Source organism: Sphingomonas turrisvirgatae, assembly GCF_001721295.1.
Classification (GTDB): Bacteria; Pseudomonadota; Alphaproteobacteria; order Sphingomonadales; family Sphingomonadaceae; genus Sphingomonas; species Sphingomonas turrisvirgatae.
In genome coordinates, this window is sequence record NZ_MDDS01000010.1 from 1 (window position 1) to 55,891 (window position 55,891).

The window sequence follows — 55,891 nt, forward strand, 5'->3', positions numbered from 1 at the left end:
ATCGCCAGGGTCGCCGGCGACTGGCCCGCCACCCGCTGGGACGAGCTGATGCCGTGGAACTGGGTGCCCCAGACAGATCAGCCAACAGCCCAAGCCGCATAAACTGCGGTCCTCACGCCACGCTTACGACGAATACGACCGGCCCGGAGAAGCCGTCGGCGAGCATCGCGACGACCTCGCGCGGTTCTTTTAGCTGGTCCTGATCGATGCCTACCGCCTGCCGCGCTTTCCTCGCGAACAGCCACCCGCTGTCGGAAGGGTTGGGAGTCTCGCCTTGCACGATCGTGATCAGCGCGCTGTTGCAGAAGGTGCGCCAGCGATCACAGACCTCGTCGAACTTCGGCCACGCTTCGCCGAACAGAGCATTGGACAGGTTCTGGAACGCCGATCGGAAGAGCTGGTCGACGAGATGGTCCGTAAGGAACGTGAACCTGCTCAGCATGACCAGCGCGAAAGGTCGCTCGTCGGCGGAGAAGTTCGACAGCCAGCCCTCTGGGTCGATCTTGGTCTGCTCCCATGCATTGAAGTCGATTAGCCGGCCGCAGGCCTCAAGTACGCTAAATTCGTCAGGAAAGACCTCAGCCGTCATGCCCACGAACCTAGCGGAAAAATGCGACGGGGTAAGCCGAGTTTCGACGTGACGACCATGTCCAATATATCAGTTTGCTCAAATGCCTCGTTGGCTAGCGGCCAACGGGACGAAAACGTCTGCGCTTGCCGAATGCACACCGACCTAGCTCAGTCGATGAACGAACGGCAGGTTCCGGGCAAGCTACACGAACGACCAGACGACCGGAATTAGGGCGCTTTGCTGCTTTGCCTCTAACTTCGCGGTTGCCGGATGGCGATGAGATCCATCGGGAAGATGAGGCCTACCGGAACGCCGGCAACTGAGATCCTCGCGCCGTTCGTTCCCACGACAGAATTTGCTTCGGTGATTGGCGCACCTTTCGATCAACGCTCGAGTAGCTTCGCCGTAAGCATTCGGTGAGGGCCGCGGCCGCGGCGTCATGTCGGGCGCGGCAGTCTCGGTTGCGGGAACGGCGCTTTCCGTCTCGAGCTCTACTGCCTACACCGTCTTCCAGACCTGTAAGGCCAACGGCGTCGACCCGCAGGCCTATATCGCCGATGTCATCGTCAAGGTCGCCAACAACTGGCCCGCCAGCCGCTGGGACGAACTCATGCCGTGGAATTGGTCTCGCGAACCTGCCAGACTCGCGGCATGAACGCCGAAATCGTCGCCCGCCTGCACATCGTCCTGAACAACATCGAACCTGTCATCTGGCGCCGGGTCGACGTGCCGGTCACCGCCAGCCTCAAGATGCTCCACGACATCGTCCAGGCCGCGATGGGTTGGGAGAACTGTCATCTCTGGCACTTCGAGGCCGGCGACCGGCGCTACGGCTTGCCGGATCTGGTTTGGCCGGAGAGCGGCATGACCGCCGCGAAGAGCGTGAAGCTCGCCGCCCTCGTCGACCGCGACGTGCGAGAACTCGTCTACACCTACGACATGGGTGACGACTGGCGGCACACCATCACCGTCGAGACTGTCGGCCCCGGCGAGCCCGACATCAAATATCCGCGCTTCGTCGCCGGTGAGCGGCGCTGTCCGCCCGAGGACGTCGGCGGCTTGCCCGGATACGAGATGTTCCTCGAAGCCATGGCCGATCCCGCCCACGAGGATCACGACCGCCTGCGTGAATGGTATGGCGGCGCTTACAACCCCGATGATATCGGCGAACGCTTCACCCGGCGCGCCGTCGCCGCCATCGCCATCCGCCGCCATACCGGCAAGCTCGCCTACCAGAAGAGCCGGCCAGAATAGCAAGACGGCCTACCGGCCATGCTTACCGCCAGATCACCGACCGCCACCCTGTATTGCGGCAGCAACGGTCCAGTCTCGATGCCAAGATGAATTGTCGAATCGAAGCATCAGCCCGATTGGATAACTCAACCAATGACACGCGCGGTCCCGGAGGTCTGGAGGTCCCGAGATGGTTGTGACAGCTCCGTCGTCACGCCTCGGGCGGAGTTGTCTTCTTTGCCCTGCGTGGTGCCTTTGCAGCCGGCTTGCTCTCAACCTTCTGTCCCGGTTTGCGGCCCAATCCGATCTTCTTGGCCATCTCGCGACGCTGCTCGGAATAGGCGGGCGCGGTCATCGGATAAGTTGCGGGCAGATTATACCGAGCGCGATACTGGTCCGCGGTAAGGCCATGGGTGCCCAGATGACGAGTCAATGTCCGGTACGGACGTCCGTCGATCATCGAGATGATGTGCTCCCGACTGGCGAGACTCTTGCGAGCAGTCACCGCCGGCGTAAACTCTGGCGCAGCAGCCGTCTCAGCTTCAGCCGAACCCGGTGCAGCAAGCTCACCAACTGTCTTGTGCATTGCGGTCATGAACGCGACTGCGTCTTCGGTAGAGGACCGAGTGTTGTTGTTGGCCAGCCAGGCTGCGGTAAGTTCAGCTGCAAGCTCAACTGCGCTGAGGCTGGTTTCGTCGCTCATGATCGTCTCCATCAGATTTGGACCTCTCAATAGAGACATATCGGCCAATAACAATGATCGTCCGCGAGCAGTGCTTGACCTTCGTTGTGACCGGACCACAAGGTCCGCCTCACGAGAGCCTCTCCACGATCAATTAGATTGGCAGCCTGGCGCTTCGCCAGTCCCGGGTTGTTCCCGGTCTTCCCGACCGTCCGGCAAAACAAAGCAGGTGTGAGCTTACGCCCGAACACCGCCTTGCAGCTCATGATGGCCGCCGGGTCACCCGCCAGGTCACCGACCCGAACAGGTTGGGCACCATCGGCCAGCGCGCGATCCTCAACGTTGATCGCCATCAGCCGGCCAAAGCGGTCAGTCCCCGCGCAGAGCAACCTTGCCCAGCGAAGCGCCACGCATCCGCGCCTCTCGCAGCGCCTTGCGCTCCTTGTCCGTCATGCTGTTGGCTTCGGGGCGGGTCGCAGGATCGCCGGCGCATGCCGCCGGATCGAGCGTCCACCCAAGCTGGGCAGCCAGACACTCGGCAAAGGCCTTCGCCATCGGCGGCGGCACCGCATTGCCGACCTGGCGATATTGCTGCAGCCGTGGAATCCGGTCAGGCCAGCGGAAATCGTCGGAAAAGCCCTGGATCCGTGCGCTTTCGCGCACCGTGATGACCCGGTGATGCTTGTAGTGGACCGGTCGTAGCGGCGAGAAGTTTCCCGACCCAGCGCGCAGCGTATAGGAGGGGCGCTCGGGATGAAGACGGTCATGGAATGATCCGCGCTCGCGCTTGCCCGGCTGCAACGTGCTCAACCGCGCGACCATGTCGGCGGAATGGACCGTCGGCTCATGATTATAGATGCCCGTTTCGCCAAACTCGCCAGCGTCAGGCAGATCCGCGATTGCACTCGCCGACGAGCGATAGGGTGTTTGGTCGGTACCGTGAGTCGCCTCGGGGAACCGCGGCGGTACCTTCCCCTTGATCCCAAGCATCACCAGGCGCTTGCGATTCTGGGGCACGCCAAAATCCGCCGCCGATACGATGCGGTGATCGACGGCATAGCCTAAAGCGCGAAGCGCGGCCTGCGTTTCCTCCAGGAAGGCACCTTCCGAAATCGCTGCCAGATTCGGCACATTCTCGAGTAGGAACGCGTTCGGCTTCAACTCGCCGACGAGGCGGATGAAATGCCCGATCAGGTCCGCGCGGATGTCCCGCTTGCCTTGTCGCTTCCCCGCGATCGAGAAGGGCTGGCAGGGAGGACCGCCGATCAGAACATCGATCTTTTTGCATTGAGCCTTCGCAAGCAATTCGGCGCCGGAGGCGACGCTCAGATCGGCGATGAAACCGGTGCTGCCGCGATATTCATGATTGTAATTATACGCATCGACCGCCCGCGCATCGAGTTCGAAGCCGGCGGCGATATGCAGCCCGGCATCGAGAAATCCAGTCGAAAGCCCGCCGCATCCGGCGAAAAGTTCAATCCCTGTCGGCATGGTCCGGCTCATTGTTTAGGTACATTGGTTGCGCGGATCATCGCGAGCTGCGCCTCGGAGGTGTTGATCGCGTAGCTTGCCGAGCGGATGATCCGCAGATCGCCGGGCCGCTCAGCGATGTTGAATTCCATGAGGTGGACCGCTGATTGGTAATCCACCTTGAGCGCCAGGGGCCTGACTTTCAGACCTGGAAAATAATGCGCGGCGTATTGGATCATGTTGAAGATCTGCACCCGATTGAGCTCGTCGGATACAGCTTTCGCCTCAATCGGGAAGACGACCGGAACATCATCGTCGCCTGAGGCGATACCGACGTCAATCGCATCGAGCTCCGCCTGTCCGATCCCCGGCACGCTCTTTCGCACATGACTGCGCAAGCGGTAGATCTTCATGCCTGTGAAATGATCAAGCAGCTGGCAGTAGCCGACTACGGAGAGCAGCGCCTGCTCGTCCATTTCCGCCATCGTCTCAGGAAGCAGCCGCCGCACTGGCATTGGCGTCTGGTCGATCGCCGGCACGAGTTCGCTGACGGGGACCTCCATGATCCCGCTCGAGGCCTTCTCGAATTGATAGCGACCGCGGCCGACCGCCCGCAGGACATGGAAGCCCTTGGCCAGGATTTCCTCCGGCAGCTTGGTGCGCGAACGCATGCGGTAGATGACATCGGCAGGATTGCGCGATGAAATGGCATCTGGATTGTCCGACACCGCCCGCACTGCTTCGACCGCCGTGCGAACGTCGTCGAGCGAAAAGACAACCGTAGCAGCGCCGGGACGCCAGCGGTCCTGGAACAGCTTCAGGATGACCGGAACATAGACTTTTGAATTTCGCCCATGGCCCTGCAGGCTTTTCGCTCGAGGACTGGCCACGACCGCATCGGCCTTGGACGCTCGCCGTCGCCGGGGGGCACTGTCATCAAGGTCCAACTCGTCGCTCATGCGCACCCGCTATCATGATCAGAACATCTATGGAACATCTCTTCGCCGCTACGTCGCTTTTGGCGAATCGTGGGTTACGGGTATAAGTTGCGTGCTGCTATATAGTCGCGCCAAATCCCCCCTGCCCTCCAACCCTGCATGCGCGTCCGGCAGTTGCGGATTAATCATTTGCGGGCGGAGTGCAGGCAGCCTCGAAGGCACCCCTATATGGGCCGGCCATTGCCCGTTTCATTGGGAGTTGATATGGCGCTCGCATTCGCAAGGACCCGGTGAAATTCCGGGTGGCTATTCCGGCCGCCGATCCGCCGGACAACAACACGCACCAACCCTGTGCGCCCCAAGTGCGCTCTGTGCCCTGTTGTGGATCACCAATGACATTCGATGTTTCTGTTTACCGCCGCCAGTGGTTCACTGACGCCATTACGGCGCGCCGGGACATATTGGCCGGCATCGTCGTCGCGCTTGCGCTCATTCCCGAAGCGATCGGCTTTTCAATCATTGCCGGCGTTGACCCACGGGTCGGCCTGTACGCCTCGGTCGCCATCGCGCTGACGATCGCATTTATTGGCGGGAGGCCAGGCATGATCTCGGCCGCGACGGCAGCGGTCGCCATATTGGTCGTGCCACTCGTGCTCGATCATGGCGTCGAGTATCTGTTCGCCGCTACGATCCTGATGGGTCTCATTCAGATCGCGGCCGGGTTGCTGCGGCTCGATCTCGTCATGCAGTTCGTCTCGCGGTCGGTCATCACCGGCTTCGTTAACGCGCTCGCCATCCTGATCTTCATGGCCCAGCTGCCGCAGCTTACCAATGTTGGCTGGGAGACCTATGCCATGGTCGCTGGTGGCCTGGCGATCATCTACGGTTTCCCCCGCATTACCAAAGCGATCCCCTCGCCGCTGGTGGCGATCCTGATCTTGAGCGCGATCAGCATCGCTCTCGGCCTGCCTGTCAACACGGTCGGCGACATCGGCAAGCTGCCCGAAGCGCTGCCCAGCTTCGCGCTGCCCCAGGTGCCGCTGACGCTCGACACGCTGCAGATCATCCTTCCCTATTCACTGACGATGGCGGCGGTCGGTCTGCTTGAATCCCTGCTGACCGCGCAGATCGTCGATGACATGACCGACACCGATAGTAACAAGCGTCGGGAATGCGCTGGCCAGGGCGGTTCGAACATCGTGTCGGCACTGTTTGGCGGCATGGGCGGCTGCGCCATGATCGGCCAATCGGTCATCAACGTCACGTCAGGTGGCCGCAGCCGACTGTCGACCTTCGTCGCTGGCGGGTTCCTGCTTTTCCTGCTTGTCGTCCTGGGTCCCTATGTCGGGCGCGTGCCGATGCCCGCGCTGGTTGCCGTCATGATCATGGTGTCGATCGGCACGTTCAGCTGGAACTCGATCTCGAACCTTCGTCGCCACCCACTGACCTCGTCCGTGGTGATGATAACGACCGTCGTGGTCGTGGTGGCGACTCACGATCTGTCCTTGGGCGTGCTCGCCGGCGTGCTGCTCTCGGGCATCTTCTTCGCCGGCAAGGTCCAGCGCATGTTTTCAGTCGAGCGCGAAGCGTCGGTCGATGGCGTGCAGGCGACTTATCGCGTTACCGGCGAGATCTTCTTCGCGTCGGTCGATCGGTTCACGCGCGTGTTTCAGGCCGAGGACAGCGCGAGCCGAGTCCTGATCGACGTGACCGCAGCGCACTTCTGGGACATCTCGGGCGTTGGCGCGCTGGACAAGATCGTCGCGCGCTTGAGACGCGATGGCCGCGATGTCGATGTGATTGGTTATAACCGAGCAAGCGCCGACATCGTCGATCGCTTCGCACTCCATGATAAGACAGGCGTCGAGATGGGGCTGGCCCCGCACTGAGCGGAACTCGCGGGTAATCCGATAGGCCACCCAGTCGGCGAGCGTGGTCAAGTCGTTGGGGGGAAGCCTATAGGTCTCTCGCACGACGATGTCGTTGGTGGCGGCGCGCCGATCGGACAACCCTTCAGGCAATGAAAGGTGTGCAGCTCCGCCTGGCGCGACTGTGCTAAGCTTGGCGAAATCGCCAACACTTCGGCAAGCGCCACCGCATTGAAGATCGTCGGATACCATTGCGGCTGGCCTGCGTTCATTTCATGCTTGCTCTTCATTCGTTGAAGGTTGGGCTGAGGCCTGGAAAACAGCGAAATCAGTCTCGCAAACTATGCCTCACGGCGCAGAACCATCCCACCCGGCAGAGTCTCAGCCAATGGAGCCATCAATGAACTGCCCCGCCCGGGCTCATTGCTTCAAGCTGGCGGATGCGATCGAGGATGCGGAGGAAGGTCCGATGCCCCTCCATCTGGCCCTCGGCCAGTAATTCGTCCGCGCGTTGTGACGCGACATACCACGCGTGCGCCCCATGCTGCCGCACCAGCTGGTGCGTGCAAGCCCAGATCTCGCGTTCTTCGATCATGAGTGAGGATACCGCCTGATCCTCACCCTGCCCAGCCCCGGCATTCGTCGGCGCCGCTTCTGCAGTTAAAGCGTGTCGATGAGCCACCGCACGAACCCAAGCGCGCCGGCCATGAACGAGCCAAGCAAGAGGATCGCGATCAAAGCATATTCCAGAGCCTGCACCCGTGCGCGCCAGTCAGGTCTCTTGCTCATTACCGACGCCAACCAAAGCGGAGCGATGAAGGGAAGAAAATTCGGCGTGGCGCATGGGCTTTTGGGCAATGTCCTTGGACGAACTCAGTAACAACCTGGACCTATATGTATCGTACGTACGACGCTTCAGATCAGCTAAAACGCCGCCGCTGCCATCCAGGCCGCCATCGCGACCATCATCAGGTTCTCCGTCAGCGAAACGAAGCCGAGCGGCACGTTGCTGGCCCCACCCACGCAAGCACATTTCAGTTCGCGCCTGTCGACATAGACGGCCTTCACTACGGACGCCGCGCCAATCGTGCCGATGAACAGCGCGATCGTCACAGAAAGCCAGGTTAGCGCGCCGGCGATCATCAGCACGCCCGCAAGCCCCTCGGCAAAGGGATAGACATAGGAATATGGCACCCAGCGCTTTGCCAGCAGGTCATAGTTGAGGAACATCGTCGCAAAGCTCTCGACATTCTGAAGCTTCAGCAGTGCCAGCACCGTCATGCTGAACCCGATGAACCATTCCGCCGCGCGCAGCGTGAACGGGGTGCCATGAACGGCATGACTCGCCGCGAGCGCCATCAGCGCAGTCATGGCGAACAAGGCGGCGATCGGCTTGTAGCTCGTCGCCTTCGGATCTGCGACGACCTTGCCGAAATGACGCCGAAGGTCGTCATAACCGCCGATCCGCTTGCCCTCGATGAAGATCTGCGGCGTCGTCGTTACGCGATGTTCAGTCTTGAACGCGTCGGTTTCCGGGCGCGTAAGAAGCCAATGATCCTCGACCGCATAGCCTTGCCGGCGCAGCAGGTCACGAGCCTTAAGGCCGTAGGGACAGACATGCGTGTCCATCACCATGCGATAAAGAACGGCGCGGCGGGGTTCGGCAGGTAAGGTCATTGCAGCAGCTTTCGACTGGAATTCATCAGGCTGCAGCCCATATAGGCGCTGTACCATGGTACGGAGTCAAGCGATGTCCCGATTGACGATTGCCCGGCTGGCGCGCGCGGGCGGCGTGGGTGTCGAAACAATTCGCTATTATCAGCGGCGCGGGCTGCTGAAGATCCCGGCCGGGCCCACCGGCGCCGGACAGGCGGGTCACATCCGGCGCTATGGCGAGGAGGATGTCCACCGCCTTCGCTTCATCCGATCAGGTCAGGCGGCAGGCTTCACGCTCGAGCAGATCGCAGAGCTGCTTGCTTTGGACGCGACCAACGACCGCACGCGCGCACGCGAACTTGCCGTCGAACGCATCGCTGCGCTCGACACCAAGATTGCCGAACTGGAGAAAGCGCGCACATCCCTGCGCCGGCTGGCGAGGGAATGTGGAAGCGGCGCGACGGGTCCCTGCCCGATCATCACCTCGTTCGAAACTCCTGAAAGCGCGACGCTGACCGCCTCCAAGTCTTTGCCCTAGCGTCTGTGGTCATCCGGCCTGCTTCGAAGTCGGTCAGCAATTGTAGAAGCGCCGGACCAGCCGCATCGGCATAATGCTGGGGCAATTCCATCCAGCCTTTGTATCGCTGGCTCCGAATATAGGCCCGAACAGGTGTCGCGCTGCGCCTCGAGTGAATTGAGCTCTCGACCGAGCCCCTCTTCACTGCTCTTGCGCGTGTCGATGACACATCGGCGGACGGCGGCGGTATCGAGACCTGCATCGCGTGTCTCCACTGGTGCCTGCCGCCTTACGCCTGCTCCGCCGCCCGCCGATGCGCGTTCCCGCGACGCGTTCAACGCGCGCGACGGATGGACCAGATCAAGGTGGAAATGCTGCTGATCAGGGCTGCAGCGCCCATCAGAATATAGGCCGTGGTCATGCTTGCTCCATTCACTGGAGCTAATCCACGTTCACTTTACGTTCCAACATTGCAAGAGCTTTTCTGGCTGAGAGCGCCAGTTGCCCCCGGGGCGCTCGCTCGTGCCCCCATCACCAGACTATTGCAGTGGAAGCGCGAACTTTGTGATCAGGTGGATGCGATCTTCGATAGTGCGCATTCCGCGGGAAAGCCGTGGTGGCAGATGCGCTCGCCCGGTCCGATCGCAAGCCCTGAAGAACCGAGATGTCGCATGGGAGGGTGATTCCCGATTACAATTGCTGATGGCAAACCGTGACCGGCGCGGTGGCGCCGTACAGGCGTTCGGCACATCGACGCGTGTCCTGGCCCTTGCTGCAATTGCGCTCTCCATGCTTGCACTGCCCCGGTAGACCCGCCGGTCGCCGCCGCTTGGACGGCCAAGCCTGGCGCTGCGGCGGAAGATGACGGCAGCCAAGATCGCGGTGCTAACGACTCGCAGCTGGCTTCATAGCGGAACGAACGCAGCCAACCCTTGGTTCTATTTGGCAATCAGGGAGATCAATCATGGCCAACACCAAACAAGACGCCGTCGCGCTGCTCAAAGCCGATCATCGCACCGTCGAAGACCTGTTCGAGCAGTTCGAAAGCGCAAGGGGCGAGGGCAAGAAGCAGAAGATTGCGCTGCAGATCTGCATGGAGCTGACGATCCATGCCAAGATCGAAGAGGAGATCTTCTATCCGGCATGCGAGGGGAAGATCGAAGAGGACCTGCTCAAGGAAGCCTATGTCGAGCATGACGGCGCCAAGGTGCTGATCGCCGACATCGAAGCGGGCACGCCTTCCGACGAATTCTACGACGCCAAGGTCAAGGTATTGTCCGAGCAGATCGAGCATCATGTCGAAGAGGAGGAAAAGCGCATGGAGGGCATGTTCGCCCAGGCGCGCAAGGCCGGTCTCGACATGGACGAGCTGGGCGAGCGGCTGCTGGCGCGCAAGACCGAGCTCGAGGCGGAATACAAGGCTTCGGGCCTGCCCAAGCCCGAACTGACCACGCTAGACCAGGCATCGATCTGAGCGCGGCCATATACTGGGTCGACGGCTGGAAGCTGGGCCAATCGCTATGGGCCAATGCGGCGACTTATGGCGAAACCATGCTGGCAACCTGCCATGTCATGGGCAGCCGCAGCCAAACGATCGATACCGCAATGCGTAACCCGCTACAGGGCGATTATCGCGAACTCGGCAAGATGGTGCCAGAGAAGGTGGCCGCGTTCGGCAAGGCCGGGTCCGTGATGGCGAATGATTGGACCGCAATTCACGGCGAGATGCTGGATCAAGGCCGCGACCTCATGAGCGCCTTGTTCAGCTGGCCGCCCAATGCCGCGAGAATGGCGCGCATCGCGGATCGAGGCTCGCGCCTGGCGCTCGAGATGAGCCTGGCCGGCGGGCGCGCCATGGCGCCGGTCCATGCCGCGGTGACCGCCAACGATCGCCGGTTGCGCCGCCGCCACTGACGGCGCGCCGACGTCTCATCGAACGGTCAATCAGCGAGCGCTTCGAGCAGCGCCAGCACCCGTGCGGCGCGCGTTTCCACCTGCGTCATTTCGCCCAGCAGCAGCCGGTCGCCCTTTAAGGTCAGCCCGGCAGCCGTGGCATCGGCGCTGAAGCCGGCGCGCGGAGTCAATGCGATGGCGGCGTCCCCGGCGTCGATCCGGGCAATCTCCAGCGCGCGCGCTGCCGTCCGAATCCGCGCTTGCAGCAGCAATGCTTCGGCTTCAGGAGGCAGCGGGCCGAACCGGTCGACCAGCTCCTCTTCGAACGCATCGAGTCCGGCTTCAGCCTCAAGCCGCGCCAGCCGGACATAGAGTGACAATCGGGTGTCCATCTCCGGAATCCAGTCGGGCGGCAGCATGCCGGACACGCCGATATTGAGCTCGGGCGTCCAATATTCGACCGCTTCCCCGCGCGCGCGGCGAAGCGCCTGACTTAGCAGATGCTGGTAGAGATCGGTCCCGATCAGCTTCATGTGCCCGGCTTGCGTTTCGCCCAGCAGGTCGCCGCCGCCGCGCATATCCAGGTCCTGCGCGCTGATCTCGAACCCCGCGCCCAGGCGGTCGAAGGCGGCCAGCGTCCGCAAGCGCTTGAGTGTGCGCTCGCCGATCGCGTCCTGCGCCTGCGTCAGCAGGAGCACCTGCCCACGCCGGTTGCCACGCCCGACGCGGCCGCGCAGCTGGTGAAGCTGCGCCAGACCAAAACGGTCGGCGCGCCAGACGATCATCGTGTTGGCGCGCGGCACGTCCAGCCCCGCCTCGATAATGTTGGTCGCGAGCAGGATGTCGCCGTCGCCAGCGGCAAAGCCGACCATGGCCGCATCGATATCGGCCGCCGGCATTTTGCCATGCGCTTCGACGAGCTTGAGGTCCGGCGCGACCCGGCGCAGTTTCTCGGCACCCGGGGCCATGTCCTCGACCCGCGGCACGACGACGAAGCTCTGCCCGCCCCGCCCCTTTTCACGCAGCAAGGCGGTGCGGATGCGCGCATCATCATATTGGTCGAGGCTGGTGCGGATCGGCTGGCGGCGCGCGGGCGGCGTCGCTATGGTCGACATCTGTTGCAGCCCGATCAGCGCCATCTGCAGCGTGCGCGGAATGGGTGTTGCGCTCAGCGCCAGCAGGTGCGTCTCGCCACCGCCGCGCAGCCGTGCCTTGTCGGCCGCGCCGAACCTTTGCTCCTCGTCGATCACGACCAGGCCGAGCTTCGCATAGCGCACGTCCTTGGCCATGATCGCGCCCGTCCCGACCACGATGCCGATCGTGCCATCGGCAACGCCAGCCTTCACCGCCTTCTTCTCGGCCGCGCTCGATAATCGTGACAGGCCCGCCACCTCAATCCCCGATGTTTCGAAGCGGCGGCGAAAACTCTCGAGATGCTGGCGGACCAGCACCGTGGTGGGAGCGGCGATCGCGACTTGCCAGCCCGCCAGCGCAGCGAGTGCCGCAGCGCGCAACGCGACCTCGGTCTTGCCATAGCCGACATCGCCGACCACCAGCCGGTCCATCGGCTTGCCGCTGGCAAGATCGGCACGCACGGCGTGGATCGCGCGCGCCTGATCGGCGGTTTCGTTGAACGCGAACCCGTTGGCGAAGCGTTCATAGGCGGCGGGATCGGGGTCGAGCACCGGCGCCTCGAGCTTTGCGCGCGCCGCAGAAAGTTCGGTCAGCGCAGCCGCGCTTTCGCCAATCGCCGCATCGATCACGCCCCGCCGCTTCTCCCAGGATGCGCCGTCCAGCCGGTCGAAGGTCACCGCGTCGGCGCCCGCGCCATAGCGCCAGATGCGACCGGCCGCGTCCACGGCGACGAGGCGGCGCGCGCCGCCGGCGAATTCAAGCGCGATCATCTCGCCCGGCCCGCCGCCGCCCGCCGGCACCGGCTCCAGCCCGGCGACCTGCGCAACGCCGTGATCTTCATGCACGACAACGTCGCCAAGCCGGATCTCCTCAACGGCGCGCAGCGGATCGGTGGCAAGCGTCGGCGCATCGCCGGTCACCGCGCGGCTGCCCAACAGATCGGCGGCCGCGACGACGACGTGGGACACGTCCACGAACCCAGCATCCACCGGCAATTCGATGCTGCCGGCCGCACCGGCTGCCAGGCTCGTCACTGCGGCAAAGCCGTCAAGCTCACCAAACTCGACCTTCAGCCGCTTGGCGATGCGCGGCCGCAGAAAGCGCAAGTCGCGCGCGCTGCCAGCCAGGACCAGCGCACGGCCCTCGCCCAGGAGCGGCTGCGCGAAGCGAACGAACGCCGGCATCGGTCCGCGGCGCTCGGCGAAGTTCGGCACGTCTTGCGGCGGATCGCCGAAGGCTTCGATCCGCCAGCCGCGCTGCGCCGCAGCCCATGCGTCGTCGTCGATCGCGTCGATCGCCGACTTGGCGAGCGCAGCGGTGTCGCTTGCCAGTTGCACGAAGCGTTGCCGGCGCTTCTCCGCCTTGTCGGACAAGGCGAGCACGGCTGGCGGCAGGTGCGACAGGATCGGCACCGGATCGGCGATCTCAGGTTCCGCCGCACGGCCGATCTCAAGCATCTCCACCTCAGCGACGCTGCGCTGGGTGACAGGATCATAGGCGCGGATCGCGGTGATCCTGCCCTCGGCAATCTCAATCCGCGCCGGAAGGCCAGCGTCCGCCGGAAAGATGTCGATCACCTCGCCGCGCACCGCCATCTCGCCGGGTTCGTCGATGCGATCGTCGGCAAAATAGCCAAGCGCCTCAAGCTGCGCGGCGAAGGTCGACAGGTCGATGGCATCGCCGACACTAAGGCCTGGCGGTGCGGCGTCGAACGCGCCGGGCGGCGGATAACGGCGCGCCGCCGCCTCGCCGCTCAGGATCACGGCGAGCGGTGCGCGCTTATCCGACTGCTGCGCCTGCCGCAGCGCGCGCAGCGCCGCGACTCGCCGACCGGCATTGGCGGGCGAGGCCGGCGCGGCATCGCCGGGCAAGGCATCGCTGGACGGCAAGAACAGGATGAGGCGATCGGGCAGCAGCGCGCGCACGGCTTCCGCCAGCGCCTCGGCCTGTTGTTCGTCATCGGCAAGGAAGACGACGTCTTCGCTCGTCAGCGTCTGCGCGATGCGGACCGCCGTCCAAGCGAGATTCATGCCTTCACCGCAGCCGGCGCAGCGGGCCAGTCGCCGTCCGTAAGCGGCGGCAGTGCTTCGAACGCGGCGCAGCCTGGCTTGAACGTCAGCCGATCGCAGGCGAAGCTCAGCTGCGCATAGGGCACGGCCCGCAACACTTCCGCGACGGCCGCGGTCCGTTGCGCGACGACGACATAGCTCACGGTGCCGGTTCCGCATTCCACCAACGCCTCGACCGCCTTGCCGATCGTCTCGCCCTGCGCATCGACCACGCTCGTGCCGGGGATCCCGGTGGCGGTGAACAGGCTCGGTACGGACGAACGCCGACTGGCTACCTCAGCGGATTTTCCTCCATCCTCATAGCCGCGCTGACGCCCGAGCCAGCGCCAGATGCCAACCACATTGACCAGTGTCAGGAAGAGGTTGGTCGCCAGCAAGTTGGTCTGGCCCGAACTCACGCCGATCCATGACCAGCACAGCGACCCAATCGTGAAGACGACAAAACCCCAACCGGTCACCCTCGCACCCAGATTGGCGGCGGTCATCATCGCGGCGATCACCGTGGCGATCGGCGCGATCCACCCTGCTACCTCGTTCAATTCCGACCCCTTTGTTCCAGCGAGCATCTCAGCAACGCGTCGCGTCCAAACATTCGTCAGAGCAATTGGATGCCAATCCATCACGCGACCACAGGCGTTCCGGCCGACCGCGACGGACACGAGCTGCCAGAGCCGGAGGCATTCAGCAGGCTTGCTTCGCAAGCATGCTCGAACGGCTGACATGATCGACGCGTTGCGCGCACGGCCAGCGCCCGCATCCTCGAACAATCGGGACGGGCAAACGACTTTGACGCGGCTTCAAGAAACCTGCTGCAAAGCTTTTCGTCATTCTGGGATTGATGGTGGCGGCATACTGGCGTCTCTCGCAACAGGCTTCCAGCGAGACACCGTCGACCGATAGTAAGGCAGCCATGACAGGGCCGAGAATCGCTCCGCCTGCTCAAGATTGCCCGGTTTAGCGCGGCCTGTGATTGAACCGCTTGCGCCATTCTCTTACTGCTCGATCAGTCATCGAAGGGACCGAGGCAATGCGGTTGGGTCTGATCACCACTGCGGCGGTGTTGTTGGCATCTTGCGGCAAACCACAGGATGCGACGGACATGCAGCCATCGCCCACGGCAATAGGCGCTTCCCCGTCACCTGCATCTTCGATTTCTGCGAAATCTGATAGCGGGTCGGACTCGACCGAGCGCTGGTCCCTACAGCCGACCGGCCAAGGGGCTGTACTAGCGCTGCTGGGAACCAACCGAAGTGCCGTTGTCCAACTGATCTGCTTCGGTGGCGAAGATCGGCTGCTGGTCAATGTCCCCGGCTTCCTTCCCATCGACAGCGAAGAAAGACTCTCCTTTGGCAGTGACGGCAATGCTGCCGTGCTCGTTGCCGACCCAGGTGGCGACACGCAGCATGGCGGTATAACCGGTGCTGGCACGGTGCCCGAAGACCTCGCCGCACTCGTCGCCAACCGTCTTTCGGCAAGCTATGGCGCGCAATCAAGCGGACCTCATCCTGCCCCGCCTCCGGCTCTGTCTCGCGCCTTCGTCGCCGCTTGCGGCAGGAAGCCGCTCGCATCGGCCCAGCCCAGCCCGCAGGCCCACGGAGCGGTTAGCGCCTGCTCGGTGCAGGACGGGAAATCTATTCGCGTGACGCCTCGAAGTGCCGTGGGCACCGAGCCTTTCTGGGCTGCCCGAATCGAGGGCCGCTGCATCGTCTACTCCCATCCCGAAGATCAAGACGGCACGCGGGTGTGGACGCGCTATGCTAAAAACCTGAAGCGCGAAACCTGGGCGGGCGCACTGGAAGGACAACCATTTGAGCTGAGGGCCTGGCCCGATCAAAGCTGCTCAGACGGCATGTCGGACAAACGCTATCCGCTTGCTGTCGAGTTGAAGGTTCGCGGAGAGCTGCGACGAGGCTGCGCCAAGGCCTTGTGATGTTCAAGGTCCAAGATCGTGCGACAAGTAGATGATACCACGGCGCGCAGGCCGACATGAGAGAGCCTGAGTGGCTTGCCAAGGCTGAGCAGATCGCACGATGCTTTCGTGCAACGACGAAGAACCAGCGAGGTGCGCTCCATTCGGTGTACGTTGTCCTGCTTCACGATCCTGCCAAGGCAGGCCGTTGGGGCCTATATGTAGGGCAGACCTCGCGCGACCCGGACTGGCGCTTCGATCAGCATAAAACCGGATACAAGGCGAGTGGCGCAGTGAAGCGGTTCGGCGTTCGCTTGCTGCCGCACCTGGTAGATCATCTAAATCCCATGATGCAGTGGGAGTCGCTCGAGATCGAAGCGGCACTCGCGAACGCGTTGCACGATGGCGGCGTGGCGTGGGTGGAGGGCGGGCACTAAGCTGCGCGCTGCACAAGGCCTCGACAAGCGGCCACACGGTTACGCCTCTCCTGGCTACCTCTTCGAGAATCAGGCAGCATTTTCGACCGTCACCCGCGCAACCAATCACGCGAGGATAGGTTTGGCCGGAAAGTCGAGACAGGAGCATAAACCATGGCCAAGGTGTTGTCGCAGTTCGTTATCACCCCGAACGGCACGGGCGAATACATCCTCAACCTTGAGGATGACGACGGCGAGGCAGTCGAATTCGTGGCCAGCTATGAGCAGCTCGATCTGATCGCCGAAGCCTTGCAGGAGCAACTCGACGGCGACGAGGAAAACGTTCTTGCCGTCGATGACGAAAGCGACCTTGTCGATAGGGCGTAACCGCCGACCTTTAGTCGAAACAGGCCTTCACAGCATCAGTCGAGAGCAGCGGAATAAAGTCGCGTCTCGGTCGCCTGGGAGCAGTTCGCCGCTACACTCTGCATGAACATCGCGGCCTTTCAGCTCCCGGGCCGCTGCCGGGGTCGATGTACGTGTCTCAGGAACCCGGCAGCCACTTCGCCGTTCGCTCCTCAATGGTCCGTTCGTCGCTCAACAAACTTCTCCGCTCCACTATCGCGGACCTTGAACGCGACATCGACACGATCAGCGATATTTTGGACGGCCGAGACAGCCGTGACGACAAGGTCCGGCTGTTGGCCTATGCCGGCTATCGCAGCGCCGCGGCTGTCCGCCTGAAGGGCCGCATCGTCCGCTATGCCAAGCCGCTCGATGCAGGCGAAGGTTTGCTCACGCGGATGCGGGCGATGCTGGCCATCTACAATAGCCAGGAAGTGCCTGGGGTATCCGTGCGCATAGAGGGCTATGGTCAAGCGCATGACGTGGTCACCGACGAGGAAGGCTATTTTCACCTCGAGATGGCGATTGATCAGTCGCTTCCTGCAACGACGCAGTGGGAGCAGGTGGCGATGTCAGTTCCAGACGGCGAGACGGAGCAGGCGATCGTGCAGGTCCCGGTCATGGCACCAGGGAGCGACCAGCATTGGGGGATCATCTCCGATATCGACGACACGGTGGTCGAGACTGGCGCAACTAACTTCGTGAAGAACTGGCGGCGCGTGCTGGTCGAGCGGCCGCAGGAGCGGCTGGCGGTGCCGGGTGCAGCTTCGCTCTACAAGATGATCGCGCGCGACCATGTCGCCCCTGCCCGACCCTTCTTCTACGTCTCGTCGTCACCCTGGAACCTCTACGGATTCATCACCGAGTTCCTCGAGCTGAACTCGATCCCGCACGGCCCGATGTTCCTGAAGGACTATGGCATCGATTCCAACAAGCTGATCGACAGTGGCCATGACGAGCACAAGCTTGCCGCCATCGAGACGATCCTCGCTTTCTACCCCGAGTTCCGCTTCCTGCTGATAGGCGACAATGGCCAGCGTGACGTCACCATCTATGCCAAGGCCGTCAAAGATTATGGCACGCGGGTAGCAGGCGTGTTCATTCGCGATGTCGATGGTTCCTGTCGCTCGGGGCCAGAGGGTGACTTGCTTGCCTCGATCGAAGCGCGCGGCGTACCGACCTTCTGCGGCGCCGGGTTCGACGACGCACTCACGGTGGTGAAATCACTGGACCTTGATCGGCCGCTTGAGGCGGCGCGTGCCGTGGTTGCGCCAGCGAAGGCTTGAGCTAACGAAGTGATCGCGCGGAGCTCGAACGGGTAAGGCGGCCGCTGGTCGGTTTAATGAAAATCGTGGCTGCGCACCTTGATCATCTCGCTGCTGCCCTTCTCCTCAGGCGAGACCGGATAATACAAATCACGCGACCTCCAGCCCGGATCACCGCGGTCTGGTGCGCCGGGATGCGTTGCCCCGTCGCCCGCCCCAAAACTCAGCGGGAAGTCCATCCGCCCGACGGAGCGCAGCATCTCGTCGCGATCGATCACCCGGTCGATCACGACATGGATCACCTGCCCTTCCTTCTGCACCCGCCCGCGCAAGCTCACCATGGAAGCGGACATGACGGTGCGGCGCTGCTTCTCGAAGCGATCGGGCCAGAGAATGCCGTTGGCGACCCCGGTCTCATCCTCAATGGTGATGAACAACACGCCACGTGCTGAGCCCGGCCGCTGTCGCACCAGGATTACGCCAGCGACCTCGACATGCCTGCCATCGCGGATGGCTACCAGATCCGCGCACCGGACTACCCCTTCCCTCACCAGTGACTGGCGCAGGAACTGCAACGGATGCGCCCGCAGCGAGAGCTGTAACGAGCGATAATCCTCGACCACCTCGCGCCCGTCGGACAACGGCTGGAGTGTGACCACCGGCTCAAGCCCTTCAGGCGAGAACCCACCCTCGCGCGCATCGGCAGCAGCGAACAGCGGCAGTGGGACCTCGCCCAACCCCTTGACCTTCCACAGCCCCTGGCGGCGATCGGCGCCAAGGCAATGGAACGCATCAGCCTCCGCGAGGCGCTCGATCGCTGCACGCTGCGCGCCAGCGCGCCGCCACACCTCCTCGACGCTCTCGTACGGTAGGTCGCCACGGGCCACAGCGATCGCCGCGCCATGGACATTCGCAAGTCCCCTCACCTGCCTAAACCCCAGACGCACTGCGAGATAGCGCCCGCCTGTTTCCTCAAGCGTGCAGTCCCAATGGCTGTGATTGATCGAGACCGGTCGCACCTCCACGCCATGCTCGCGCGCGTCGCGCACGATCTGCGCCGGCGCATAAAAGCCCATCGGCTGGGCGTTGAGCAGCGCAGCACAGAACACATCTGGGTGGTGATGCTTCATCCAGCACGACGCATAGGCAATCTTGGCGAACGAGGCGGCGTGGCTTTCGGGAAAGCCGTAGCTGCCGAACCCTTCGATCTGCTTGAAGGTACGCTCGGCAAATTCTTGCGGGTAGCCTCGTGCAACCATGCCGCCGACCAGCTTGTCGTAGAAATGGCTGACGCCGCCGGTCAGCTTGAACGTTGCCATCGCGCGGCGCAGCTGATCGGCTTCTGCCGGCGTAAACCCTGCGCCTACAATGGCGACCTTCATCGCCTGCTCCTGGAACAGCGGCACGCCGAGCGTCTTCTCGAGCACGGCGCGAAGCTCGGGCCGTGGATATTCAGGTTGTTCCTTGCCCTCGCGTCGCCGCAGATAAGGATGAACCATGTCGCCCTGGATTGGGCCGGGTCGCACGATCGCGACCTCGATCACAAGATCGTAGAAGCGCACCGGCTTCATGCGCGGTAGCATCGACATCTGCGCGCGGCTCTCGATCTGAAACACCCCCAGCGTATCCGCCTTTTGGATCATCTTGTAGACCTCAGGATCATCGTCCTGCAGGTCCGCCATAGTGACCTTGATGCCCTTCTCCTGCTCGAGCAGATTGAAGGCGCGGTTCATGCAGCCAAGCATGCCAAGCCCCAGCACATCGACCTTCATGAACTGCAGCCGGTCGATATCGTCCTTGTCCCATTCGATGATCTGCCGGTTTTCCATTCGCGCAGGCTCGATCGGCACGAGATCGTCGAGCCGGTCCTGCGTCAGCACGAACCCGCCGGGGTGTTGCGACAAATGTCGTGGCGCGCCGATAAGTTGGCGAGCAAGGCGCAGCGTCAGTTTGAGGCGGTGATCCTGCGCATTGAGGCGAAGCGTCTCGATCTGCTCGTCGGAAATTCCGTCCATCGACCAACCCCACACGAGCCCCGTCAGCATCTTGGTGAGGTCGCGCGGCAGGCCCAGCGCCTTGCCGACCTCGGCGACGGCACCCCGCGTACGGTAGCGAGTGACCACCGCCGTCAACGCGGCGTGCTCGCGGCCATAAGTGTCATAAATCCACTGGATGATCTCTTCGCGCCGCTCGTGCTCGAAATCGACATCGATATCTGGCGGCTCCTTGCGCTCGCCGCTCACGAACCGCTCGAACAGCAACTCGTGCTGGATCGGGTCGATCGAGGTGATACCGAGCAGGAAGCATACGCAGCTGTTGGCTGCCGAGCCACGCCCCTGGCACAGAATGCCGCGGCGGCGGCTCTCGGCGACGATCGCGCGAACCGTCAGGAAGTATGGCGCATAGCCAAGCTGGTCAATGAGCCTCAGCTCGTGTTCGATCTGATCGGCATAGGGTTTGGGCACGCCCTCCGGCCATTTGGCAGCAGCCGCTTCGTAGGTAAGTTCCGCGAGCGCTTCCTGCGCGGTCTTGCCCGCCATCACCTGCTCGTACGGATACTGGTAGCGGATCTGGCCAAGGTTGAACTGGCATTGCACAGCGATGTCAGCGCTCGCCTGGATTGCATCCGGGAAGGCCGCGAACCTTCGCTCCATCTCGGCCGGGCTTTTGAGATGCCGGTCCATGAACCGCTCGCGTTGATATCCCAACGCATCGACCGTGGTGTTGAGCCGGATCGCGGTCACCACGTCCTGCAGCGGACGAGCCTCGGGGGTGTGATAGAGGACGTCGCCCGTCGCCACCGCCCGAACGCCAGCAGCAACAGCCATGGCATTGAGCGCGTGCAATCGCAGCTGGTCATTGGGTCGCCGCCGATATGACAGCGCGCAATGGCTAAGGGCGCCGAACGCCGCGGCAAGATCGTCCAGTTGTGCCGCGGTGGTCGCATCAGCCTCGTCCGGCAGCAGGATCGCGATCTGCCCCTCGGCATGATTGGCGATCTCCGACCAGTTGAGCAGGCACCGCCCCTTCCCACCCCGTGCCTTGCCGATCGATAGCATGCGGGTAAGCCGCGACCAGGCAGGGCGGTCCGTGGGGTAGAGCAGCAGCGCCCGACCATCGATCGTCTCGACCCGCGCACCCGGGATCATGCGCACGCCGGTCGCCTTCTCGCCGTCCCATCCACGCACGACGCCCGCGACGCTGTTCCAGTCGGCAAGGCCGAGCGCCGAGTGACCACTCAGCTGAGCGGCGGCGAACAGCTCCTCGGGCGAGCTCGCGCCGCGCAGGAACGAGAAGTGGCTGGTGACCTGCAGCTCGACATAGCTGGCCATCAGCCGAACAGCCCATGGAGGTACCAGGAGAGGTCGCCGGTCTCAGGCTCGACGCCATCGCCGCGCCGGAACAGCCAGAAGCGCTCGCCGCCTTCGACCTCGACCCGGAAATAGTCGCGCACCGCCCAGAGCTCGGCATCACGTCGCCACCACTCACCATGGATGCGCTCGGGCCCGTCACCCGCGACCACCTGATAAGGTTTGCCGCGCCAGGTGAATCGACGCGGCGCATGATCGGGCAATAGGGCGACGACGTGAGTGAGCCGCTCCGGGCGGGACAGCATGCGCACGGGCCGCTGCCACTTTGGCCAACCGCTCGGTGCGGCCAGCGCTGCGATCCGGCGCACGGCACGTTCCGGCACGTCGCTCTCCTCGCACGCCATGCGGAATACGCCCGCCTCCCCGGCTCGCCCGGCCAGCTGATCGATGGCCGGTGCGAGGTCGACGCCACGACCCTCTTCAGCCAGCAGGCCGGCGGCGGATATCGCGCCGAGCGGTTCGCTTTGCGTGACCGTCAGCCGCATCTCCTCGATACCCAGTCCAGGGTCGATGCGATCCATCCTGAGCGCGAACATGCGGCCAAGATGGCGAGCGTCACGCGTCGCACGGGAGGCGCCGATCGCGATCCGCTGGCGCTGGGCATCGACGCGAACTGCCGTCAGCACCGCGCTGCGCACGCCCAGACCGCGTTGCTGCAATAGCGGCACGAGATCTTCGATCAAATCGGCAATCACCTGTGCAATGCTCTCCGCCGTACCGACTGGCTCGAGCAGACGTCGCGTTACCTCAGGCACCTCAAACGGCACCACCGGCACGAGCGGCTCAGGCGCACGCCCGAGCGCCTGGTCAAGCCGCGTCACGGTGGAGAGGCCAAGCCGTCGCGCAAGCGGACCGCGCGGCATGGTGTAGAGGTCACCGATCCGTTCCAGCCCGAACCGGGCGGCAGCCACCAGCGCGGAAGGTTCGAGCCGCAACGCTGCGATTGGCAGCGCAGCCAGCCGCTCCGCCTCGCGGCCTGAGGGGAGTAACGTGATTCTCCCGCCCCCATAGCGTGCGAGCGCGTGCGACGCGCCCAGCGTGCCTGACACCGCCAAATTGGCGTTGAACCCGAGCCGCCCGAGGAACCGCAGCAGCTTGCGGCAGAAGCGTTCTTCGCCGCCAAACAGATGCGACGTGCCGGTAAGGTCGAGCCATAAGCCATTGTCGTCGCTGACGCTCGCGCCCGGCGTCCAGTGCCGCACGGCGTGCAGCGCCAGCCGCGCTAGCCAGGCACGGTCCGCATCTCGCTGCGCATCTCGAACATCAAGATCGCCGACCAGAGCGCGGGCATGTGCGGCCGCCATGCCGGGCACGAGGCCCAGCGATTTCGCCAGCGGACAGGCCGAAGTGATCACCTCGCGCTGGCCGATGCGCTCGATCAGCACGGTCGGGCGATCGGCCGGCCGGGCAGCGGCCATGCGCAGCGCAACGTTGCCCGGCGAGCCCTCATCGGGCCGCATTGCCTTGAACGGGTGCTCGGCGGCTTCCGAGCGCCGGCCCATCTCGCGCATCGGCGGCTGCTGGTGTGCCGGCAGCCTTGCGATGCGCTCAGCAAGCTCGGCCTTCTCCAGCGCCCCGTCGCGTGCCCAGCGCGCGCCCGGCCGCCACCCGCCGCCGCGCGGCACCGAGCAAGCACCAGGATCATCGTCAATCGGCTGGGGCAACGCCGCTCGCGCGGCGCTCGGCTCAGGCTGCCTGGTTGGCCGCTCTATCTGCCGCAATCGCTCGATCGGAAGCTGCGGCAGGTAGAGCGAGGCGACCCGTGTCATCGCAAGCCTCGACAATAAGAGAGAATGGATTGCCACCACGCTGGCGCGCGAGCTCGACGGACCAACACGCCCGGCCCACCCCGGCATGGGGAAGCCTTACGGATGGGACGCAGCCGATCCGCCAGCGCGTCATCGCGGTCGAGAGCTGATCGAGCGGATCACGCGCGGTCTTACGCCAGCGACGCAGCAAGAACATCGGGGTCGCGCCATCACAGGCGGCAAGCTGGAGCCGGCGGGTCGCGGTTTGGTCGGCAACCTTCACCTCGGCGATCACTGCCGCAAAGCTGCCGTCGCGCAACGCGTCCTCGGCCAGCGCCAACGCCATTACATCGTCACGCGCCTCGGCATAGAGCAGGCGGTCTGGCCCCAGCCCCGCTTGCTCAAGGCCTGGCGCGTAGAGGTCCAGCCGCGTGAGCGCCCAAACCGCTGTACCGCCCGGCTGCTCAGCAAATCGCGCCGCGATGCCGGCGACGAACAATGTGGCTGCGGCATCATCACCAAGCGTCGGCGAGCCCGCACTGACCTCATGGAGCGCGGCACCATCAAGTCCGCCGCCCGCCAACCGATCGTCGAGCGTCTCAATGCCAAATGGCAGCGCCTCGGCACGCCGGGATGAAGGCGCGTCGACCTGGGCGCGCAGCTGCGCGAGCAGGCGCGAACGATCGGTATCAGCAAGGGCGGTGGCGGCAAGCATCAGGAACAACGACTCAAATGTTCCTATAATGTTCCGCCTTGCCGCTAGATTCGTCAACCCGCTGAATCGCGGCGGATGACCGACGCGCTGTCGCATTGTAGGGCGCCGCCACCATGACTACCCCGCTCGCCATTGGATTCGACTTCGGCACCACCAACTCCGTTGTTGCACGAGCGCAGGATGACCGCTGCGATCTGCTTAAGCTCGATGGACCCGCTGGCCCTGACCCAGTGTTCCGCTCGGCGCTATGCTTCTGGCAGGACGATGCTGAACAGGGCGGGCTTGGCGTTGCCGCTGGTCCGTGGGCGATCGAAGAGTATCTTGAGTTTCCACAAGGCAGCCGGTTCATTCAATCGTTCAAGTCGGTCGCCGCTGCTGTGAGATTTGAGCACGCTTTCGTGTTCGAGCGGCGCTATCGCTTTGAGCAGCTCGGGCAGCTGTTCCTCTCGCAGATGGCGACGCACGCGCGCGGCGCGCTAAACCTCAAGGACGCCCGGATCGTCGTTGGCCGCCCTGTCGAATATGCCGGTCACCGGCCGGACGAGGCGCTGGCGCGCCAACGCTATGACGCGATGTTCGAGGTGCTCGGCACAAAGATCCATTATGTCTATGAGCCGCTCGGCGCGGCTTACAGCTATGCCGCGCGGCTCGATGCACCGGCCACGGTACTGGTGGCCGACTTTGGCGGCGGCACCAGCGACTTCTCGATTGTTCGCATCGGCGTGCCGGGTACGACGCCGCGCTGCACGCCCTTGTCGCACGCTGGCGTGGGCATTGCCGGCGACCGGTTCGACCAACGCATCGTCGATCATCTCGTCCTGCCAATGCTGGGCAAGGGCGGGCGCTATCGCTCGTTCGACAAGCTGCTCGATATCCCCGGCGGCTGGTTCACCGATTTCTCGGACTGGTCGCGCCTTGCACTGATGCGCAACCGTCGGACGATAGCAGAGCTCGAAAAGCTGCGTCGCGCGGCGCTCGATCCGGATGCCATTGGCCGGATGATCGCGATCATTGAGGGCGAGCTCGGCTATCAGCTCTACGATTCGGTCGGCAGGCTCAAGCGCGCGCTGTCGAGTGACGCTGAGGCGCATTTTCATTTCGAAAGCGATGACCTGCTGATCGAGGCGGATGTCACGCGCGCCGAATTCGAAGGCTGGATCGAGGATGATATTGCCCGGATCGAGGCCGCCGTGGACCGCGCGCTGATCGGCGCAGGCGTCGAACCCGCCGCGATTGATCGCGTGTTCCTTACTGGCGGCACATCGCTGACCCCGCGCGTGCGACGTCTGTTCGCAACCCGCTTTGGCGAGAACCGCATCGCTGCAGGCGGCGAGCTGACCTCGATCGCGCACGGCCTCGCGCTCATCGGCCAGCAGGACGATATCTCCGCCTGGACCGCTTGAGCCTTGCATCCTTCCCGCCGTGCAGCCGTTCTGCATTCCTCAGAGGAACGAGCGATGGGCGAACCAGCTATATTCTTTTCGCGCGAGCGCGAGCACCGCTGCCAGGCAGCGCTCGCACGCGACCTTGCCGCTACCGCACCTGACCGCGCAGCTCGCCAGCAGCACCTCACCAATGCAGCGCGGCGCGCAGCGGCAGTGCCAGGTAGCCTCAACGAGACATTGCTGATCCGGCGCTAGCGCTTTTGGCCCAGCAGTCGCAGCGTCTCACCATCTTCAACGCCAGCGAACCAGCGGTCGATCGCAGCGCCAAACAACATCATCGGCTGCGCAGCCTGGAACAGCGTCAGCGACGAGCGCAGCTTCATCGCATCAATGTCGCCGAACACCTCGACAGGATTGCTGGTCCGCAGGTCCTGCAAAGCGCCGACGCATTCGAAATAGCGAGCACCCAGAACTGGGTGCTTGAGATAGGCTTGAGCTTCATCGAGCGAGCTCATCCCATAGAACTTCGCCATCTCGCTGTGGCCGAGACCCGCGAGCTGCGGGAAGATGAACCACATCCAGTGCGAACGTTTCGCGCCGCGCCGGATTTCGGCTAGCGCGCCGTCATAGCTTTGGGCCTGCGCCTCGACGAAGCGCTCGAGTGGAAACGCGATCGTCATAGCAGGGCCGGCTGGGTAGCGCCGGGCGGCGACCCATAGACTTGCTCGGGGATCAGCGTTCCAGCGGGGAGGATTTTGAGCACGTCAGCGGCGGGAACCTCGGGGTTCAGCCAGTCAGCCCATTGGTCGCGCGCTAGCGGGATGATCTGCCGGTGGTGATAGGGCCCAACATCCGGCCCGGCATCTGCGGTCAGCATTGTGAAGGCCTCGCCCACCTTCTCATGCGCGCGCCAGATCCCAGCAATCGCGAACCAGCGGTGATCCTTCATTGTGAACAGCCACTTGTTGAGCCGCTTTTGGCCTGGGTCGTCGGAATCGGTGAACTCATAAAACCCATCGGCAAGGATAAGGCAGCGATGCGAGTCGAAGCTCCGATCTTCCGACCGGAAATTGTAGACCGGCTTTCCCGTCGGGCCTGGCCAGCTCCACCGGCGGTTGACCAGCTCACCAGCCCGGCCTGCCCCATCGATACTTCGCACGATCGGCGCGACATCGGTGATCTTGATGTCCTCGCGGGCGGCGACGTTGGGCTTGCCTTCCGGCGTGTCGATCCGAATCTTGAGCTCGGCGAAGTCCTCCATGATCGAGGCCACATCGACCATCAGCCTATAGTCATTGCACATACGCGTGCTCCGGTTTGCATCGTGTCGATGTTCGCACTATGTTCTTTCCCATGCAAGCAAGTCCCTTTGCATCCGACGCCGCACTCGGCAGCCGCCGCCCGATCATCCGGCGCAACCCCGATAACGCGCAAGAGATCGAGATGGTTGATGCCGCCTGGGGTCTTGCGCCAATCGAGCGCGGAGAAAAGCCGTTCAAGTTCATCCGCTCGGAAGGCCGCAGCTTTCCGCTGATGCGCTGTCTCGTGCCAGCAAGCGAGTTCCATGTCCGCAACGATGGCCGACGCTTTCGCGTGACGCTCGACGATGGCAACTTCTTCTACCTCGCAGGCGTATGGCGACCGGCCGAAGCCGACTGGCCGCTGAGCTATGCTGTGGTCACGATCGAAGCCAATACCGACGTGATGGTCTATCAGGAGCGGCAAGGTGCCGTGCTGCTGCGCCGGCAGAACATGGCGTGGCTGGATTCGCTCGTGCCTGAGCATGAGCTGCTGCAGCCGCTGCCGCCGCGCAGCTTTCGTGTCGAGGAGATTGCGCCGCGCGTGCCAATCCGAGAACAGCTGACCCTCGCACTCTGATCTGGAACCGGTTGAGTCCTCGTCGATTCTTTCATTCGAAGGAGAGAGGAACATGGCGGACAACAAGGCAAAGCGCGGTGGCGCGGACCGTCGCACGGTTGCAGCGGGCGAAGGCTATGAGGTCAGCTATTTCGCGCGCAAGCACGGCATCAGCCGTAATCAGGCAGAAACGTTGATCCAGCGGGTCGGAAATGACCGCGAGAAGCTCAATGCGGCAGCACAGAAGTTAAAGGCGTAGCCGCGGACCTCGATCGTGGCGGGCCGCCGTGCAAGAAGACTCAGGTCACCGCAAAGGCCGAACGGCACCCTTTTCGTTAGCGACTTGCTCCCTAGCTGTGCGGCGAAGGGGAGCATGAATGGGCCAGCGGCATACCACGATCGCGCCGGATTTGATCGCATGCATCGAGCATGGGCGCTTGCCGCGCGTCGATGAGCTGCAGCGTGTCGCCGCTCACATCCGTTCCGATCTTGAGCGATCGGCCTGTGCGTTTTCATGGGGCGCGGCGATGCCCGATGAGTGGGAGCGCCTGCTGATCCTGCGCGTGGCGCAAGCCGCGCTCACCGGTAATGGTGATGAGCCGACATGACGACTTGAGCGCCGAACCCACGATTGGCTAGTGTCACTGCAACTCCGTGGGCAATGACAAAAGACAATAAACGCCGCTATACTGCAGCCATCGTTGATCAGCAGTAAAGCGCGACGCTCGGCCTAACGGCGCAGTGAGAAAGTCGACGGCTTTGTCCTATGCAACCTTCAACGTCAGTCTTTATCGGTTTTCGTGCCGACGAATTCGAAAAGCCGACCAAATCTGCTTGTCGATCCTAGGGTCAGGGCGCGGCGCAATCTGATTCAGGCTCCGCAAGGGGATCGGGTTTGCCGGGCTCACCGGCTTCCTTCAATCCAAAGCCTATTCGGGCTTGGCGGCATCTACGCCGGCTACTGCGTATACAACGTCGCCTGCTGGCGTGCGCCGCGCAAATCAACCCTTCGGTGTAATCCAGACCGACACCGGCACCACCACCTTGCCCGGCGCCGGCTTGCCCACATCGACGCGGTCCGCTTTGACCAACTCACCTGTCGCCAGGTTGAAGGACGCCCACGGTTTGGGCATCCGCCCAAATGACATTTTCTGGATCGGCTGACCGGTGGTCGAGTTCATAATCGTGGCGATGATCGGCATGGCCGCGCATTACTTCACCGCTTCAAAGCCTGTCCACCGTGCCGCCAAAAGATTGCTGTGGGCGATGATATCAGGGCTCCGCCCGCACCCATGCGATCGATGTGGCGACTGGCAGCGGGATGATTGCTAACGACGCCGCTTGACCAAGCCGTCTCGAAACGCTGATCTCGCAGCGATGATGTTGCAACGCGAAGGGGCATTCTGACGCGCATTCGAAATCATAGGCAGTTGCGGCGGCAGGACATCACTCCATGAACGAGAGATTCGTGGAGGGGAGCGGCATGACCTCGCGCTGGCGGTGGCTGATGCGGCTGCTGCTGCGCCGCATCTGGTTCCGCGCCGCCCTCTTTTCCCTGTCGTCCGTTGTCCTTGCGCTCCTGGCGGCATTCGTGGCGCCCTTCATTCCCTATGAGCTTAGCACCAAGATCGGCTCGGACGCGGTCGACAACATTCTTGGGATCCTGGCTTCGTCGATGCTGGCGGTTACGACCTTCTCGCTGACCGCGATGGTCTCTGCCTTCTCCGCCGCGAGTGGCACCATCACGCCCCGCGCGACTCAGTTGCTGGTCGAGGATTCGACAGCCCAAAACGCGCTGTCGACATTCATCGGCGCGTTTTTGTTCGCGATCGTCGGAATTTGCGCGCTGTCGACTGGCATCTACGGAACCTCGGGTCGAGTCATCCTCTACGCCGGCACCATCCTCGTCATTGCGATCATCGTGATCACGTTGCTGCGCTGGATCGGGCATTTGTCCAGCTTTGGCCGGGTCGGCAACACGATCGATCGCGTCGAAAAGGTCACACACGCCGCAATCGAGCGTTCAGGCTACAGGGTTGCCGTCGCGCCCGCTGGGATACCTCCCAGGCGGGGCAGACGCCCGGTATTCACCGACAAGATCGGTTACAGCACGCATATCGATCTCATTGCGCTCGACAAGGTCGCTGCGCGCCTCGGCTGTACGATCGACCTTTCGATCGCGCCCGGCGCTTTTGTGACCCCGAACCGCGAGATCGCTTGGCTCGATGGCGGCAATGCGGCGAACGACGTCGAGATCCGCGACGCGTTCACCTTCAATCACCACCGCCAGTTCGATCACGACCCCCGGCTTGGGCTGGTCGTGCTGTCCGAGATCGCGTCACGAGCCTTGTCGCCTGCGGTCAACGATCCTGGCACGAGCATCGCCGTGCTAGGATCGGGTGTGCGAGTGATGGCCGCGCTGCTCGATCAGGCTCGGACCGGCGCAAAGGATGGCAAGCGCGTTCGGCTGCCCGAGATCGCGATCGAAGATCTGCTCGACGACCTGTTCCGGCCGATCGCGCGCGACGGCGCCGGCATCGTCGAAGTCGCGATCAAGCTCCAGCGCTCGCTCGCCGAAATCGCCGGGATGGTGCCATCGGCGTATGGGCCGTTGGCGATGCGCGCCGCGGACGCCCTCGCGCGCTGCCAGGCCTCGATGACGTTCGAAGCCGATCTTGAATGTGTGCGCACCGTATATCGTGCGCACTGGACAGACCCCAAGCCCTGAGCTGGCGAACTCGGGCCCATGCCGCCGATTACCGAGTGAACAAAATGCGTGGCCGATTGCCGCGCCATGAGGACCGAAAGCGCGGCCGCCGCGTTCGCAATTCATGTTCTTCGACAGCCTGCCCGGTTTGCTACGTGTCGCGGTCATCTCCCTGCTCGCCTATGCCGCCATGGTTCTCGTCCTGCGGATCGCGGGCAAACGCGCGCTCGCCAAGCTGAATGCCTTTGACCTGGTGGTAACCGTGGCGCTCGGCTCGACGCTGGCCACAGTGCTTCTCAGCAAGGATGTCGCGCTTGCGGAAGGCATGCTCGCCTTCGCCGCGCTGGCGTTGCTGCAATGGCTGCTATCGCGCCTTTCGATCGCAAGCGCGCGGTTCCGTAAACTTGTCCGCGCGGAGCCCCGGCTGTTGCTCGAAGATGGCGTTTACTGCCGCAGCGCCATGGCGAAGGAGCGCGTGACGGCGGATGAAGTCGATGCGGCGATCCGAAGCGCCGGATTTGGATGCATCGAGGCCGTCGCGGCCGTCGTTCTCGAGACGGACGGCAGCATGAGCGTTGTCGCACGCGCGCAGAACGAGGAACTCACTGCACTGCGCTCAGTCCAGAGATAGCGGCGCGCATGTTACATGCATCCTCAGGAAAGCGGCGCCTGAATGCAGACAGTGCGGTTAGGGCGCATCGTTCGAGTCGTCGCGCCGGGCGGAACTCTCAAGCTCGACTTGCGGCTTCATCGCTCGCGTCAACGCCAGCGGCTCCTTGAAGGTGAGCGTGCGATACGGGAATGGGATCTCTATTCCAGCTTCGTCGAGCGCGCGCTTGATCGAGCGCACGACCGCATCGCGTGATCGGTGCGCTTCGTACGGCGTGGACCCCGCCCACCAGCGAACAAGAAAGTTGATGGAACTGTCGCCAAATTCCTTGGCCAGGACATCGATGCGACGCTCCGCATCCACTCCTTCCGATGACCGGACGGCAGCCTCGATGACCGACGCTGCTTCGTCCAGGTCGGTGTCATTGGCGACGCCGATTTCGACTTCGTGGCGACGCGTGGCCTCGTCCGTCAGGATCTTGACCGGGTTCTTGAATAGATAGGCGTTCGGCACCAGCACCAACTCGTTACTGAGGTGTCGAAGATGGGTATCCCGCAACGTGATGTGCTCGACCTTGCCCTCGACAGCCTCGCATTCGATCACATCGCCAATGCGCATCTTGCGCCTCAGCATGATCAGTACACCGGCCAGGAAATTCTCGAAAATGTCCTTGAAGGCAAAGCCCACAGCCACCGAACCTAGCCCGACCACCGCGAGCAGGCTCGCCGGGGTCACCCCGGGCAGCACAATCGAACTTGCGATCATGAGTCCGACGACCCAGATCACAACACTCACCAGCGTCTCGGCGAGATTGATCAGCGTTGCACGAACATGCGTCCGTCCTAACAAACGGTCCGCAATCCGCCTTGCGAACTTTGCGGCGATCCAGGTGACCAGCAAGATCAGCAAGCCGATCGCAAGCTGAGGCATGATTCGGATGAATTCCGCGAGCATCTCTCGGAGCCGTTGACCAAGAATATTGACTAAGTCCATCAGAGCTCCAAGTCCGCGCAATCCGTTCCGCCGGTCCATATAACGAGCGGTATCCGGTTCGGGGACCAGGAACCTTCGCCACAGCGTCGATCGTGCCACTGACGGCGTTGCGGAGAAGCGGATCGCTGCGTCCGTCGTTCTCGGCATCGCTATCGCTGCACGGTATTCGCCTGCGACCATTCATCTTGTGATTATGCTCGGACAGCTTGAACCATCAAAGCAGGTTCCGAGTTGAACAGCGATGCCAGAATTCGCGTCACCTGAACCCTACATCATCTGGCTGACGCTTGCGGGCGTGCTTATCGCGCTGGTGGCTTGGCTGCCGCTTGCGCTGAAGCGTTTGCCGCTCTCGCTGCCGATCCTGTGCATCGCGGCTGGCATTGGCATCTTCTTGCTGCCAGCGGTCTCGCTGCGTCCGCTGCCGCTCAGTTATCCGCAGATCACCGAGCGATCCACCGAGCTCGTCGTCATCATCGCGCTGATGGGTGCCGGACTGAAGCTCGATCGCTTGTTCAGCTGGCGACGGTGGAGTGTAACCTGGCGACTCCTGGCAATCACGATGCCGCTTTCGATTATCGCCATCACTGCGATCGGCGGTTGGGGTCTTGGCCTTAGCTGGACCGCCGCGCTGCTGCTCGGCGCGTGTCTCGCGCCGACTGATCCGGTGCTCGCCGCCGATGTCCAAGTCGGCCCGCCCAAGAGCGGGGAGGAAGATGAAGTCCGCTTCGGGTTGACCTCCGAGGCGGGTCTAAATGACGGCTTCGCATTCCCGTTCGTCAACCTTGCCATCGCGCTAGCGCTGTCCGCCGGCACCGGCGCGCCGTGGGCGCGCGACTGGCTCGTCCACAATGTGTTGTGGGAGATCGGCATCGGGATCGCCGGCGGCTGGCTGGTTGGGTGGTTGTTCGGATGGCTCACCTTCCGCGTGCCGGCGGAGACGAAACTGGCCAAGACCGGCGATGGGCTGATCGCCATCGCGGCCACCTTCATATCATACGGCCTGACCGAGATGCTCGATTGTTACGGCTTCCTGGCCGTGTTCGTGACTGCACTCACGTTACGCCGATCGCATCATAATCACGATTTTCATCATGAAATGCACGATATCACCGAACAGGTCGAGCGCATCGCCATGATGGTGTTGCTGATCCTGTTCGGCGGGGCGCTCGTCAACGGGTTGCTGGACGCGTTGCGCTGGTCAGATGTCGTTGCAGCTGTCGCCATCATTCTCGTCGTTCGCCCCGCGGCCGGCTTGGTCGGCCTGATCGGCCTGCGTGCCGCCGGGTCCGAGAAGCTGACGCTTGCCTTTTTCGGCATCAGGGGGGTGGGGTCGTTCTACTATCTTGCCTATGCCCTCAATCATGCGCAGTTCGAACAAGCCGAGCGTCTCTGGGCAATTGTCGGCCTCGTGGCGCTGTTTTCCATCCTGCTTCATGGCCTTACGGTCACGCCAGTCATGCGTTCACTCGATCGGCAGCAAGGGCGCGATCCCGATCGGGAAGAGCTTCCGCCGCCTGGCCTGCAAGGCCCTGCCACCAATTAAGGACCGAATGCATTGCTTCCATACGCATGCACCACGGCCCCGACAGCTGGCTGCAGAGCGCATGCCCCCCTCACCCGGGTAGCAACGGCGTTTAGTCGGTTGTATGTTACCGGGGCGGGTGCAATAGGGCTCGCGGGTGCCGATCCGACAGGGCGGCAGGTGTCAGCGCTGGTCGGGCCGCCAGTGCAGAACCGCTTCCAAGGTCGGCCGTGAGCGACATGCCCCTTGGCGCGCCAAGCGCACTGCGCAGCTTTCTAAAAAGCCAGGCTTCGGGTGGCCTGGTGCTGATGGCAGCTGCCGCACTGGCCCTGCTGGTGGCAAATTCGCCTTTGGCTCCTGCCTATTTCGATGCGCTGCAGACATATTTAGGTCCGCTGAGCCTCTCGCATTGGATCAATGACGGTCTGATGGCGGTGTTCTTCCTTCTCGTGGGCCTGGAGATCAAGCGCGAGGTGCTCGATGGGCAATTGTCGAGCTGGAACCGCCGCATCCTGCCGGGCGTCGCTGCGCTGGGCGGGATGATCGTGCCAGCGCTGATCTTCCTGGCGTTTAACGGCCACGACCCGAGCACCGCACGTGGATGGGCAATTCCCTCGGCGACCGATATCGCGTTCGCCCTGGGTGTCTTGTCGCTGCTCGGCAATCGCATCCCCACATCGCTGAAAGTGTTCCTGACGGCGCTCGCGATCATTGACGACCTGGGCGCGGTGATCATTATAGCCCTGTTTTATACCAGCAATCTGTCGATCCTCTATCTTGCGCTTGCCGGCGTGATCCTGGCCGCGCTGATTGGCATGAACCGGTGCGGCGTCGTGCGTCTTGCGCCTTATCTGCTCTCTGGCGGCCTGCTGTGGTTCCTGGTCCTGCAATCCGGAGTTCACGCGACCATTGCTGGAGTCGTGCTTGCCCTTACGATTCCTCTGCGTCGCGCACCCGGCCGCCCCGACGACATGAAGCACTCGCCGCTGCATAAATTGGAACACAGTCTTCACGGCTGGGTGACGTTCCTGATCGTGCCGATATTTGGATTTGCCAATGCCGGCGTTTCCTTCGCCGGCCTGACGCCGGCAGTTCTCACCGACCATCTGACGCTGGGTGTCGCCTTGGGGCTGCTCGTCGGCAAGCTCGTCGGCGTGTTCGGCAGCGCTTACCTGGTGATCCGAGCAGACTGGGCCGACATGCCGGCCGACGCGAGTACGGTTCAACTGCTTGGTGTGTCACTTCTGTGCGGCATCGGTTTCACGATGAGCCTGTTCATCGGCCTGCTGGCATTCGCGAATAATGCGTTGCTTCAAGAGGAGGTGAAGATCGGTATCCTCCTGGGCTCGGCGCTGGCGGGACTTCTTGGGTGGAGCATCTTGCGCGTTGCGCGTCGCGAAACGTCGTCGACTTCAAAGGTTCAAGAGGCCGATCACGCCTGATAGCGTGCCACGCGCGGGATCACCTCGATGATCGTATCGCCCTCAATCAGTCGAGCAGCCTCAGGCTCCCAGAATCCGAAGCATTTGCCATTCCGATAGATTCGATGCCCAAGACCGGTTTCGATGTCGGCGAGGCGAGTTCCGATTTCGGCCTCGGTAACCGTCCGTTCGTGCAAGGCGACGCGCCCGCCCGATGCGGCAAGATCGGCCATATATTCCGCAAGATGCGCCCCATGGGTGGAGCCGGCGAGCAGCAATCCGGCGAAGCTCGCCGGATTAATCACGGTGTCAGCTCCTGCCTGATGAGCGATCGCTTCATTGTCTTCGGAACGGATCACGACACTGATCGGGACCGATGGCGACAATCGTCTCGCGGTCAGTACGATCAGGATCGACGTGTCGTCGCGACCGGCGGAGACGATCAAGGCCGACGCGCAATCGATCTTCACGGCCTCGAGCGCCGCGTTTCGCGTCGCGTTCCCCTCCATTACAGTCGCGCCGCAGCCTTCCGCCGCTCGCAGCGCGGACGCACTTTCATCGATCACCACGATGGTATTGGGGTCGGCACCGCGCCGGATCAGCTCATTTACAGCTTCCGAGCCGCTCGTGCCATATCCTGCCACGACAACATGGCCTTCAAGATGCCGCTGGATCACTTTCATGCGCCACCTTTCCCATACGCGTCTGAGAAGAAAATCATATGCCGTGCCAAGAAAGATCAACCACACGAACAGTCGGATCGGCGTGACGACGAACGTGTCGAACAAGCGCGCCTGCTGCGTCACCGGCACGATGTCCCCATAGCCGACCGTCGTGACGGTAATCATCGTAAAATAGAGCACGTCGGCAAAGCTGATCGGCTCGCCTGAGCTTTGCCGCAGCCCGTCGCGGTCGAACCAGTGGACCGCGAGAGCCACGCCGATCATGCCGAATGCAAGCGAAATGCGCCAGACCAGCGACAGCCAGACCGGCGTGCGGCGCTTGCGACGCAGATGATATGACCGGTGGTCCGCGTCGTCAGAGCGCATCGCTACCGCTTGCCGAAGCATCGTGTGGGGTCATGCCGAGGGCGGATTGTCGCTAGGCATTCAGCCGGGGCGCCATTCGCTCAGCATCGTGCCGTCTGCTTCCTCGAATGCCACGCGGTCAAGCTTGGTCGCGACGACACACACCGGACGCTGGTCAGGGCCGGGCGCGCCGCACCGTATCGCTCGGCCGTTTGGATAGGACGCGATCCTGCCTGCCAGGATCAGGCGATATCCCTGCGGGGGCGGCTTTAGCGGCGCTTCGCCTTCCGGCCGGATAGTAAACATATAGGCACGGCCATTGCGCCGTCCGATGCGGGAGCCGCCAGCCTCGAAGATCGCAGCCAGGCCGAGCGTCTGAGGCGCTGCGCCGATGTTAGCAGTCTGAAGTGGGTCGCCTTGCACCGTCGGACAGCGCTCCGACTCCATCCATGGGCGCGGAATCCAGAACCCTTCGACGGCTTCCCAATCAGGTGCATCGGCGCTTCCAGCGATCAGCGCAGACCCCGCCCAATCGCCCGGAGTCATGTTCAGCACGATTGTCTTGCCTTCATCGCCCCAAGACCAGCCCGCCACGCCCGACACATGCTCGCCTGCTAGCGGCGTAGGACCGGAGCAACCAAATGCGATCTTGATGGAAAAGGTCCGACCTACCAGAGGGTCGGTTGCCGCCGGTTTCTCGGCTGCCGTATATTGCGAGGTGGCTTGCCGCGCCGCATCGATAAAATCGGCGCGCGACAGCCGTGGCGGCGGCGCAGGCGAGAGAGGCGCGGGCGGTCGGACTGGCGCCTCCAGTTGGACATTGGCCGGTGTGGGCTCAGGCGCGGACGCATCACAGCCTGCGAGCACCAAGGCGAGCGCCGATGAAACGATCGCTATCCGTGCCGGACGGTCCTGTGGCGAGTGCGGCTCCAGGGAGAACATGCGGTTACGATAGCAGGTCCGCACGAAATTGGGAGGCTTGACGAACGCATCTGGCATGGCTCTGCAGGGCGGATGGAGTTCAATCAGATCGCGGCGCTGGTCGTCCTGGTGGTTGTGGTCGGCGTGCTGATCCATGGCAAGCTGCGCTCCGATGTTGCCGCGCTCTCGGCCGCGGCAGCACTTCTTCTTCTCGGGGTAATACGTCCCGTAGAGGTGCAAGGCGCGTTCGCCAGTCCCGCGATCATCGCACTCGCCTGTCTGTTCGTCATTGCCTATGCGATCGAGCTTTCAGGGCTGCTCGGGCTGCTTATCCGCCAGGCGACAAAACTGTGCGCGCGACTTGGGGCCGCAGGATTGTGGCTGGTCATGCTGGCGTGCGGGGGCGCGTCGGCGTTTCTCAACAACACGCCGATCGTCGTCCTCGCGGCGCCAGTCGTCAAGGACGTCGCAACGTCGATCGGTCTTTCCCCGAAGCGTTTTCTGATCCCGCTCAGCTACGTCACGATTCTTGGCGGCGCCTGTACGCTGATCGGCACGTCCACCAACCTGCTGGTCAACGACATGGCTCGAAACGCGGGACAGCCCGTGTTCGGCATCTTCGAGATCACGCCGGTCGCATTGGTGATCGCCGCTGTCGGAGGTCTTTACCTGTTTCTGGTCGGTGGACCGCAACTCGCGAAGAGCGAAGGAAGCACCGGTCCTGTCGCAGATACGCACGAGCAGACTGGCGACGGCACGATGGGCGATATCGAGCTGTTCGCGGTCGACCGGCCATTCGAGCCGAAACGCGCCTTCATTGCCTTGCTCGTGTTTGTCGCCGTGATCGGGGGCGCTGCCACCGGCTATGCGCCGATCGCGGCGGCCGCTTTCGCTGGCGCGATCACGCTCATCCTGTTGCGCGTGATCAGCCCTGAAGAAGCCTATGCCGGCTTGCGTCCCGAAGTCCTGCTGCTCATCGCCGGTATGGTCGTCGTCGGACTGTCGATCGAGGTGACCGGGCTCGCCGCGTCAGGCACTGAATTGCTCATCGACTTCATACGACCGTTCGGCCCCTGGGTCGCCTTGGCCATTCTGTACGGCGTCACGCTGTTCGCCACCGAATTCCTGTCGAATGCGGCAGTCGCTGTGCTGATCACGCCCGTGGCGGTCGCGTTGGCCGAAAGTCTGGGCGTTGAACCACGCCCATTTCTGGTCGCGGTGATGATGGCAGCCAGCGCGGCGTTCGCTACACCCTTCGGATACCAGACGAATGTTCTCGTCTTTCAACTTGGCAAGTACAAGTATATGGACTTCGTGCGGGTCGGCGTTCCGCTGAACGTGCTGACTTGGATCGCTGGGGTTGTCGCGATCCCTTACTTTTTCCCGTTCTGAACTCAATCAGACTCCAGCCGGAACCTTCGTACCACGAGCGAGTCCTCCTTTCGTACATCGGAGAAAATCATGAATGTGCAGAGCATATTGCAAACGGCGACTGTCTTACTGTTGCTGACGGCGCTTGGCGGCGTCGCGATGGCGGTACAACGTCTCACGCGCAACCAGAACCCGCCGAACTGGTTGGCGATGGCCCACGGCCTGCTCGCTGCCGCGGCGTTCGGCCTGCTACTGTACGCTTCTTTTCAGGATGACGTTCCAGGTAGCGCCGCGACTGGCATTGTCATCTTGTTGGTTGCTGCGGGAGGCGGCATCGTCATGAACCTGCACTATCATCTTGCCGGCAAGCTGATTCCGCAGTGGCTGTTGCACCTTCACATTCTGCTCGGCGTGGTCGGGACCACGCTTGTGGCATGGGGAGCTTGGGGTGCACCCACATTGTAGCCGTATTGAGCACGACTGACCGCTTCCGCCCCGCTCCCCAACTGATGACCACATGATATCCATGCCCGACCGAGCAGAAATGGCGAAGGATCGCACCGACCTTGCCGAGGATCGGACCGTTCTGGCGCACGAGCGCAGCTTCGCGGGCTGGGTCCGGACGGGAATGGCAGCGGTGGGCATCGGCGTCGGGTTCCACGCGCTATTTGAGTCGCTCAACCCGACATGGGTACCGAAGGCAATCGCAACGGCGTTCCTGCTCATAGCGATTTTCATATTTTTGTCGGCCGAGCGCAGAGCGTGTCGCATCCTGGATAATCTGGATCCGCATAACGTGGCTGTGATCAAGCCGATCAGAATTCGGCTACTGAGCTGGGCGCTGGCCGCTGCTACAGCCGCGCTTGGCGCCGCGCTCTGGTTGTTGGTTCGCGTATGAAGTTCACGGCCTACTGTGAATGCCAGCAAGCAATAGATCAGAAGGTTGTCCCTGCCTGCCCCAGGTCCGGGACAACAAGTCCGGCTGCATCCGCGTGCTGCGCGGTCATGGGTCTACGGCCTATCTAAATACCCCGTTTGCCAGATGTTACCGGTGCCCAGCGGCCGATCGTGCCTGCCCGCCCGGGAGCGATGTGCTGTCCGGATCTCTCTGCTATTAAATTACTGTCAACTGTCGACAAACCGATTTAGTCTGTTGTCCGACACTCGATGCTCTGGACAACGCTAATGGCGACCGTACTGCTGACCGACATTGCCTGGCCTGATTGCCAACTGGAAGAGGAGTTGCTTGCCGCTACCGGGCACAAGCTGATCTGGCGAGACACGAACGCGCGATCAGAAGGTCATGTCTTGGCCCTTTGCCGGGAGCATCAACCCGACGCCATTATGACCTGTTGGGCCCCGGTAAGCGAGGCCAGCATTGATTCGGTGCCGAACCTGCGATTGATCCAACGGCTCGGCATCGGCCTCGACAATATCGATGTCGAGGCAGCCACGCGCCACGGCTGCTGGGTTGCAAATGTGCCGGGATATTGCGCGGAGGAGGTCTCGGACCATGCGGTGGCGATGTTGATGTCCCTCGCCCGAGATCTTCCTCGGATCAATGCGAGCGTGCGATCCGGCATTTGGGACCCTGCACTGGTCAAAGCCCGGCGGGTTTGTTCTCTCACCATCGGTCTTTTGGGCTATGGCAGCATTGCGCAAGCCATTGCGCGCAAGCTGAACGGGCTTGGTTGCTCAATTCTTGCGCACAACCGTTCCGGCGTGGTCGCAGGTCCTGCCCGCTATGCTCCTCTCGACGAGATGCTCGCGACTTCAGATGCCGTGATTGTGCTTGCCCCGCTTAATGCAGGCACCCGACATCTTCTAGACGAGGCCGCATTCGCACAGATGCGCACGGGCTCGTTCCTGATCAACGTCAGCCGTGGCGCCATCGTCAGTAACGATGCGTTGATTCGCGCGCTAGCTGATGGGCGCATTGCTGGCGCAGGCCTCGACGTCATCGATGGCGAGCCGGATATTCCGCCTCTCCTGCTTGCTGATCCTCGGGTGATCGTCACGCCGCACGTTGCCTTCTCCTCCGCGGAATCGCTGATCGATATGAAGCTGGCGGTCTGCGAGGAAGTCGCTCGCGTGCTCGGCGGGGAGCCGCCGCGTCAAGCTTGCAACCGATTGCAAGAAACGGCGTACTGACCCGGGCTTCGCCCGGCAGACGCCGGGGCAGGCCGTTAACGAAGAACGGCGATGCGCTTCTCGCACGGGTGACTCGACAATCCCAACTCAGGCGGTATTGTTGACAGTCTGCAATTCAGAGCGGGGGAAAGATGTCGCTATCTGCTAGTCAAGAGGGGCAGCCCCCAGCTCCTACCACATCGGGGCAAGGCACGCCCTATCGCTGGCGCATCTGCGCGCTGATCTTCGTGGCGACGACCATCAACTATGCCGATCGTCAGCTATTGGGCATTCTGAAACCCATCCTCGATACCGAAATCGGCTGGTCAGAACGCGAATATGGCTATGTCGTGCTCGCGTTTCAGGCGGCCTATGCCATCGGCTTGACTGGCTCGGGGTGGCTGCTCGACCGCATCGGCGCGCGGCGCGGTTATGCGCTCGCGACTGGCATCTGGAGCCTCGCGATCGCCGCGCACGCGGTTAGCAGCAGCTTTATCGGCTTCGTTGCAGCGCGTTTCGCGCTGGGAGTCAGCGAGGCAGGCAACTACCCCGCCGCGATCAAGTCCGTGGCCGAACATTTCCCCCAGCATCAGCGCGCCACCGCAACTGGCCTGTTCAACGCGGGATCCAATGTCGGCGCAATGCTGGCGCCGCTGCTTGTGCCGCTTGTGCTGGCGGCGCTCGACTGGCGCTGGGCGTTCCTGTTTGCGGCGATCCCCGGGCTGATCTGGGTTGTTGCATGGCTACTGCTGACCCCACGCGAGCATCGCCCGGAGCGGGCCGCGATGCGCCGTGCGACTCCACTGCGGCACCTGGTCCGCACTCGCGGACTCTGGGCCTACGCCATCGCCAAATTTCTGACCGATCCGGTCTGGTGGTTCTTCCTGTTCTGGCTGCCGGATTTTCTGAACAAGAGCCACGGTCTTCAAGTCAGCCAGCTCGGGCTGCCGCTCCTCACTGTCTACCTGCTTGCCGACGTCGGAAGCGTCGCGGGCGGCTGGTCCTCATCCGCGCTGATCCAGCGCGGCGTCTCGGTCAACAAGTCTCGCAAATTTGTGATGCTGACCTGCGCCATCCTGATCCTGCCAGTGGCGTGGGCCCCCTCGCTTCAGGGGCTGTGGCCCACCGTATTCCTGGTCAGTCTCGCTGTAGCCGGACACCAGGCCTGGTCAGCCAACCTGCTCACGCTCGTCTCCGACCAGTTTCCGGCGGAGGAAGCGGCTTCAGTGGCGGGATTTGGCGGTACGATCGGCGCGGTCGGCGGGATGGCAATGGCCTGGATGGTCGGGCATTGGCTCGACGCCGAGAGCGGCTATTCGGCGATATTCCTTGCCGCGGCCGGAGCCTATCTCGTCGCGTTCGCGGTCATCCATCTGCTGGTTCCAGTCATTGGCGGACAGGAGCACCGCAGCGCATCCCCGCTCGCGTGAGGACGCGCAACGACATCAATCCAGGGCCAAGCCATGCAAGTCTATGATGACACTCCCTGCCAGCTCGGAGAATCGCCCCTGTGGCATCCCGAGCGAGACGAGCTCCTGTGGGTTGATATCCTCGATCAGCGCCTGTTTGCCTCCAACGGCAATGACCAGCGTAGCTGGCGCTTCGAACGCCCGGTTTCGGCGATCGCATGGGTCGATCGCGAGCGCCTTATCGCCGCCGACTCGAATGAACTCTTCGTGTTCGACCTTGCACGAGCTTCGCGAAAGTCGATCTGCGGCCTTGAGGCCGACAAGGTCTCGACGCGAAGCAATGATGGGCGCGCGGACCCGTGGGGCGGGTTCTGGATCGGCACGATGGGCCTGCAAGCGGAAGTCGGTGCGGGAGCGATGTATCGCTGGTATGGCGGCGAACTTCGCCAGATCGCCCGCGGCCTGACCGTACCGAACGCCACTTGCTTCGATGAAGACCGGCACCGCGCCTATTTCGCCGACACCGTCACACATCGCCTGATGACCGTGCCCGTGGACGAGGATGGCTGGCCGACCGCGCAGCCTGAGGTTTTCCTCGACACTTCCAATGAAGGCTTGCTCATGGATGGCGCGATCACCGACCGGGCGGGCAACATTCACATCGCTTGCTGGGACGCGAGCAAACTGATCACCGTTTCGCCCGAAGCGGAAATCGCCGCCGAGTTGTTCGTGCCCGTGCAGCGACCTACTTGCCCCGCCTTTGGCGGCCCAGATGCAGCGCGACTTTATTTGACCAGCGCTGCCGTCGATCTCGATGGTGAACTGGACGGCCTCACCCTTTCCGCCACCGCGAACCTGCCTGGTAAATTCGAGCCGCGCGTTGTGCTCGCAAGCTAGCGACAGACACGATCAAGGCATATCGCCCAGCGCTGCGCAGCTGTCTTGGGCAGCAGGTTTGCGCGCGCCAGTGCATGTCCAGGTGCGTTCACGAACTATGGTCGGGCGATGAGCTGATCAAGTTGCCCCGTTTCGCGCGCTCTGCGGCCATAAACCCACTCGAAGACGGGCGTCGCCATGACGGTGGTGATGATCGCCATCAGCACCAGCATCGAGAACAGCGTCGGTCCGATAATGCCCTGTTGCAGGCCGATGTTGATGATGATCAGCTCCATCAAGCCACGCGAGTTCATCAATGCGCCAATCCCGAGCGCGGTGCGATTGTCCTCGCCCGACAGGCGCGCGGCAGCGTAGCATGCCCCGAACTTGGCCAGAATGGACACGGCAAGGATGCCCAATGCGATCAACAGCAATGGGATCGAATTCACCATGTTAAGTTGGGTATTAAGCCCCGAATAAGTGAAAAACATCGGAAGCAGCAGGACCACGGCCAGCGGCTCGACCTTCTTCTTCAACTCCTCGACCAACAGACCGCGCGGCATGCACACGCCGATCAGGAAGCCTCCGAAGATCGCATGGATTCCGATTGCGTCCATCAGAAAGGCCGAAAGGCAGAACAGCAGCATGGTGATGGCGAGGATGTCCGTGGTCATCTCGCCGCGCGCTTGTACCGCACGCTCGAGCGGAATGAGCAGGCGGCGACCAAATTTCAGCATGAAAGTTGTGTAAAGCGCAGCCCCCAGGATCGCGATGACGGCAACGCCCGGGCCGGCGCCGAACGCGGCGAGCACGAGCGCGAGCACGCACCACGATGCTGCGTCATCGAAGGCACCCGCGGTAAGCGTCAGCGTGCCAAGGGAGGAATTCGCCAGCCCGCGCTCGTTGATGATTCGGGCGAGCATGGGAAAGGCTGTGAGTGCGATGCATGCACCGAGAAACAGCGTCGCATTCGCTTGCGAAATGCCGGCTGCGAAGAGGCCTGGGATGTTGAGCAGCACCGGTGTTATCAGCGCCGCCAAAAGAAAGGGCGCGACAATGCCGGCTGCGGACACGAACCCGGCGCTTTTCGCCTTGCTCCTGAAATGGTCGAGCCGCAGCGTCAGGCCCACCATGAACATGTAGAGCCCGACACCCAGCTGTGCGCCGACGTAAAGGACAGTACGCGATTCTACTGGGAAGATGGCGTTGTGCAGCTCGGGCAGGAAGAGTCCGAGCAGTGACGGCCCGAGCACGACACCTGCGACCATCTCGCCTACCACTTGGGGCTGTCGCAAGAATGTCTGCCCAAGCCTGCCGACGACGCGGCACGTGAATATGATGACGGCGAGCTGCAGGAAAAATCGGATGCTGAAATCAGTCGGCGTGTAACTTCTCGCGGTCACCATGGCCGGCCCGTGGGGATTCAGCACGTCGGTGAGGACCGCCCATGCATCGCTCAACCAGTCCAGCATCGCTTTCCCCCCACAATATTGCAGCCCGTCGCGTGCCCGATTGCACCTTGAATCGTCCCGCTACCCGCGCTGAAGAGCCTCACGGCAGACAGAAAGCGCAACGCGACGCTGCTTCCGGCCGGCACCCTGACGGTGCCACAAGGCACGAACGGCATGACCTGTCGCCGGCTGGCGCAGGGCATGAGCGTACAAGCCTTGCGCACCAGCGTTGCGGGACGGGAATGGGCAGCGCGACGATTTGGCAGCGCTCGGGTCAACCCGCCCACGCTAACGCAAGCGATTGCGACCGCCATTCTCCTCCTGATGGATCACGACCGGCCAGCCCGGGAACTGGCCGTCGCGGGCGGCCGGATCGGCAAAGAATCGATAGGCGCTCAGCGTATAGGTGCGCGCCTGCGTGTCGAATTCGATCATGCCAAATCCGCTGCCCTTTTGCTGTGCCTGCGCATAGCGGTTCGCCGCCGTGCCGATGTCGGGATTGGCGACGGCGTAGACATAGACGCGATTGCCGAAGCTGTCCTGATACTCACCGGTCTCGGCAAGGCCATGGGCTGGGCGGTTGCGGACCGGCAGGCCCACCGCATCCGGTCGCCACCAGCGCGGCCACCCGGCCGCGATCGCTGGCGTGCAGAAGGCCCAGCTGCTGTCGCGCTGCGCCTCCACCCCATATTGCGTGAGGGTGCCAAGATGCGTGTCGCCGCAGATATGAAGCGCCTTTGCCGTGCCGATGAGTCGCACTGCCCGGTCGCGCGCTGTACGCGGCCAGCCATTGCTGTCGATGTCATATTTGAGGTAGCGGTCCGGCTCTGGCTGGTGCGTCGAGACCCCCGCGAACACGGACTGGCTAATCACGGCCTTCAGCTTATGGCCACGCCAGTCGCTGGCCCAACGTGCCAGGAATGCTTCCTGCCTGGCGCCCAGAAGCTGGAGGTCATCGCGATCCATTGCGGGATTGATCGATCGGGGATTCTCGCCCTGCCCGGTTTCGCCGACGACGAGCTTCAGACGTTCGGGTCCAGACTTCCATTGCCGGTCGGCGATGATGGCGAAGCCGACGCCGCCATAGACGAGTTCGGTATGATAGACGCTGATGCCTTGTGCGACCGGCGCGGGATCGACTGGATCCGGCAGGTGGGAGACGGTGGTGCGATGGACCGCATTCACCACCCGGGGAGGCTCGATATAGCCCCCCGATCCATCGGATCGCTTGGAAGCAAGCGCCGCTTCGGAGAATGCCGCGCCGCCCTCGCCCCACAAATTGCCCTGGAGCACGTCATGGTCGTCGGGCAGGCAAACGGTCGGCGCATGCCGCATCACGTCGCGGAATGCCCAGCCGAACTGGTAGTATTTGCGCAAATAGTTGAGGATCGCCCGATCGGCAGGGGCCCGGATGACGCCGAAGCCGCCATGATTCTCGTAGATCTGATCGCCGGAGAACAGGACAAGATCGGGCTGGAGTCGAAGGACATTGTTGGCCACCGGCTCATAAGGAAAGGCATAGTCGTTCTGGCAGGTCAGCGCCGCCATGCGCAGCGGGCGCGCGGCGGGCGCCGCGCGGATCGTGCCGGCATATTGATCGGTCTCGACCGCGCCACCGCGCAAGCTCTCGCGATATAGCAGGCGATAGCGCAGATCGCGCCCGGCTTCCCAGTTCGCGATACGGAATGTAGCCACCCAAGCGTCGGGATCGAGCCGAGCCGTTCCCAGCGAGCTCCATTTTCCGCCTCGTTGCACCTGCAGCTCGATATCCTTGCTGTCCTGCGGTCCCATCGGTCCCGTCAGCGCACTCAGCTTGAGGACATAGCCCTCGCCCCCACGCGTGTCGCTCAACGTGTACATCGCCCACAAGATAGGCCCGAACCGCTGCTTGGACGCATGAGCAAAGGCATCCCCTGTCAGCCGCCAGTCACTGAACCGGAACCTGGAACTTGCCTGTGCCTTGTCATCGATCGCGGGGGTGGAGAAGTTGCTCACGACGGCGACGTTGCCGAGCACGCGCGCCGATGCCACTTGAGCGGCGAGCTCGACTGGCGCCATCTTGCCGTCCATTGCCTGGACGGTCAAAGTGAGCGCCACGCCGCCGTCGCGCGGCTCACCGCGCAGCAAGAGCTCAAACTCGCCGCTGCCCATCGTCCTGGGCAGCTTCGCCGACCGATCACCCAGGACGATCCGGTCTTCAAGGATGCCGGCATCCAGCCCCTTTTGAACGAAGCAGTTGCTGCGATATTCGTCGATCTCGCTCCTGATGCCGATCCGGAGCGACGCGCCGCCATTGGCATCGGGCGAGCCCAGGTTGCGCACGCGAATTGCCAGGCTGAAACGGCGTTCGGCGTCGACCAGCTGATGCACGAGCGAATGCACGCTGCGATTGCCCCCGGGCGAGGCACACTCGATCGCGCCATCGGCGATCCGCCAATCCTCCATCGGATTGGCCCAGTAATCGCCCCCGATCCACACGCGATCGTGTCGCGAGGACCAGTTCGACTTGGCCGTGCCCGCCAGCCGCTGGCCTTTGGCCAATGCGCCGATTGTTGCTGCGCCAGGCGTGGCGAGCGCGCTAGCGACTGCGCTGGCAGCCGCGGCTTTCAGGCTGCTTCTGCGGGATACGTTGTCAGGCATGATTTTCTCCAAGGTCGTCCAGCAGTGCGCGACGTTCAGTCGCGCGACCGCGCGGCGGCAGGCAGGCGTCCGACAGGCATGATCCGATTTGCCGCCACGTTGGTACGCCGCTCGCGCGTACCGTCTCGCCAGATCACCTCGACGCTGGCAGCGCGCGCAGACGAGCCCAGACCGAAATGCACCCATTCATTCATGCTTTGGCTATGGACTTCACCCGATGAACCTACATGGCGCAGTTGTTCGCCATGCGGCCCGGCAATGCGCACGATCGCGCCGGCGCCATCTGTTCCTTTGGAAGACGCGCCGACGCGGACGACCAGCCAGTTCCCGGTCGATGCCGTCACGTTTCGGTAAAGATGCCAGCCGCCCAGATCGTCGTCGCCGTTCAACAGGTCGAGCTTGCCGTCCCCATTGAAGTCATGCGCCGCGCCCATGTCGCCATGGCTGTTGCCACCGATGCCCGCAGTGGCACTGGGCATGTCCATGCCGGCAAATCCGCCCTTGCCCTGGTTGAGCAGGATCGAGTCCGCGACGCGGCGGCGCAATCCGCCGAAGTGGTGAAGGAAGAAGTCGGAGCGACCGTCATTGTCGAAATCGCCTGCGACAACGCCCCAATTGTTGCGCGCCGCTGCATCGGGCAAGCGAGCGGAGGCGTCCGTGAAGCGGTCGCCATCATTGCGCAGCAAGAGATCTGCAACGCCCATGTCTTGAGGTTTCCAGTCGGGCTTGATCGACGAGACGCCGGTGACTGACGCTCGAATGTCCCAGGCATGATCGCCTGAGAGGTGCCAGTCGAGACGCCACCGGTCATTGCCGAGATGCGCGAGATACCAGCCATCGCGGTTGCGCTCCGTCGCCCGGCCGCGCGCCTGTTCCGCTGCGATGGTCAACGGCTCGACGGGGGTTTCAACCTGCACGCCCTTCGCGCCCAGGAACAGGGGCAGAACCAGCCCCTGTGTGCGCCGCCAATGCCAGAAATCACGCAATACCACCGGACCGGCAGCGGTGAATTCGATGCCGTCGCTGCCTTTGTTTCCCGAATCGCGAAGATCGAGGCGGCCGCTTGCCGGATCGAAGTCGACAGCATTGTCGGCGATCTCGTAATAGACCTTGCCGCGTGCGAGATAGAGGTCAAAATCGCCGTCATTGTCATAGTCCGCTTCAGCGGCGGCTGTGACATAGGAGATTTGCGCCATCGCCTCGCCAAGCCGCGCGCGGGTCACGTCGCGGAAGCGGAAATTTCCGGCATTCTCCAGGAGCGTGAGCGGAGTGAACAGCACCAGGTCGGGACGGTGATCGCCGTTGAAGTCCGTCACGAGTGCGCGTTCGGCCTCGATCGGTTCGAACTGGCCGTTGGCACGATAGCGAAAGCGACCGCCCAGATTTTCGAACAGCAGGTTGCGCGGACCGGTTTCGCCGGGCAGCTGGCGCGCATTGATCGCGACGATATCGAGATCGCCGTCCGCATCGAGATCGACCCAGCGCACCGATCGCCCCCGTGCGCCATATCCAGTCAGCCCGGCTTGCGCGGTGACGTCGGCATAGCGCCTGCCCTCGAGGCGCAGCAAAATTGGGGGCCTTGGTTGCTTGCCATTGCCCCCGCCAACGGCAACCAGCAGATCGAGGTCGCCATCGCCATCATAGTCGCCGGGCGCCATGCCGTGAATGTCGCGATAGATATCCGGGAGCTCACCCGCGACGAAGCGTCCGTCCGCAGTGCCCCAGAACAATTGAAGGGGATCTTCGTCATGATTTCCGAGCAACAGATCCACATGTCCGTCGCGATCGAGGTCGGCGATGACCGGCCCGCCATATTTCCATCCCGGCGTGGAGCGAAGTCCAGATGCCGCGGTTACCTCTTCAAACCGGATTTGACTTCGCTCGGCTTGCTCGGCTCGCTCGCTCGCCTGCGGCGACGGCGCGGCGGCGACACTCGCCATGATCAGCCAACCCAACATCGTGTCTCTCCCGTTCATGCGCTTTTGCTGGAAAGTGCCTGAGCGCTGTAGATTGTCAACATTTGATATTGGCGGCACCCTTGACACTTTCGTCGACAATTGACAATTGGGGAGGATGGCAGGGGTGACGAGCGCGGGCGCCGCGATGGGCGGTGATCAGGTGGTGGCAGCTGGCGAGGCGGCGCGCATCGTGGCGGTGGAGGCGGGGCTGTACCGTGTGCCGCTGGCCGAGGCGCTGGTCGATGCCGGGCACGGCCTGCACACGCATTTCGAGCTTGTGACCTGTCGCATCGTCTGTGCCGACGGGGTCGAGGGTGTCGGCTACACCTATACCGGCGGCACCGGGGGCGGCGCGATCCGCGCGCTGCTGCGCGAGGATATCGCCCCGCTGCTCAAGGGCGCCGATGCGCATGATGTCGAGGCGCTGGCCGCGCGCATGCGCGCCACGCTACACTATCTCGGTGTTGGCGGCATCTGCGGCTTCGCCATCGCCGCCGCCGACATCGCGTTGTGGGACATTCGCTGCAAGCGGCTCGGCAAGCCGCTCTGGCAGGTCGCCGGCGGCACCGATCCTGCCGTCCGCTGCTATCGCGGCCTCATCGACCTTGGCTATTCCGACGACCAGCTGCTCGAGCGCGTCGCCGCCGAGTTCGCCGCCGGCCATACCGGCATCAAGCTCAAGGTCGGCCGCCCCGACATCGCCACCGACATCCGTCGCGTGCGCGCCGTGCGCGAACTGATCGGCACCGATCGCGCGCTCATGGCCGACGCCAACTATAGCTGGGACGCCCCCGCCGCCATCGCCTTTGCCCGCGGCGTCGAAGACATGAACCTGGCCTGGTTCGAGGAACCCGTCGCCCATGACGACCTCGACGCCTATGCCAGCGTCGCCGCCGCCACCGCCATCCCGCTGGCCTCCGGCGAAAACCTGCGCACCCCGGCCGAGTTCGGCCAGGCCATCGCTCATCACGCCATCGCCGTCCTCCAGCCCGACGCCTCCAATATCGGCGGCATCACCCCTTGGCTCGACGTCGCCCGCCGCGCCGCAGCCGCCGGCAAACCCGTCGCATCGCACGGCATGCACGAACTCCACGTCTCCCTCATGGCCGCCATCCCCAATGCCGCCACCCTCGAAATCCACTCCTTCCCCATCGACGCCTACACCACCAACCCCACCACCGTCACAAACGGCAAAACCGCCGCTCCCAACACCACAGGATCAGGCGTCAGCTTCAATACCCAACGCCTCAAACCACATCAGGTGATCTAATGACCGCGATTGACCGTTTTCGCTGCTTCATCGACGGACGCTGGACTGAAGGCTCGTCCGGCGAATGGATGGAGGTGCTCGACCCCGCCAGCAACCGGCCCTGGGCAGAAGTGCCTGCCTGTTCGACCGCCGATTGCGAGGAGGCGCTCGATGCGGCAACACGCGCACAACCTGCTTGGCAGGCGCTTACGCCCATGCAGCGCGCCGAATATCTCGAGGCGCTGAACGCCAAGCTTGAGGAAAACCGAGAGCATTTCGCGCGGCTGCTCGTCCGCGAGCAGGGCAAGACGCTGCGCGAGGCGCATGGCGAGGTCACCGATACGATCGGCTATATGCGCTATGCCGCGCAGTCGGCGCGCTGGCTGCGTGGGGACATCTGGCCGGCCGATGCGCCCGGCGAGCGGCTTATGACGTTCAAGGTGCCCTATGGCGTCTGCGTCGCGATCTGCGCCTATAACTACCCGCTCGCGCTGATCGGCCGCAAGCTTGGGCCTGCGCTGGTGACGGGCAATACCGTGGTGTTGAAACCGCATGAGGCGACGCCAGTCACCGCAGCCGAGTTTTGTCGCCTTGTCGAAGAGGTCGGCATCCCGGCAGGCGTCGTCAACATGGTTACTGGCGACGGCGCCAGCGTGGGCGCTCCCCTCGTGGCGAGTTCCAAGACGCGGGTCATCACGCTTACGGGCAGCATCGCCGCGGGCCAGCGCGTCGCGCGTCTTGCGGCCGACAATCTCGCGGGGTTGTGCCTCGAGCTGGGAGGCAAGGCGCCCTTCATCGTGCTGGCCGACGCCGATATCGACAAGGCGGCGGAGGCGGCGGCGATCGCACGTTTCGCCAATAGCGGGCAGGTCTGCATCTGCAACGAGACGGTGATGGTGGAAGCATCCGTTGCCGACCAGTTTACCGCCAAGCTGTTGGAAAAGGTGAACACGATCCGCACCGGCAATCCAATGGACAATCCCGACATGGGTCCGCTCGCCACCCGCGCCGCGCGTGATCGCGTGCAGCATCTGGTCGAAAGCGCGGTCGCAGCGGGCGCAGAGCTGCTCGCCGGTGGCAAACAGGGTGCGCCCGAAGGACTTGAGGACGGCAACTGGTTCCAGCCGACCGTGCTCGCCTGTGGCGACGCGTCGCTTCCGCTGATCCGCGAGGAGATCTTCGGGCCGGTCTTGCCGATCATGCGCATCGACGACGCTGAACAGGCAATCGCGCTCGCCAATGCCCGCAATGACGGCCTGTCCGCTTATGTCTGGACCCGCGACAGCAGCAGGATCAACCTTTTCATCGACCGCCTCGAGACCGGCACCGTGTTCGTCAACAAGGGCATTTCGGGATCGTTCCATGGCTACCACAATGGTCACAAGCGCAGCGGCATCGGCGGCGAGGACGGACCTTATGGCCTTGAGAACTATCTGCAGAAGCGTACCGTCTATCTCGGATATTGAGCGCAAAGATGGATCGGCTGATCGCCGTCGACTGGGGCACGACCAACCGACGCATCTATGTGATCGACGAGGGCGTCGTTACGCTTACTGAGCGCGACGCGCTGGGAATTCTCGCGGTTTCCCCTGCTGCCTATCCGGCGCTAATCGAGACGCTGCGAACGCGGCACGGCGATCATCCCGTGCTGCTGGCGGGCATGATCGGATCCAATCGGGGCTGGCGCGACGCGGGCTATGTCGAAGCCCCTTGCGGGATTCCCGAGCTGGCCGGTGCCCTTCGCGCTGCCGGGGACCGCATCTGGATCGTGCCCGGCGTGTCGTGGCAAGCGAATGGATGCGGGGACGTGATGCGCGGTGAGGAGGCGCAGCTGCTGGGCGCCATCGCCGCCGGGTTGGCGCCCGCACGCGCCTTGCTTTGTCAGCCTGGCACGCATTGCAAATGGGCAGAGATGAATGAGGGTCAGATCGCGCATTTCGTGACCTCGATGCCCGGTGAGCTGTTCGCTTTGCTGCGAAACCATTCCCTGCTCAGCGCGCAACTTACGGGCGACGTCACGGAAGGTGAGGCCTTTGCCGAGGGCGTCGAAGACGCCAGGTCGGGACATCTGCTCGCACGCTTGTTCGGCATCCGCGCCGCCGGCGTGCTCGGCCTGCGGAGCGACGCCGATGCTGCCTCCTATGCCAGCGGGCTGCTGATCGGCGCGGACTGCGCCGCCCATGCCGCCGGGCGGACCGTCCATCTGCTCGCCGATGAAAAGCTCGGGCCGCTCTATGCTCGCGCGATCGAACAATGCGGTGGCACAGTCGTCATGATCGACAGTCACGCTGCCTTTGCAGCTGGCGCAAATCGAATTTGGGAGTTGGCACGATGAGGCCTTTTGAAGCAGCATTTGAGCGCATGCCATTGATTGCGATCCTGCGCGGCGTCCAGCCCGAGGACGCGGTGGGGATCGGCGCGGCGCTGATCCATGCAGGCATCACGCTCATCGAAGTCCCGCTCAACTCGCCCCAGCCGTTCGACAGCATTGCGCGCCTGGCCCGGGAATTTGGATCGGACGCCGTCATCGGCGCCGGGACCGTCCTGTCGGTCGATGATGTTGCACGCCTTGCCAATGCGGGCGGGACCCTCGCGGTCAGCCCGAACATGAATCCCGCGGTGATCCAGGCATGCGTGGCGACTGGGATCGTCAGCCTGCCCGGCATCGCGACCGCAAGTGAAGCGTTCGCGGGGCTCGAGGCAGGAGCGGCGGCGCTCAAGCTGTTCCCCGCAGAAGGAAGCTCGCCCGCCTGGCTCAAGGCGCTGCGTGCAGTGCTGCCGTCAACCATACCCGTGCTGCCGGTGGGCGGCATTCAGCCCTATACCATGGATCCGTGGCTGCGCGCCGGGGCAAGCGGCTTTGGACTGGGGTCAGGTCTCTTTCAACCCGGACTGGCGCCAGAGGAGGTGGGCGCGCGCGCAGCCAATTATGTGGAGGCGATGAAGAACGCCACGGTCGCCGCGAATGCCTCGGTCTAGCCGACCAAGCCGACCAAGCGTGCTGCTACCGCCATCGCATCGGGGTGTTTTCGGCAGAGCAGCGCTACGCCACTCCCGTTCCCAGCCCCCTGCTTCGTACCTTTCTTAGGCATCGATGCCTAAGGCCCTTCGACTGAGCGCGGGCGAGTACCGAGCCGAGATTTACCCTGACAATGGCGGCAGCCTCGGCCGGCTGTTCTGGCGCGACGAAGCTCTGCTTCAATCGAGCGCCGACCCCCAGCGCCTGCGTGATCCGAGCAGCGTCGGGATGTTTCCCATGGTGCCATTTGGCGGGCGTGTCGCGGACGCGAAGTTCGACTGGCGCGGTAAATGTCACGCGCTTGCCGCCCACCCGGGAGAAAGTCATGCGGTCCATGGCAATGCCTGGATGGAGCAATGGACGGTTGAAGATGCGGGCCGAACACAGGCGAGGCTGACACTCGAATCCACTTGTGGACCGCTCGCATATCGCGCGGATCAGCACTTCAGTCTGGACACAGACGGTCTTCACGTGTTGCTTGGCGTGACCAGCCTCGCCGACATGCCCCTGCCGTTTGGGCTGGGCTTTCATCCATGGTTTCCACGCCGACCCGGCAACAGAATTCGCTTCAAAGCCCGACGCTTCTGGCTCGAGCGCCCTGGCGGTATTCCATCAGATCCCATTAGCTTGCCGCCTGAGCTCGACTTTGCCGCTGGTGCCGAGCTGCCCTCAACCTGGCGCAACAACATTTATGAAGACTGGTCAAGGGCGCTGCAGATCGATTACCCCGACCGCGGGTTTCACGTCGCATTGACTGCCTCGTCAAATCTCGACTGGCTGATGGTTTATGCCAATCCGGCGCTCGATTTCTTCTGTCTGGAGCCGCAATCACATCTCCCAGACGCGCACAATCGAGATGGAGTGCAGGATCGCTATGGGCTCGTCGAGCTTGACCCCGGCCAATGCATCTCCGGCAGAATTTCAATCCGCGCTGGCGAACTCGCTTAATAGGCCTCGCAGCATCAGGTGCAAAACGCGCGCGAACCTCCAACGCTGCAAGTTCTCAATCAGCCTGATAATCACTGCTGAGGCGAGAGAGATTGCCGCATGAGGCGATCAGCAGATGGGCGCCGAACAGATGCCCTGCCCCATGCAGCTGCTCCAGCCGCTCGCCGCGCAACGAGGCAAGCGCCGTGCGATCGACCTCGTACAGACCCGCCACGTCAAGCACCCTATCATCGGAGCATGCGCCAGCCAGCTCGGCCGGACGGATTAACCGTGCCTCGACCAGCGCGGTGATGAAGGCGGCCGTCGGCCGGGCGGCCTGCATGATCGCCACGAGCAGGTCCCTGGCGCGAGCGAGCGCCGCAGTCCCCTCACCTGCATCGTCGAACAGCCGCTCGCCTTCGTTTTGGCTGACCCGACTGCTGTCAAGGTCGATCGCAACTGCGCCCTCCCCCTCCGCCCGTTCGGCGACAAGGAAGGGCTGCCGGCGAATATGAAGCGGGACATAGCGTGTTCGCCAGCGGTCACCCCGGAGAAACGCATTATGGCCGGCCGAGCGGCCGAGCAACGCGCACAGGCCGAACTGGCCGGTCCCCGGATCCTTGACCAGGAATACCGGAAACTCGACCACTGCCTGTCGCAGTTCATTTGCCGTCAGTGGGACGAGGGGAACATCTTCGCCGAACTGCGCGCCATGCCCCTGCCTTATGCGCAGGCCGCGATGTTCCGCCGGATCCAGGATTGCGATGTTGGACACGGATATCCCTTCAGACTGGTTGCAGGCCATAGCGCGCAATCCTGTCCAGCAGGTCGCGAGTGCTGGGCAGCCGCTGGATCATCGCCGCCGCCTCTTGCTTGTTATGCATGAAAAGCTGCTCGCCGTGGGCGCGCGCTTGCGACGACAGGCCGCGGGGCGGGACGCGCGTCTCGAAGCCCATTCCGTAAAGCACATATTGATAGCTCGCGGCCGGGAACACTTCGACGGCGCGGTCGAAATCGTCATGCCATGGCGGCTGCTCGCGCCACAGGGTCAGGAGTTCGGTCAAGCTTTCGGGAATCGACTCCGTCCTGCGATTGTCGGCCCAGAACGGCTCGGTACGCCGGCTCAACAGATAGTGGAGCTTCAGGAAATCGATGATCCGCGCCCAGCGATAGGCGAAGGTCGTGTTATAGCGTCGTGCAACCGGGTCCATCGCCGCGCGTGTTGCCGGCATCTGCTCGGCAATGAACTGCGCCGCGATCTCGACCAGCAGGATGGCCGAAGCCTCCAGCGGTTCCAGGAAGCCTGCCGACAGTCCCACCGCCACGCAGTTGCGCTCCCAAAAACGCGTGCGATGACCGGCCTGGAACTCGATCTTGCGCATCGGCAGCGCCTCGGCATCGCCGCCGATCGAATGGACATAAGCGCGCAGGTCTGCGCGCGCTGCATCATCATCGATATGCGCGCTGCTGTAGACATGACCGACGCCACGTCGGCTCTGCAGTCCGATATCCCAGATCCAGCCCGCCCGTTGCGCGGTCGAGAGCGTATGCGGCAGAATGGGGCTATCGGCGGCCGGATAAGGCACCTGCACCGCCAGCGCGCGATCGGCGAACAGGACTTGCGTCCAGGGTATGAAGCCGACGCCGAAGTGCTCGCCCAGCAACAATGCACGAAATCCGGTGCAGTCGATAAACAGGTCGCCCGAGATCTCGCCGGCCTGCATTGTCAGGACGGCGGCAATATCTCCATTCTCCGCCGACCGGATCCCCGTGACATCGGCGGCGACATGGCGGACGCCAAGAACGCGCGTGCAGTGCTCCTGAAGAAACCGCGAGAACGCCCCGGCGTCGAGATGATAGGCATAGTTCGCCACCGCATCATATTCGGCGGTCGTGATCGCTTTGGGTGCACGTCCCGCTTCGCACAACGCTTCTTGCGGGCAAACCGCGGCGGCGAAAGAGCCATCGGAAACGCCCGCCAGCCATTGCCTGGCCATGTTGGTCTCGAAATAGCCCTGCGGCAGCACCAGCGGGTGGTAATAGGCGTCGCCCTGCGAGCCATCGACCCATCCGACAAATTGCGCCCCTTGCTTGAACGAGGCACTACACTGGTTGAGGAAATCGGTCTCGCGGATGCCCATGCGTTTGAGCGTTCGCCGCATCGTCGGCCAAGTTCCCTCTCCCACGCCGATAATCGGGACATTGGGCGATTCAACCAGGGTGATCTCAAGCGGGCGTTCATCGCTCTCGCGCGTCGCTGCAGCCAGGGTTCCGGCAGTCAGCCACCCGGCCGTACCGCCACCGACGATAACGATCCTCGTCACTGGTTCCATCGCAGCCGCCCCGCCCTGGATTCAAGAAAATGGGCCGGCGCAATGCCGGCCCAGTACGAGGCTACCAGCTGGAGGGGACCGGCTTGGCCTGTGATCTTGGCAACCCGGCGGAACTCAAGGCAGCATTCCGGTCGAGCGGTGATGGATCGTTTGAACACGCGACAGGACAGTTGCGTCATCATCGTAGATTGTCAACACATGACGGCCGCAAGTTCGAATCAGTC

The 55,891-nt window shown here is 63.2% G+C and carries 54 protein-coding genes, 1 pseudogene and 1 other annotated feature; of the genes and pseudogenes, 30 read left to right on the forward strand and 25 right to left on the reverse strand.

Translation table 11 applies throughout. The features are described from left to right. Window positions 1–112: 112 nt before the first annotated feature. Window positions 113–589 carry a phosphoribosyltransferase-like protein gene (locus BFL28_RS04250; RefSeq protein WP_069319373.1) on the reverse strand — a complete coding sequence of 159 codons (477 nt, stop codon included), beginning with the start codon at window positions 587–589 and terminating at the stop codon, window positions 113–115. Window positions 590–1,076: 487 nt separating this feature from the next. Here BFL28_RS04250 and BFL28_RS04255 point away from each other — a divergent pair. Together BFL28_RS04255 and BFL28_RS04260 are read left to right on the forward strand one after the other, a co-directional pair. Beyond that, window positions 1,077–1,226, forward strand: a pseudogene (locus BFL28_RS04255) (transposase domain-containing protein); the annotation flags it as partial. After that, a complete protein-coding gene (locus tag BFL28_RS04260; protein WP_069319375.1) occupies window positions 1,223–1,825 on the forward strand; it encodes a plasmid pRiA4b ORF-3 family protein in 603 nt (200 codons plus the stop codon). The pseudogene BFL28_RS04255 and the gene BFL28_RS04260, both read left to right, overlap by 4 nt. Window positions 1,826–2,015: 190 nt before the next feature. Here BFL28_RS04260 and BFL28_RS04265 read toward each other — a convergent pair whose 3' ends face one another. From BFL28_RS04265 to BFL28_RS04280, 4 genes are read right to left on the reverse strand one after another with little or no spacing between them, the layout of a single operon-like run. Then, window positions 2,016–2,507, reverse strand: a complete 492-nt coding sequence (locus tag BFL28_RS04265) for a Ros/MucR family transcriptional regulator (RefSeq protein WP_069319427.1) — start codon at window positions 2,505–2,507, stop codon at window positions 2,016–2,018. Window positions 2,508–2,533: 26 nt separating this feature from the next. Beyond that, window positions 2,534–2,839 (reverse strand): hypothetical protein, encoded by a 306-nt coding sequence (locus BFL28_RS04270; RefSeq protein ID WP_131818591.1) that lies wholly within the window; start codon window positions 2,837–2,839, stop codon window positions 2,534–2,536. A 16-nt stretch (window positions 2,840–2,855) separates the two neighbouring features. Beyond that, on the reverse strand, window positions 2,856–3,977 hold the full coding sequence (locus BFL28_RS04275; protein WP_158011622.1) for a DNA cytosine methyltransferase: 1,122 nt from the start codon (window positions 3,975–3,977) through the stop codon (window positions 2,856–2,858). An 8-nt stretch (window positions 3,978–3,985) separates the two neighbouring features. Then, window positions 3,986–4,915 (reverse strand): hypothetical protein, encoded by a 930-nt coding sequence (locus BFL28_RS04280; RefSeq protein ID WP_069319378.1) that lies wholly within the window; start codon window positions 4,913–4,915, stop codon window positions 3,986–3,988. A gap of 259 nt (window positions 4,916–5,174) precedes the next feature. Further along, window positions 5,175–5,230, forward strand: a sequence feature (sul1 is cis-regulatory element that is thought to sense ions involved in sulfur or methionine metabolism; They are found in Alphaproteobacteria). Window positions 5,231–5,286: 56 nt separating this feature from the next. Between BFL28_RS04280 and BFL28_RS04285 the strand changes: the two genes are divergently transcribed. Then, on the forward strand, window positions 5,287–6,783 hold the full coding sequence (locus tag BFL28_RS04285) for a SulP family inorganic anion transporter (RefSeq protein ID WP_069319379.1): 1,497 nt from the start codon (window positions 5,287–5,289) through the stop codon (window positions 6,781–6,783). Between the two features lie 47 nt (window positions 6,784–6,830). On the opposite strand, the gene BFL28_RS21045 is transcribed toward BFL28_RS04285, so the two are convergent. The 4 genes from BFL28_RS21045 to BFL28_RS04295 all read right to left on the reverse strand — a co-directional run bounded on the left by BFL28_RS21045 (window position 6,831) and on the right by BFL28_RS04295 (window position 8,439). After that, the gene (locus BFL28_RS21045; RefSeq protein ID WP_173655671.1) at window positions 6,831–7,052 is read right to left on the reverse strand and encodes a hypothetical protein; all 222 of its coding nucleotides are present in this window, start codon (window positions 7,050–7,052) and stop codon (window positions 6,831–6,833) included. Window positions 7,053–7,159: 107 nt separating this feature from the next. Then, a complete protein-coding gene (locus BFL28_RS04290; RefSeq protein WP_069319380.1) occupies window positions 7,160–7,357 on the reverse strand; it encodes a hypothetical protein in 198 nt (65 codons plus the stop codon). A gap of 65 nt (window positions 7,358–7,422) precedes the next feature. After that, window positions 7,423–7,551, reverse strand: a complete 129-nt coding sequence (locus BFL28_RS21660) for a hypothetical protein (protein ID WP_277620988.1) — start codon at window positions 7,549–7,551, stop codon at window positions 7,423–7,425. Between the two features lie 135 nt (window positions 7,552–7,686). Then, entirely contained in the window at window positions 7,687–8,439 is a 753-nt protein-coding gene (locus tag BFL28_RS04295) for a glutaredoxin family protein (RefSeq protein WP_069319428.1), read from the reverse strand. Window positions 8,440–8,512: 73 nt separating this feature from the next. Between BFL28_RS04295 and BFL28_RS04300 the strand changes: the two genes are divergently transcribed. From BFL28_RS04300 to BFL28_RS04310, 3 genes are all read left to right on the forward strand, one after another. Continuing rightward, the gene (locus BFL28_RS04300) at window positions 8,513–8,956 is read left to right on the forward strand and encodes a MerR family transcriptional regulator (RefSeq protein ID WP_069319381.1); all 444 of its coding nucleotides are present in this window, start codon (window positions 8,513–8,515) and stop codon (window positions 8,954–8,956) included. Between the two features lie 943 nt (window positions 8,957–9,899). Next, entirely contained in the window at window positions 9,900–10,409 is a 510-nt protein-coding gene (locus BFL28_RS04305) for a hemerythrin domain-containing protein (RefSeq protein ID WP_069319382.1), read from the forward strand. A gap of 77 nt (window positions 10,410–10,486) precedes the next feature. After that, entirely contained in the window at window positions 10,487–10,849 is a 363-nt protein-coding gene (locus BFL28_RS04310) for a hypothetical protein (RefSeq protein ID WP_069319383.1), read from the forward strand. Between the two features lie 26 nt (window positions 10,850–10,875). On the opposite strand, the gene BFL28_RS04315 is transcribed toward BFL28_RS04310, so the two are convergent. Both BFL28_RS04315 and BFL28_RS04320 read right to left on the reverse strand, forming a co-directional pair. Further along, the gene (locus BFL28_RS04315; protein WP_069319384.1) at window positions 10,876–13,992 is read right to left on the reverse strand and encodes a TRCF domain-containing protein; all 3,117 of its coding nucleotides are present in this window, start codon (window positions 13,990–13,992) and stop codon (window positions 10,876–10,878) included. Then, window positions 13,989–14,570 carry a PRC-barrel domain containing protein gene (locus BFL28_RS04320; protein ID WP_439571039.1) on the reverse strand — a complete coding sequence of 194 codons (582 nt, stop codon included), beginning with the start codon at window positions 14,568–14,570 and terminating at the stop codon, window positions 13,989–13,991. The genes BFL28_RS04315 and BFL28_RS04320 overlap by 4 nt, the downstream gene beginning before the upstream one ends. 488 nt (window positions 14,571–15,058) lie before the next feature. Here BFL28_RS04320 and BFL28_RS20655 point away from each other — a divergent pair, with 488 nt between their 5' ends. The 4 genes from BFL28_RS20655 (at window position 15,059) to BFL28_RS04345 (ending at window position 18,047) form a co-directional block, all read left to right on the forward strand. Further along, entirely contained in the window at window positions 15,059–15,961 is a 903-nt protein-coding gene (locus tag BFL28_RS20655) for a hypothetical protein (RefSeq protein ID WP_131818592.1), read from the forward strand. Between the two features lie 56 nt (window positions 15,962–16,017). Then, window positions 16,018–16,377, forward strand: coding sequence for a GIY-YIG nuclease family protein (locus BFL28_RS04335; RefSeq protein ID WP_069319387.1), 360 nt, complete (start codon window positions 16,018–16,020; stop codon window positions 16,375–16,377). Between the two features lie 153 nt (window positions 16,378–16,530). Continuing rightward, entirely contained in the window at window positions 16,531–16,743 is a 213-nt protein-coding gene (locus tag BFL28_RS04340; RefSeq protein WP_069319388.1) for a hypothetical protein, read from the forward strand. A gap of 152 nt (window positions 16,744–16,895) precedes the next feature. Then, window positions 16,896–18,047 carry an App1 family protein gene (locus BFL28_RS04345; RefSeq protein WP_173655673.1) on the forward strand — a complete coding sequence of 384 codons (1,152 nt, stop codon included), beginning with the start codon at window positions 16,896–16,898 and terminating at the stop codon, window positions 18,045–18,047. A gap of 53 nt (window positions 18,048–18,100) precedes the next feature. On the opposite strand, the gene BFL28_RS04350 is transcribed toward BFL28_RS04345, so the two are convergent. From BFL28_RS04350 to BFL28_RS04360, 3 genes are read right to left on the reverse strand one after another with little or no spacing between them, the layout of a single operon-like run. After that, on the reverse strand, window positions 18,101–21,358 hold the full coding sequence (locus tag BFL28_RS04350; protein WP_069319390.1) for an error-prone DNA polymerase: 3,258 nt from the start codon (window positions 21,356–21,358) through the stop codon (window positions 18,101–18,103). Beyond that, window positions 21,358–23,166, reverse strand: a complete 1,809-nt coding sequence (locus tag BFL28_RS04355; RefSeq protein ID WP_119184536.1) for a DUF6504 family protein — start codon at window positions 23,164–23,166, stop codon at window positions 21,358–21,360. Before BFL28_RS04355 ends, BFL28_RS04350 begins: the two co-directional genes overlap by 1 nt. Then, window positions 23,084–23,860, reverse strand: a complete 777-nt coding sequence (locus BFL28_RS04360; protein WP_173655676.1) for an ImuA family protein — start codon at window positions 23,858–23,860, stop codon at window positions 23,084–23,086. The genes BFL28_RS04355 and BFL28_RS04360 overlap by 83 nt, the downstream gene beginning before the upstream one ends. Before the next feature lie 113 nt (window positions 23,861–23,973). On the opposite strand from BFL28_RS04360, the gene BFL28_RS04365 reads away from it, so the two are divergent. Continuing rightward, window positions 23,974–25,263 (forward strand): Hsp70 family protein, encoded by a 1,290-nt coding sequence (locus BFL28_RS04365; protein ID WP_069319391.1) that lies wholly within the window; start codon window positions 23,974–23,976, stop codon window positions 25,261–25,263. A gap of 54 nt (window positions 25,264–25,317) precedes the next feature. Then, entirely contained in the window at window positions 25,318–25,500 is a 183-nt protein-coding gene (locus BFL28_RS20660) for a hypothetical protein (RefSeq protein WP_131818593.1), read from the forward strand. Here the strand turns inward: BFL28_RS20660 and BFL28_RS04370 are convergent. Together BFL28_RS04370 and BFL28_RS04375 are read right to left on the reverse strand one after the other, a co-directional pair. Beyond that, complete coding sequence (locus BFL28_RS04370) at window positions 25,497–25,925, reverse strand: DUF1810 domain-containing protein (protein ID WP_069319392.1); 429 nt, start codon at window positions 25,923–25,925, stop codon at window positions 25,497–25,499. The genes BFL28_RS20660 and BFL28_RS04370 overlap by 4 nt on opposite strands. Beyond that, on the reverse strand, window positions 25,922–26,548 hold the full coding sequence (locus BFL28_RS04375) for an SOS response-associated peptidase (RefSeq protein ID WP_069319393.1): 627 nt from the start codon (window positions 26,546–26,548) through the stop codon (window positions 25,922–25,924). The genes BFL28_RS04370 and BFL28_RS04375 overlap by 4 nt, the downstream gene beginning before the upstream one ends. 50 nt (window positions 26,549–26,598) lie before the next feature. Here BFL28_RS04375 and BFL28_RS04380 point away from each other — a divergent pair, with 50 nt between their 5' ends. The 3 genes from BFL28_RS04380 to BFL28_RS04390 all read left to right on the forward strand — a co-directional run bounded on the left by BFL28_RS04380 (window position 26,599) and on the right by BFL28_RS04390 (window position 27,710). Continuing rightward, the gene (locus BFL28_RS04380; protein WP_069319432.1) at window positions 26,599–27,123 is read left to right on the forward strand and encodes an SOS response-associated peptidase family protein; all 525 of its coding nucleotides are present in this window, start codon (window positions 26,599–26,601) and stop codon (window positions 27,121–27,123) included. 52 nt (window positions 27,124–27,175) lie between these two features. Then, entirely contained in the window at window positions 27,176–27,361 is a 186-nt protein-coding gene (locus BFL28_RS04385; RefSeq protein WP_069319394.1) for a DUF3606 domain-containing protein, read from the forward strand. A 118-nt stretch (window positions 27,362–27,479) separates the two neighbouring features. Beyond that, window positions 27,480–27,710 (forward strand): hypothetical protein, encoded by a 231-nt coding sequence (locus BFL28_RS04390; protein ID WP_069319395.1) that lies wholly within the window; start codon window positions 27,480–27,482, stop codon window positions 27,708–27,710. Window positions 27,711–28,103: 393 nt separating this feature from the next. Here the strand turns inward: BFL28_RS04390 and BFL28_RS04395 are convergent, their stop codons facing one another. Continuing rightward, window positions 28,104–28,304, reverse strand: coding sequence for a hypothetical protein (locus BFL28_RS04395; protein ID WP_069319396.1), 201 nt, complete (start codon window positions 28,302–28,304; stop codon window positions 28,104–28,106). Between the two features lie 251 nt (window positions 28,305–28,555). Here BFL28_RS04395 and BFL28_RS04400 point away from each other — a divergent pair, with 251 nt between their 5' ends. Together BFL28_RS04400 and BFL28_RS04405 are read left to right on the forward strand one after the other, a co-directional pair. Beyond that, entirely contained in the window at window positions 28,556–29,830 is a 1,275-nt protein-coding gene (locus BFL28_RS04400) for a DUF2254 domain-containing protein (protein ID WP_206599068.1), read from the forward strand. A gap of 103 nt (window positions 29,831–29,933) precedes the next feature. After that, on the forward strand, window positions 29,934–30,440 hold the full coding sequence (locus tag BFL28_RS04405; RefSeq protein ID WP_069319398.1) for a DUF421 domain-containing protein: 507 nt from the start codon (window positions 29,934–29,936) through the stop codon (window positions 30,438–30,440). Between the two features lie 57 nt (window positions 30,441–30,497). Here the strand turns inward: BFL28_RS04405 and BFL28_RS04410 are convergent, their stop codons facing one another. After that, window positions 30,498–31,592 carry a mechanosensitive ion channel family protein gene (locus BFL28_RS04410; protein ID WP_338152234.1) on the reverse strand — a complete coding sequence of 365 codons (1,095 nt, stop codon included), beginning with the start codon at window positions 31,590–31,592 and terminating at the stop codon, window positions 30,498–30,500. A 61-nt stretch (window positions 31,593–31,653) separates the two neighbouring features. Between BFL28_RS04410 and BFL28_RS04415 the strand changes: the two genes are divergently transcribed. Then, entirely contained in the window at window positions 31,654–32,955 is a 1,302-nt protein-coding gene (locus tag BFL28_RS04415; RefSeq protein WP_069319400.1) for a cation:proton antiporter, read from the forward strand. A gap of 218 nt (window positions 32,956–33,173) precedes the next feature. Beyond that, the gene (gene nhaA, locus BFL28_RS04420; RefSeq protein ID WP_069319401.1) at window positions 33,174–34,376 is read left to right on the forward strand and encodes a Na+/H+ antiporter NhaA; all 1,203 of its coding nucleotides are present in this window, start codon (window positions 33,174–33,176) and stop codon (window positions 34,374–34,376) included. Here the strand turns inward: nhaA and BFL28_RS04425 are convergent. After that, window positions 34,367–35,404: a potassium channel family protein gene (locus BFL28_RS04425; protein WP_069319402.1), complete on the reverse strand. Its 1,038-nt coding sequence runs from the start codon at window positions 35,402–35,404 to the stop codon at window positions 34,367–34,369. The two genes, nhaA and BFL28_RS04425, sit on opposite strands and share 10 nt — an antisense overlap. Before the next feature lie 60 nt (window positions 35,405–35,464). After that, window positions 35,465–36,382, reverse strand: a complete 918-nt coding sequence (locus BFL28_RS04430) for a hypothetical protein (protein WP_079246923.1) — start codon at window positions 36,380–36,382, stop codon at window positions 35,465–35,467. A 15-nt stretch (window positions 36,383–36,397) separates the two neighbouring features. Between BFL28_RS04430 and BFL28_RS04435 the strand changes: the two genes are divergently transcribed. The 6 genes from BFL28_RS04435 to BFL28_RS04460 all read left to right on the forward strand — a co-directional run bounded on the left by BFL28_RS04435 (window position 36,398) and on the right by BFL28_RS04460 (window position 42,111). Continuing rightward, window positions 36,398–37,696: an SLC13 family permease gene (locus BFL28_RS04435; RefSeq protein WP_069319403.1), complete on the forward strand. Its 1,299-nt coding sequence runs from the start codon at window positions 36,398–36,400 to the stop codon at window positions 37,694–37,696. A 69-nt stretch (window positions 37,697–37,765) separates the two neighbouring features. Then, window positions 37,766–38,140, forward strand: a complete 375-nt coding sequence (locus BFL28_RS04440) for a hypothetical protein (protein WP_069319404.1) — start codon at window positions 37,766–37,768, stop codon at window positions 38,138–38,140. Window positions 38,141–38,219: 79 nt separating this feature from the next. Further along, a complete protein-coding gene (locus BFL28_RS04445; RefSeq protein ID WP_241527208.1) occupies window positions 38,220–38,573 on the forward strand; it encodes a YidH family protein in 354 nt (117 codons plus the stop codon). Between the two features lie 287 nt (window positions 38,574–38,860). After that, window positions 38,861–39,826, forward strand: coding sequence for a C-terminal binding protein (locus BFL28_RS04450; protein WP_069319406.1), 966 nt, complete (start codon window positions 38,861–38,863; stop codon window positions 39,824–39,826). Between the two features lie 227 nt (window positions 39,827–40,053). Continuing rightward, the gene (locus BFL28_RS04455; protein WP_241527209.1) at window positions 40,054–41,235 is read left to right on the forward strand and encodes an MFS transporter; all 1,182 of its coding nucleotides are present in this window, start codon (window positions 40,054–40,056) and stop codon (window positions 41,233–41,235) included. A 33-nt stretch (window positions 41,236–41,268) separates the two neighbouring features. Further along, a complete protein-coding gene (locus BFL28_RS04460) occupies window positions 41,269–42,111 on the forward strand; it encodes an SMP-30/gluconolactonase/LRE family protein (RefSeq protein WP_069319407.1) in 843 nt (280 codons plus the stop codon). A 95-nt stretch (window positions 42,112–42,206) separates the two neighbouring features. Here BFL28_RS04460 and BFL28_RS04465 read toward each other — a convergent pair whose 3' ends face one another. From BFL28_RS04465 to BFL28_RS04475, 3 genes are all read right to left on the reverse strand, one after another. Then, window positions 42,207–43,562 carry a cation:proton antiporter gene (locus BFL28_RS04465; protein ID WP_069319408.1) on the reverse strand — a complete coding sequence of 452 codons (1,356 nt, stop codon included), beginning with the start codon at window positions 43,560–43,562 and terminating at the stop codon, window positions 42,207–42,209. Window positions 43,563–43,829: 267 nt separating this feature from the next. Then, window positions 43,830–46,181, reverse strand: a complete 2,352-nt coding sequence (locus tag BFL28_RS04470; RefSeq protein ID WP_069319409.1) for an alkaline phosphatase D family protein — start codon at window positions 46,179–46,181, stop codon at window positions 43,830–43,832. A 35-nt stretch (window positions 46,182–46,216) separates the two neighbouring features. Beyond that, window positions 46,217–48,139, reverse strand: coding sequence for a CRTAC1 family protein (locus BFL28_RS04475; protein ID WP_173655674.1), 1,923 nt, complete (start codon window positions 48,137–48,139; stop codon window positions 46,217–46,219). Window positions 48,140–48,254: 115 nt separating this feature from the next. On the opposite strand from BFL28_RS04475, the gene BFL28_RS04480 reads away from it, so the two are divergent. The 5 genes from BFL28_RS04480 (at window position 48,255) to BFL28_RS04500 (ending at window position 53,355) form a co-directional block, all read left to right on the forward strand. Continuing rightward, window positions 48,255–49,409, forward strand: a complete 1,155-nt coding sequence (locus BFL28_RS04480) for a mandelate racemase/muconate lactonizing enzyme family protein (RefSeq protein WP_206599069.1) — start codon at window positions 48,255–48,257, stop codon at window positions 49,407–49,409. Then, window positions 49,409–50,854, forward strand: coding sequence for an aldehyde dehydrogenase family protein (locus BFL28_RS04485; RefSeq protein WP_069319411.1), 1,446 nt, complete (start codon window positions 49,409–49,411; stop codon window positions 50,852–50,854). The genes BFL28_RS04480 and BFL28_RS04485 overlap by 1 nt, the downstream gene beginning before the upstream one ends. Window positions 50,855–50,862: 8 nt before the next feature. Continuing rightward, entirely contained in the window at window positions 50,863–51,723 is an 861-nt protein-coding gene (locus tag BFL28_RS04490) for a 2-dehydro-3-deoxygalactonokinase (protein ID WP_069319412.1), read from the forward strand. Beyond that, window positions 51,720–52,367, forward strand: coding sequence for a 2-dehydro-3-deoxy-6-phosphogalactonate aldolase (locus tag BFL28_RS04495; protein ID WP_069319413.1), 648 nt, complete (start codon window positions 51,720–51,722; stop codon window positions 52,365–52,367). The genes BFL28_RS04490 and BFL28_RS04495 overlap by 4 nt, the downstream gene beginning before the upstream one ends. Before the next feature lie 115 nt (window positions 52,368–52,482). Then, on the forward strand, window positions 52,483–53,355 hold the full coding sequence (locus tag BFL28_RS04500; protein ID WP_069319414.1) for an aldose 1-epimerase: 873 nt from the start codon (window positions 52,483–52,485) through the stop codon (window positions 53,353–53,355). A 55-nt stretch (window positions 53,356–53,410) separates the two neighbouring features. On the opposite strand, the gene BFL28_RS04505 is transcribed toward BFL28_RS04500, so the two are convergent. Together BFL28_RS04505 and BFL28_RS04510 are read right to left on the reverse strand one after the other, a co-directional pair. Beyond that, a complete protein-coding gene (locus tag BFL28_RS04505; protein ID WP_069319415.1) occupies window positions 53,411–54,109 on the reverse strand; it encodes a SapC family protein in 699 nt (232 codons plus the stop codon). 10 nt (window positions 54,110–54,119) lie between these two features. Continuing rightward, entirely contained in the window at window positions 54,120–55,667 is a 1,548-nt protein-coding gene (locus BFL28_RS04510; protein WP_069319416.1) for a tryptophan halogenase family protein, read from the reverse strand. Window positions 55,668–55,891 lie beyond the last annotated feature (224 nt).

Coding starts and splice junctions, on each gene's coding strand:
- BFL28_RS04250 (WP_069319373.1), bottom strand. CDS start 589: ATGACGGCTGAGGTCTTTCCTGACGAATTTAGCGTACTTGAGGCCTGC.
- BFL28_RS04260 (WP_069319375.1), top strand. CDS start 1,223: ATGAACGCCGAAATCGTCGCCCGCCTGCACATCGTCCTGAACAACATC.
- BFL28_RS04265 (WP_069319427.1), bottom strand. CDS start 2,507: ATGAGCGACGAAACCAGCCTCAGCGCAGTTGAGCTTGCAGCTGAACTT.
- BFL28_RS04270 (WP_131818591.1), bottom strand. CDS start 2,839: ATGGCGATCAACGTTGAGGATCGCGCGCTGGCCGATGGTGCCCAACCT.
- BFL28_RS04275 (WP_158011622.1), bottom strand. CDS start 3,977: ATGCCGACAGGGATTGAACTTTTCGCCGGATGCGGCGGGCTTTCGACT.
- BFL28_RS04280 (WP_069319378.1), bottom strand. CDS start 4,915: ATGAGCGACGAGTTGGACCTTGATGACAGTGCCCCCCGGCGACGGCGA.
- BFL28_RS04285 (WP_069319379.1), top strand. CDS start 5,287: ATGACATTCGATGTTTCTGTTTACCGCCGCCAGTGGTTCACTGACGCC.
- BFL28_RS21045 (WP_173655671.1), bottom strand. CDS start 7,052: ATGAAGAGCAAGCATGAAATGAACGCAGGCCAGCCGCAATGGTATCCG.
- BFL28_RS04290 (WP_069319380.1), bottom strand. CDS start 7,357: ATGATCGAAGAACGCGAGATCTGGGCTTGCACGCACCAGCTGGTGCGG.
- BFL28_RS21660 (WP_277620988.1), bottom strand. CDS start 7,551: ATGAGCAAGAGACCTGACTGGCGCGCACGGGTGCAGGCTCTGGAATAT.
- BFL28_RS04295 (WP_069319428.1), bottom strand. CDS start 8,439: ATGACCTTACCTGCCGAACCCCGCCGCGCCGTTCTTTATCGCATGGTG.
- BFL28_RS04300 (WP_069319381.1), top strand. CDS start 8,513: ATGTCCCGATTGACGATTGCCCGGCTGGCGCGCGCGGGCGGCGTGGGT.
- BFL28_RS04305 (WP_069319382.1), top strand. CDS start 9,900: ATGGCCAACACCAAACAAGACGCCGTCGCGCTGCTCAAAGCCGATCAT.
- BFL28_RS04310 (WP_069319383.1), top strand. CDS start 10,487: ATGCTGGCAACCTGCCATGTCATGGGCAGCCGCAGCCAAACGATCGAT.
- BFL28_RS04315 (WP_069319384.1), bottom strand. CDS start 13,992: ATGAATCTCGCTTGGACGGCGGTCCGCATCGCGCAGACGCTGACGAGC.
- BFL28_RS20655 (WP_131818592.1), top strand. CDS start 15,059: ATGCGGTTGGGTCTGATCACCACTGCGGCGGTGTTGTTGGCATCTTGC.
- BFL28_RS04335 (WP_069319387.1), top strand. CDS start 16,018: ATGAGAGAGCCTGAGTGGCTTGCCAAGGCTGAGCAGATCGCACGATGC.
- BFL28_RS04340 (WP_069319388.1), top strand. CDS start 16,531: ATGGCCAAGGTGTTGTCGCAGTTCGTTATCACCCCGAACGGCACGGGC.
- BFL28_RS04350 (WP_069319390.1), bottom strand. CDS start 21,358: ATGGCCAGCTATGTCGAGCTGCAGGTCACCAGCCACTTCTCGTTCCTG.
- BFL28_RS04355 (WP_119184536.1), bottom strand. CDS start 23,166: ATGACACGGGTCGCCTCGCTCTACCTGCCGCAGCTTCCGATCGAGCGA.
- BFL28_RS04360 (WP_173655676.1), bottom strand. CDS start 23,860: ATGCTTGCCGCCACCGCCCTTGCTGATACCGATCGTTCGCGCCTGCTC.
- BFL28_RS04365 (WP_069319391.1), top strand. CDS start 23,974: ATGACTACCCCGCTCGCCATTGGATTCGACTTCGGCACCACCAACTCC.
- BFL28_RS20660 (WP_131818593.1), top strand. CDS start 25,318: ATGGGCGAACCAGCTATATTCTTTTCGCGCGAGCGCGAGCACCGCTGC.
- BFL28_RS04370 (WP_069319392.1), bottom strand. CDS start 25,925: ATGACGATCGCGTTTCCACTCGAGCGCTTCGTCGAGGCGCAGGCCCAA.
- BFL28_RS04375 (WP_069319393.1), bottom strand. CDS start 26,548: ATGTGCAATGACTATAGGCTGATGGTCGATGTGGCCTCGATCATGGAG.
- BFL28_RS04380 (WP_069319432.1), top strand. CDS start 26,599: ATGCAAGCAAGTCCCTTTGCATCCGACGCCGCACTCGGCAGCCGCCGC.
- BFL28_RS04385 (WP_069319394.1), top strand. CDS start 27,176: ATGGCGGACAACAAGGCAAAGCGCGGTGGCGCGGACCGTCGCACGGTT.
- BFL28_RS04390 (WP_069319395.1), top strand. CDS start 27,480: ATGGGCCAGCGGCATACCACGATCGCGCCGGATTTGATCGCATGCATC.
- BFL28_RS04395 (WP_069319396.1), bottom strand. CDS start 28,304: ATGCCGATCATCGCCACGATTATGAACTCGACCACCGGTCAGCCGATC.
- BFL28_RS04400 (WP_206599068.1), top strand. CDS start 28,556: ATGAACGAGAGATTCGTGGAGGGGAGCGGCATGACCTCGCGCTGGCGG.
- BFL28_RS04405 (WP_069319398.1), top strand. CDS start 29,934: ATGTTCTTCGACAGCCTGCCCGGTTTGCTACGTGTCGCGGTCATCTCC.
- BFL28_RS04410 (WP_338152234.1), bottom strand. CDS start 31,592: ATGGTCGCAGGCGAATACCGTGCAGCGATAGCGATGCCGAGAACGACG.
- BFL28_RS04415 (WP_069319400.1), top strand. CDS start 31,654: ATGCCAGAATTCGCGTCACCTGAACCCTACATCATCTGGCTGACGCTT.
- nhaA (WP_069319401.1), top strand. CDS start 33,174: ATGCCCCTTGGCGCGCCAAGCGCACTGCGCAGCTTTCTAAAAAGCCAG.
- BFL28_RS04425 (WP_069319402.1), bottom strand. CDS start 35,404: ATGCGCTCTGACGACGCGGACCACCGGTCATATCATCTGCGTCGCAAG.
- BFL28_RS04430 (WP_079246923.1), bottom strand. CDS start 36,382: ATGCCAGATGCGTTCGTCAAGCCTCCCAATTTCGTGCGGACCTGCTAT.
- BFL28_RS04435 (WP_069319403.1), top strand. CDS start 36,398: ATGGAGTTCAATCAGATCGCGGCGCTGGTCGTCCTGGTGGTTGTGGTC.
- BFL28_RS04440 (WP_069319404.1), top strand. CDS start 37,766: ATGAATGTGCAGAGCATATTGCAAACGGCGACTGTCTTACTGTTGCTG.
- BFL28_RS04445 (WP_241527208.1), top strand. CDS start 38,220: ATGGCGAAGGATCGCACCGACCTTGCCGAGGATCGGACCGTTCTGGCG.
- BFL28_RS04450 (WP_069319406.1), top strand. CDS start 38,861: ATGGCGACCGTACTGCTGACCGACATTGCCTGGCCTGATTGCCAACTG.
- BFL28_RS04460 (WP_069319407.1), top strand. CDS start 41,269: ATGCAAGTCTATGATGACACTCCCTGCCAGCTCGGAGAATCGCCCCTG.
- BFL28_RS04465 (WP_069319408.1), bottom strand. CDS start 43,562: ATGCTGGACTGGTTGAGCGATGCATGGGCGGTCCTCACCGACGTGCTG.
- BFL28_RS04470 (WP_069319409.1), bottom strand. CDS start 46,181: ATGCCTGACAACGTATCCCGCAGAAGCAGCCTGAAAGCCGCGGCTGCC.
- BFL28_RS04475 (WP_173655674.1), bottom strand. CDS start 48,139: ATGTTGGGTTGGCTGATCATGGCGAGTGTCGCCGCCGCGCCGTCGCCG.
- BFL28_RS04480 (WP_206599069.1), top strand. CDS start 48,255: ATGGCAGGGGTGACGAGCGCGGGCGCCGCGATGGGCGGTGATCAGGTG.
- BFL28_RS04485 (WP_069319411.1), top strand. CDS start 49,409: ATGACCGCGATTGACCGTTTTCGCTGCTTCATCGACGGACGCTGGACT.
- BFL28_RS04490 (WP_069319412.1), top strand. CDS start 50,863: ATGGATCGGCTGATCGCCGTCGACTGGGGCACGACCAACCGACGCATC.
- BFL28_RS04495 (WP_069319413.1), top strand. CDS start 51,720: ATGAGGCCTTTTGAAGCAGCATTTGAGCGCATGCCATTGATTGCGATC.
- BFL28_RS04500 (WP_069319414.1), top strand. CDS start 52,483: ATGCCTAAGGCCCTTCGACTGAGCGCGGGCGAGTACCGAGCCGAGATT.
- BFL28_RS04510 (WP_069319416.1), bottom strand. CDS start 55,667: ATGGAACCAGTGACGAGGATCGTTATCGTCGGTGGCGGTACGGCCGGG.